The organism is Pseudomonas sp. 22085 (assembly GCF_052045815.1).
Taxonomy (GTDB): domain Bacteria; phylum Pseudomonadota; class Gammaproteobacteria; order Pseudomonadales; family Pseudomonadaceae; genus Aquipseudomonas; species Aquipseudomonas glycinae.
In genome coordinates, this window is record NZ_JBQEQA010000009.1 from 1 (window position 1) to 54,142 (window position 54,142).

The window sequence follows — 54,142 nt, forward strand, 5'->3', positions numbered from 1 at the left end:
TGGCCGGAAGCAGCCGGATATGACCGACCGCTGCTGGCCGAACTGCGACCACCGCTCGTTCTGACTGATCCATCCTTGTCCTCCATCAACATGGAGGACACGCCATGAATACCGCTACTAGATCCCGCCATCAGCCTTGGAACAAGGGAAAGCTTGTCGGGCAGAAAGCCCTGCTCCGAGTCAGAGATATCTGGGCCATCCGGATCAGACTCCAACTCGCAGAGAAGACACGTGATTTGGCGCTTTTCAACTTGGCCATCGATAGCAAACTGCGTGCCTGTGACTTAACCAAGCTGCGAGTCCGAGACATCGCCCATGGGGAGTATGTGTCCTCACGGGCCATCGTGATGCAGCAGAAAACTCAGCATCCAGTGCAATTTGAAATCACTGAGCAAACTCGAACGGTATTGGAAGCTTGGATGCATCGGGCGCGTCTTCGAAGCGAGGACTTTTTGTTTCAGAGCCGATTGCACGACTCAGACCATCTTTCCACCAGGCAGTACGCCCGAATAGTCAAAGCGTGGGTGACCGCTATTGGCCTTGACCCAACCATGTACGGTACTCACACGCTACGGCGGACAAAGGCATCGTTGATCTATCGCAGGACGAAGAATCTGAGAGCTGTCCAACTCCTGCTTGGTCATACGAAACTCGAAAGCACTGTCAGGTACTTGGGCATCGAGGTCGATGATGCTTTGGAAATGGCAGAGCAGACAGAGGTTTAACCAACACTGCGACGGTCTGGGCCAGACCGTCGCTATCCGGCCAACAGCGGTCTCTTGTCGATGTCCGCATCGATCCGATAGTAGCTGCTCGCGTATGGACGCTTTCGGCCGAAAGCGTCTTTCCACAAGGCCGAGCATTCAGCCGGGGTTATAGCCACCTTGCCTAACGAGTGGTGGTCACTGGATCACTCACTCGCAATTTCTGCGAAAAAAAGAGCGTTACTGCATCCAATCCGAACGCCGCCGCGTATACCAAGCACGGACAGAATCTCCTGGCCGATCTTCCTCACAAAGGATCATCACGATGAAACGCATTTCGATCAAAACGCAATTGATTGCGGGCCTTCTGACCTTGGTGGCAGGTAGCGGATTAGTGTTCAACGCTGCGCATGCTGCATCGATGAGTCACGACAGCGTCATGGTCGGCGGTCAAAGCATGTTGCCGAACAAGGACATCGTCGACAACGCAGTGAACTCGGCCGATCACACCACCCTGGTCGCCGCTGTGAAAGCTGCCGGTCTTGTCGACACCCTCAAGGGAAAAGGACCCTTTACTGTGTTTGCACCAGTCAATTCGGCCTTTACTGCTCTGCCCGCAGGAACCGTCGATACGTTGCTAAAACCGGAAAACAAGGCAACCCTCACCAAGATCCTTACTTACCACGTCGTGAGCGGCAAACTGGACATGGCCACTCTTGCCGAAAAGATCAAGGCCGGAGGTGGCAAGACCGAACTGACCACCGTCTCGGGCGGAAAACTGTGGGCAATGATGAATGGTCCGCACAACATCACCATCAAAGATGAGAAGGGCGACGTCGCCGACATCAGTACTTATGACGTATACCAGTCGAACGGTGTGATACAGGTCATCGACAAAGTCCTGATGCCGAAAAGTTGACCGGCGTCGCCGGTCGATTTCAGCATGACCGGCGAGTCCTCCGAGGAGCCCACCCGTGAATGGAACAACCGCGCGCTGTGGGCTAACCTCTGGCTGCAATCGACTTGTAGAACCTCACGATCCATTCGTTTGGAGAAAGGCTATTCCCATCGCCGACACTGACCAACTCAAACACCTTCTAGCCCAGTGTTCCTTGGGTGACCGACGCGCTTTTGAAGCGCTGTATCGTAGCGTGAGTCCGCGTCTGCATGGCGTGGCGCTGCGGTTCATGGGGCGCCCAGATCTGGCTGAGGAGGTGCTACAGGAAAGTTTTGTGCGTATCTGGAACAATGCTTCACGCTACCAATCGCAACTGTCGGCGCCGATGACCTGGATGATCAATATCACGCGAAATCAGGCCATCGACCAATTGCGAAAGCGTCGCGAACGTCCCCTGAGTGACCTCGACGCGCAGATGCTGGTAGACGACAGCCCCTCGGTACATGAACAGTTGAACAGCTCCCGTGAGACCACTTCATTGAATCGGTGCCTAGATGAGCTCGAAGGGATGCAACGTCAGTCAATCACCATTGCTTATTTTGAAGGGCTTTCCTGTTCAGAACTGGCGGAGCACCTGTCGGCACCGCTCGGGTCGGTAAAGTCTTGGATCCGCCGAGGGATGGAGCGTTTGCGCAGGTGCCTTGAGTCATGAACTACCAAACTCCAAGTCTTCGTCGCGCACTTGCCGCAGATTATGCCATTGGGTTGATGCCACCAGCCGCACGCCGGCGCTTTGAGCAGCTTTTACTGGAGGACTCGGAACTTCGCGCAGAACTTTCGCAATGGCGGGAAAGCCTTGCGAGCCTTACCCAGTCTCTGCCTGAATCACCTGTACCGGATCGTGTATGGCGCGGAATTACGGCGCGTATAGATCCGCAAACAATGCAGTTGCCTGTAAAGCGACCATTCTGGAGCTGGCTCTGGGTGACGATTGCAACATGTTCACTGGTAGCAGCGGTAACGCTGAGCGTTATCTATAACCGTGACGAAGTTCGCTACAGTGCAACGTTGCGTAGTGCCGACGCACAGTCGTGGATGAGCATTGAAGCGCACGAGAATTATCTAAAAATCAAAACGCTGGCTTTGGTGAAGATAGAAAAGAATCGTAGCTTGGAAATGTGGGTTATTCCTTCAGATGGAAAGCCTGTTTCGCTTGGGGTGATTCCCCCAGGCGGAGACGGGGAGATCAAGTTGGGCGGTGCGCAGAAAGCGTTTATTGGTGAGTCAATCACGTTGGCCATCAGTCTTGAACCCGAGGGTGGATCGCCAACAGGACAGCCGACTGGTCCTGTGCTGTATCAGGGCGTGCTTTCGGCTCTATGACTCAGGGCAGCAAACCGTTAATTTTCGTGAGTAAACGGCTCACTGATCGGTCGCCCAGAATTCTGCTTCAACGCAACGCGCTCATGAACATAAACGGCAGCTTTTGGCCGGTAGCGGTCGCTTGTGAACGTCCGCTTCTGGCCGAAAGCTGCCATTCATCGTGGCAGCTTTCGGCCAACGCTGATTCCCTCTACCGTTGCGGTTTATCCGCCTGTAGAGGACAAACGTTTAGCTCTTCACCTCAACATGATCCAACGCCTGATTCACCGCCAACTCACTCAACATCACCAACTGCGCAATCCCGATCGCGGTCTTGCGATGGGCGGGCTCCAGCGTGGCCGCGAAGTTGTTGAGCATTTCGTTCGCCGATCCCAGTGATTCGCTGGCGTTGGCCAGCAGGGATTCAGTGTCATACGCCGGGTTGGCCAAGTACATGGGGTCGTGCTTGTGGTGGCTGCCCATGACCCGTTGTTGCGGGGTGAGGTAGTGATCGAGGGCGCGTTCGGCGGCTTCATTGAGGGTTCGGGAGTCGGGGAATTTGTAGGGGGAGACTGGATCGGTTTCCGGGGGATTCGGTGTTGGTTTGATCATGGTGATACTCCTAATTATTGAAAAGGAGCCTTCACCCTCGCTACCAAACGAAGGGTGGCGGCCAATACGCGGGTTGGTAGACCGGTAACTAGGAACCCGGCGCACTCGAAAGTGCCCTGCGCATGGCCACCATCGAGTACAGACCTGAAGAGGCCTGCGAATGGCGCGCTATGCGACTAGTTAACTCGGGCTACCAAACCCGATCACTGTTTTCAGTGACCCGGAAACGATAGAACCCGCGTCCCAGACGCACAAGCCGGCGGATTCTGGCGTAGTCGTAGGCAATGACGCAAGGCGTTGTAGCCTTGAGGAAGTAACGCTGAGTGTCTTTAAACAGCAGGGCCGAAACCCTTAAACAACCTTCGATGGCTCCTTCGATAACCGTCGTATTGGATCTTTCCCTGGCGCTCTGCTGCCCCGGACTGGCTCCACCCCCAAGCCACTTGGAAAGGAGACCACCATCCTGCACGATTTCAACTGGCAACCACTGAGCAGGCTCACTTCCGCTATTTGCAAGAACCTCAACCCACACTCATGCAGAGTGCATGCCTATATTTGGCCATCACCCTGCACAACTCATTGATTTTTCTAAGACCTTTTGAAGGAGGGCGCTGGCACACAATATGCGAGGTCTGTCTGGAATACCGTGAGAGTTGCCGACCACGTTCGGCAAAAAAAATAATCCGTGATAGAGGCCTCAAATGAACGCCATCGACCTTTTGAAAACTGACCACGAAAAAGTAAAAGGCATCCTGAACCAACTCAGCGAATCGACCGATCGGGCATTAAAAAAACGCGCGGATTTGTTGGACAAGCTGGAGCTGGAAATCACCATTCATACTCAGCTTGAAGAGCAGATTCTGTATCCCGCTTTCAAGGAAGCAGGCGGTAAAGAGCAGGATGAGATGTACTACGAGGCAAAAGAAGAACACCGCACGGTCGATTCTTTGGTATTGCCTGATCTGAAATCTACCGATCCTTCCAAGCCGGAGTTCGCAGGCCGCGTAAAAGTCGTCAAGGAGCTTTTGGAACACCATATCGAAGAAGAGGAAACCGAGATGTTTCCTCAGGCCAGAAAGCTGCTGGGCAAGGCAAAGCTCGAGGAGTTGGGCAAGGAAATGGAAGTGATGAAGGCTTCACTCAAGAAAAGCCTCGGCGGGGCGAATATGGCAGCCTGAACAAATAGATGATTCTGCTGCGTAATCATAAGCCCGGCTCAATGCCGGGCTTCTCGATTCCAGCCCCTGCGCGAGGGGAGGCCGTTGTGATCAGGCCACTTGGATGAACACGCCCCAAAAGCCGAGCAGCACCCAGAATGACGCGAAAATCCACGGCGTGCGCACTGAAAACAGCAGTGCCTTGCGATAGCCTTTGTGCGTTGACTCGCGCTCACAGAACAGAGGGGATTCGTCATAAGCCATACCCATCACGGGCTCGCTGCGTAACAGTTCACTCTGTTTGTAGTACCAGTGGTCGATGATGTCGTAAGCGGCGCGGATGCCCGGCCACGCGTTGAGTGAACTCAACACGCCCAATAGCGCGAGGAAGGGAGGCACGACGAGAGTGAACATTTTGCCCCACTCGGGATTGAGATTGCCCATGCTGGAGGCGAAAGCAATGACCAGGAATGACTGGGCGGCGAGATAGGCGTCCGTACGGTTGGCCAGGATGCTGGTCTCGTACTGGATTTCCCGACGATAGAAATCCAGTCGTTCTTTCGGCGAGCCAAACATCTTGGCGTTATGTTCTGTAAGTTCGCTGTCGCTGGTATGACTCGTCAGTATTCTTGGCACGAAGAAACGTCCTGGTATTCGAATCCGGAGAACATTCGGAGACGTCGGTCAGCGAAAGGTTCACCTTGTGCGATGAACAGTAAGCGAGCGCAAGGGAGAGGACTGGACGGGTACATCGGTGAGGCATTATGAGGTGCGCTCATCAGTCCTGCAGAACCGTTGAGCGCGAAGTGATTTCAGTTGCCTGCGAGGTTTTCTCGAACCCACTGTTCGGCGCTGGTGACCTGAATGGATTGCTGTTCGTTGAACGTGCCAGCTTTCGGCCAGGCCACGCCTCTGCCTTGTGCAAACACGGCGCGATACTTTTTGATGTGGTGGGTGGGATCTTTTTCGAGTTCCTGGATCAGGTGCTCGACAGTCCAGACGTTGCGTTTGAACGGACGTTCCAGCACCCGTTCAAGGATGCTCGCCACTTGTCCGTAGGTCACGGTGTCGCCGGAAAGGTAGACGATCTGATTGCGAAAACGAGGTTCAAAGAAGACGATTTCGGCGGTCAGCCTGCCGATGTCTTGCGGTGTCGTGAGCGTCACGCTGTTGTCGAGACTGCCCAATGCGTTCACGGCGTCGTTGTCGAAGTCCACGACCTCAAACACCGGCTCGAACAGGAAACTGGTGAACATGCCCGTCGAGATGATGACCCACTCGGTTTTATCCTGGGCGCGAAGCAACTCGCGCACATCGAGCTGAGCATCAAACAGATCCTGCGGACTGCCTCGCCCGATCACCTCGAAATCCACACCAAACTGCCATGGAAAGTAGCGCTTCACACCGGCCTTGAGCGCTGCGGTGGCAAGCTTCATCGGCGTTTCCCGACCCGCGACCATGCCTGCACAGCCGATTACGGTATCGAATCGTGCGAAAACTTCAGCCAGTTGATCGATCGAATCGCTTACCAGATCGGCGGCGACCATTTGAATACCCAGACTCCGCAGCTCATCGATTTCTGCCTTTTTCTCGGGCACCTGAGTACCGATGGTTGAGGCTCTGAGAAGGACACTGATTGTGGAACCGGGTGCGCGTTTTGCGACCTGTGCGAGATTGCGCAAAACCGGCAGGCCGAGTTCGCCGGCACCGAGTACGAGAATCGATTGGGGGGAAAGCTGTATGACTTCGGTCATGATGTCTCCTGAAACCTGCTGTCTGTAAGATGGGCAAATACTTGCACCATTCGACAGCGCCAGTAAGAAGGCACACGTGTGATACCGGGAGGAGAAATGACCGACCAAGAGACTCTTGGCCAGGCAGAGAGGATCTGCCAGACGCTCAGAGACGATGATGACGGCGTCCGGCGAGAAGTCCTCACGCATGCCGGCAGTCGCTGGTCGTTGGGCATCCTGCACGCCCTGGGTGTGTACGGCACGATGCGCCATGCCGAGATCAAGCGACAGATGAGGGGCGTGACTCAGCGCATGTTGACCAAGACGCTGCGCTCACTGGAGCGTGATGGTCTTCTGATTCGACGGGAGTTCGGTGAAGTTCCGCCACGTGTCGAATACGAACTGACGCCACTGGGCATGGGACTTTTGGTCCGTATGTCGCCTGTGTGGACGTGGGTGGTCGAAAACGTCGATGACATTCGCAAGGCACGCCGTGCTTTCGACAGTCAGGTTGAGCAAAAACCTTCGTGGCAAGTCCCTACGCCCATGGCGGTCGATTCAGAGGTGCCTTAGGACGCTATTGTCCTGCCTGACGACGACTCACCGCGAGCATAACCTCACAACTCGATCGCCCAGGTCTGACTCACCAGCTCTTTGCCGAAGCTGTGAATCGGCTCTTCCTCGACCAACTCAAACCCCGCCCGTTGATACAACCGGCGGGCATCCACCAGATTGCTGGTGGTCCACAGAATCATCTTTTTGTAGCCGACATCCCGGGCAAAACGCAGGCATTCCTCGACCAGTCGATTGCCGATCCCCAGGCCCCGCGCGCTGGCGTCCACGTAGAGCATGCGCAGTTTCGCGGTGGTTTCGTCGTGGCGAATGACGAACACCGAACCCACCACCTTGCCGTCCTTCTCCGCAATCCAGCAGCGCTCGCCCGTGGAGTCGAATTCGCGCAGGTATTTGGCGACGACCTCTGCCACCAGCGCTTCGAACTCTGAATTCCAGCCGTATTCGCGGCTGTAGATTGCGGTCTGTTGATGCACCACCAGGCCCATGTCGCCGGGTTGCGGATCGCGCAGCAGATAGGTCGTCGGCTGGCCGCCCTCGAGCAGCGTCTGTATTTGCTTCATCGAGGCGATCAGTTGCAGTTGCTGCGGTTCGGACAGGCGTTCGAGCAGGGTGATGACTTCTTGTCGCGAGGCCTGTTCCAGCGGGGCGAGGATCTCGCGGCCCAGGTCGGTAATGTGCAACTGACTGGCGCGTGCGTCGGTGGCGGAGGGGACTTTCTGGATCAGGCCCTTTTTGTCGAAACCGCTGATGAGGCGACTCATGTAGCCCGCGTCGAGGCCCAGCATCTGGCGCAAATCGGTGCTGGTCAGATCGCCCTGGGACGCGAGTTCGTAGAGGATGCGCAGCTCGGTCAGCGAGTAATCGCTTTGCAGCAGATGCTCCTGCAACACGCCGATCTGGTGAGTGTAGAAGCGGTTGAATTGCCGAACGATGTCGGCGCGGTCGGTGATCGTGGACATGGCGTGATGCTCATATATTTGCCTAAGGCAACTATATAGTTGCCTTAGGCAAGCAAGTCAAATGAATGATTTCACGATCCCGAACGCAAAGTCCCCCGGATCGAACCGCTCAGTCGTGTCCATTTGTATGTTTCTGAGGTTCACCGTTTCCAGGTGTGTTGCATAGAGCGAGTCGGAAAAAAAGGTGATCAACAGGGAGCGACGGCGTGCACCGCTGGAGTTCAGGCTGCCGGCGTGGATCAGGTCGGCATCGAAGATCAGGATGTCGCCCGCGCTGCCCGTCAGTTGCACGGATCGGGACTCGTCAGTGAAATCGAGCGCAAGTTCGCCCGGTGCAGGACGGTGGCTGCCGGGGACGATGCGGGTTGCACCGTTTTCCGGGCCGTAGTCGTCGAGATACACCAGCGCGTTGACGGTGTCGCCGGGGCGTTGCGCCGACAAGTCGCGGTGCAGTTGTTGGTGGCCGCCATTGATGAGCGGTTCGCGCCCCTCGACCTGAGAGAGGAAGAAGCGCTCGCCGATCAACTCGCCCACCACCGCCAGCAGTGGTGGCAATCGGCAGAGGGCCTGAACAACCGGGTCAGTGTCCAGCTGCGAATGGCGCCAATCGATGCCGCGGGGCACGGGCCATTCTGCGGAAGGTTTCACGCCTGCATCGAACACCGTGCGAAGCGTGTTCAGCCATGCTGGCGCAATTGCCTGGCGCAGCAGCACGTAGCCGTTGCGGTGGAGTTGCTCGCGGTCTGCCACAGATGCCCTCGACTTTGTTGGCTACCGCAGAGCTTAGACAAAAGCGAGAGAGGAATCCGGACGGATGAACGGTGTGCGATCAGTAGCGTCGTCCATCCCGCGTGACCGCAACGACAGGGCCATCTCTCCATGCCTGTAAAAAAAACTGACTAGAATCCAAACACACCCATTCATTCAAGGAACGACCCATGTCCGGTTTACGCACGTTGATTGCGACCACGACCTGTATTGCGCTGTTGAGCACTTCGGTGTCAGCGCTGGCCGATCCTGGCAACGGAAAGGGGCAGGGCAAAGGCAACCCGCATAACAGCCAGGATCATGGCAATCAGGGGAAAAAAGGTGGGGGCGGTTATCAGGGGCACGGCCCGAGTATTGATCGCGGCGGGGTGATCGGGATTGTGGACGGCTATCGTGACTACTGGACCCCGGGCCCGGCCTTGCCTCCCGGCATTCAGAAGAACCTGGCGCGGGGTAAACCGCTGCCGCCCGGTATTGCGAAGAAGCTCGATGGTCGACTGGTTGGCAGACTGCCACACTACGACGGCTACGAATGGCAGCAGGTCGGCACCGATCTGATCCTGGTCGCGCTGGCTACAGGGCTGATTTATGAAGTGCTCAATGGCGTCTTCGATTGAAAAATAAATCTGTCCCCATATGAAAAAGCCCGGCGGATAAGGCCGGGCTTTCGTCGGGTACTGCGGTAAAACCCAGCATTCAGGCGTTACGGCTTTCGATCAGACGGTCAGAACCACCTTCGGCTACCGCATCACTGAACAGCGGATCGGTTTCGGTCGCGGCAACGGCGTCACTGAACAGTGGATCAGTTTCGGTCGCAGCTACGGCGTCACTGAACAGTGGATCAGTTTCGGTCGCAGCTACGGCATCGCTGAACAAAGGATCAGTTTGAGTCGCAGCGGCGACAGCATCGCTGAACAGTGGGTCGGTTTCAGTCGCCGCAAAAGCGTTCAAGGCGAAGAGCGAGAAGGCGATGCCGAGGATTGTTTGGCGTTTCATGGTTCTGTACTCCGTGTGCAGTGGGTTGGTATGGAGCAGATCCTACGCCTTCGATTTGATATGAGAACTTCATTGAATTAATGGTTGTTATTGATGCGGTCAATGATTGGCGTCGACCCTATTCATATGAAATCCAGCAACAGTGTTTGTCTATCCCGCCGATATTTCCCCGCCACCGCAACCCTTAGCATCGTCTCCAATCCGTGAACAAACACGGTCCTCAACGAGACGGTGAACATCATGACTCTCAAAAAAATCGCGCTGGTTTTAATGCTTGGCAGTTTCGGTGCGCACGCTTACGCCGATAACGCGGACGCGGCGAGCATCCCGGTCGAGACCTACAGTTCTTCGACCAATCTGGACATCGAACACGTCATATCCATCACCGAACCGGCCAACGAATGTGCACCGGTGCCGGTGCAGATGACCTACGAAGATTCCCATGGCGAGCGCCACGTTCTGCAATATCAAGTGATGGGCACTGGCTGTTCCAGTTGAGTCGGGCGCAGGGGATGGAGGGTCGACACTCCATGCCAGCCACGCTCAACACGCTTTCGCTCCAACGACGTCTTCATCCGATGCCAGCAATTGCGGGATCGACTGCTTCAGAAACTCAACCCAGGTCTTGATCTTCGCATCGACGAACTTGCGCGACGGATAGATCGCGAACAGGTTCAACTCCTCCAGCCGGTACTCCGGCAACACCCGCACCAGGGTTCCCGCCCTCAGGCCATCCACGGCCGAAGCAATCGGCTGAATGCCGATGCCCATGCCTTTTCTGATCGCGATGGTCATGCCGTCGGCGGTATTGATGTGGAAGGGCGACACGGGAATGCTGATGGTTTCCATGCCTTCGGGCCCTTCGAATGTCCAGTTTTCTACCGGCATCACCGTGTTGACGATGCGCAGACACTCGTGTTCGCAAAGCTCGCCTGGTGTTTGCGGCAGACCGCGTTTGGCCACATAGGCGGGCGAGGCGCAAAGAATGCTGTAGGTGATGCCCAAGCGTTGCGCCACGAAGCCGGAATCCGGCAGGTCGCGGGCCAGCACGATGGACATGTCGAAGCCTTCTTCGAGCAGGTCGGGGACGCGGTTGGTCAGGGTCAGATCGAACATCACCGTGGGGTGAATGTCGCGATAGCGGGCGATGGCGTCGATCACGTAGTGGTTGCCGATGGCCGACATGGTGTGAATCTTCAAGCGGCCGACGGGCAGGGTCTGGGCGGTGCCGGCTTCTTCGTCGGCTTCGCGCACGTCATCGAGGATTTTTTCGCAACGCTCCAGATAGCGCACGCCGGCTTCGGTCAGGGCCAGACGGCGGGTGGTGCGATTGATCAGCCGCGTATGCAGGCGCGCTTCGAGAGCAGATATCGCTTTGGAGACGTTGGTGGTATTGGTGTCCAGCAGCTCGGCAGCGGCGGTGAAGCTGCCACTTTGGGCGACGGCGATGAAGAAGCGCATGCTTTGGAAGACGTCCATCGGTGTCGTCTCAACAGTCAGGTGGAAAGAGTATAGGGGCGACCTCACAGGAGGCCGCCCCTTTGCCATGTGTCACTTTTTACGGGGGATGAAACCGGGTACGCCGGTCTCGACCACCGAGTTGAAGCGGATTCGCGTCGTGATCTCTTCCTTGATCTCGCGCATCGCCCGGTGCGGCAACGTCGCGATATCGAAGTTTTCCTGAATCCGGCTCGGGTTGGCCGAGGTCGTCAGGAACGCCGTACCCCGCTGTACCGCCCAGGCCAGGGCCACTTGCGCCGCAGTTTTCTGGATGTGCCGGGCGATCCCGGTGAGCACGGAATCCTCGAGCACATTCGGCTCCATGCCATGACCCAATGGGGCGAAGGCGAGCAGGATGATGCCGTGTTCCTTGCAGAATTCCAGCATCTCCCACTCCGGCAGGTACGGATGGGATTCGATCTGCACCACCGCCGGTTTGATCCGCGCGGCGGCGACGATGTCCTTCAGCGCACCGAGGGTGATGTCGGAAAGACCGATGGACCTGCAGCGTCCTTCATCTACCAGCGCCTCAAGCGCACGCCAGGTGTCGATCAAACGGGTTTCGCCATCGTAGATAACGTGCCCGTACACATCCCGAGGGTCCTGATCGTCGCCGGGCTGGAAGGCGAATGGCGTGTGGATCAGGTAGCTGTCGAGATAGTCGACTTGCAGCCGCTGACAACTGGCTTCGAACGCCGGTTTTACTCGCTCGGGGCGATGGTTGGTGTTCCACAGTTTGCTGGTGACGAACACGTCTTCGCGGCGGATGTTGCCCGCCGAAAATACCTGCGCAAAAGCCTCGCCAATCTGTGTTTCGTTGCGATAGCGCTCGGCGCAGTCGAAGTGGCGAAACCCCACTTCCAGCGCGCACTTGACCGCATCGGTGGTGGTGCTCAAGTCGCGAAACAACGTGCCGAATCCCACGGCCGGCATCGAGCCTGCGCCGTTGTTCAGCGGTAGGCGGGTGTTGCGAAGTTCATCGTGAAAGGCTTCGTAGGTCATGTCGTGTCTCCGGTATCTGCCGTTAAAGAAGGGATGAGGTTTTGCGGGTGGCGAGCTTCTGGTCGAGCACACCCACCGAGTTGCCGCCGAGCGCCACGAACAGGCGCACCGAGTCGAGATAACGCGCGGTCTTTACCTGAATCTGCCCGAGCAGCGCCTGCTGGTAGGCGCGTTCGGTTTCCAGCACCTGCAACAGGCTGGTTTCGCCCTGGGCGTAGGCCTGGCGATTGAGACGCAGGCTGGTGTCGGCTGCTTGCAAGGCGTCGTCCTGCGCCAGGTTTTGCTCGGCGCCGTGGTTGAGCGCCTGCAAGGTGTCCGCGACCTGGCCGAAGGACTGAATCACCGTCTGTTGATAGCGGGCGAGCGATGCGTTGTAGCCTTCGACGGCGCCTTCGCGTTCAGCCCTCAAGGTGCCGCCATTGAAGATCGGCGCCGTCAGGCCGGCGGCAAATCCCCAGAGTGCGGCGCCGCCATTGCCCGACGCGGCTTGCATCAGCGAGGCCGACAGCTCGACATGCGGGTAAAGATTGGCGGTCGCGACACCCACCGCCGCGCTGGCGATGTGCAGTTCGGATTCAGCCTGGAGAATGTCCGGGCGGGTACGGGCCAATTCCGAAGGCAGGCTGACCGGGATGTTTGACGGCAGGGCGAATTCGTCGAGGCTGAAGTCCGGCGCAATCCAGTCCGCCGGGCCCTTGCCGGCCAGAATCGACAATGCGTGACGCGCTGCATCGCGCTGCTGGGCGAGGGGCGGCAGCAGCGTGCGATCCTGGGCGAGCCGGGTTTCGGCCAGCGAGATTTCGATTTGTGTGGTGCTGCCGCTCGCCTGGGCCCAGCGCACCAGATCAAGGTTCTTCGCATCGTTGGCCAGCAGGGTTTCCACGGCTTGGATCTGCGCGTTGGCCGAGGCCAGCAGCAAAGCCTGGCTGGCGACGTCGCCGGTCAAGGTCAGCCAGGCTGCTTCGTAGCGATGCTTTTGCAGATTGGTCAGCGCTTGTTGTTGCTCGACCGCGCGTTTGTTGCCACCAAAGACGTCCAGATCGAACGCGACCCGTGGCCCGATCCCGTAGAAATTGGAGACCACCGGCTCTGGCCCATTGTGGGTGCGCTGGCGCCCGGCAGAAGCAGCGAAATCAACCTGCGGATACAACACGCCTTCCGCCGCCGCGACTGAAGCGGCGGCCTGACGAAGGGTGGCGTCAGCGGCGGCCAGTTCGAGGTTGCCGTCGATGGCGCGGCGCACAACCTGATCGAGTTTTGGTGAACGGAATGCCGACCACCAATCGCCGTTGAGCCGCCGGCCCATCGCAAAATGCTGTTCGGCCGCTTGATCGTAATGCTGCGACGGGCTCTCGGCAGGCCGCTTAAAATCAGGGCCAACGGTGCAGGCGGACAACATCACCAGCATCGCCAGCGGGGTGAAGCGCATAGAAGCTTTCATGGTTCAGACTCCACGTCATCAGTTGGCCGCAACAGGTTTGCGCAGGAACATCACCAGCGGACTCACCACGAGCATCGCCAGCATCAGAATCTTGAATTGGCCCATCACCGCGACGAACGCCGCTTGGTGGGTGACCAAATGGTTGAGGCCTTCGAGCGCCGGCAAGGAGGTCGGCAGGGCCACGCGATAAGGCGTCAGCTGACTGACCAGCGCCGAGTGCATCGCCTGGGTGTTGTTGAAGAAAAAGATCTGCACCACGGCCACGCCGAGGGTGCTGCCGTAAACCCGCATCAGGTTGAAGAAACCGGTGGCTTCCGGGCGCAATTTCGGGTCGATGGTGCTGAATGCGGTCTTGCTCAGCGCCGGCATCAGGATGCCCAGACCTACGCCCTGGATGAACCCGGTGACGGCCACGGGCGTCCAGTCCATCAGCGGCGAATAACCCAGCATCAGCCAGTTGGCGTATACCACCAGCGCGATGCCGGCGGCGACGAACAGCCGCGCGTCGATCCACATCGGCGCGCGCATCATCAACAGAAACGCACCCACCAGACCGATGCCGCGCGGAACAGTCAGCAACCCGGTGGTGTCCGGCGGATAGCCGAGGATTTCATCGAGCATCGGCGAGGTCAGGGCCATGGTCGACAGCAGCACAAACCCCAGGGCGAAGAACATCACCGTCGACAGCATGAAGTTGCGGTCGCCGAACAAGCCCTTGCTGAGAAAGTGCGCCTTGCGGGTCAGCGCATGGACGACGAACAGGTACAGGCCGAGGGCGCTGGCCAGCGCTTCGATCCAGATTTCCGGCGAGTCGAACCAGTCCAGCCGTTCGCCGCGATCGAGCAACATCTGCAGGCCGATCATGCCGACGGTGAAGCTGGTGAAACCGAAAAAATCGAACGTCGGACGCGGGTCTGCTTTCTTCTCGGCGAGCAGCAACGTCACCACCATCAGGATGTACGCGGTCAGCGGCAGGCTGAGGTAGAACATCGGGCGCCAGTCGAAGTACTCGCAGATCAAGCCGCCGATGCTCGGGCCGCTGACGATGCCGAACAGCACCAGCGCCGTCCATTTCGGGCCGAAGGCTGGGCGCTTTGCTGCTGGCAATGTCTCCAGGGCGATGGCCATCGACCACGGCGCAATCACGCCGCTGGCCAGACCTTGCAGGATGCGTGCGCCGATGAACTCCAGCGGTGTGCCGGCCAACGTGCCGAGCCACAGACCGAGGGCGAACAGCACCAGTGCCGTCTGGTAAACCCGCTTCAACCCAAAGCGTCCGGCGAGCCATTGCGCGACCGGCATCGTGATCGCGCTCGCGGCCAGATAAGACGTGAAAATCCACCCGGCCTGATCGTCGGTCATCGACAGACTGCCCTGAATCAAGCGCAGCGCGGCGTTCGGCAACGGCAGGTTGGCTGACTGCATATAGGTGGCGAGCAGGGCGACAAACCGCAGTGCCCGCGCATCGGCTGCTGAGCTGTTCATCACGAATTACCCGCAGACAACAACGACTTGAGCGGCTGCCACCAGGGCGAGCGATGCCCGGTGTCGACTTCGACCGTGGCGCTGGTGCCGGAAAACAGCGGCAGGGCTGGGTCGCTATCGTCCAGTTCCAGACGCACCGGCACCCGCTGCACCACCTTCACCCAGTTGCCGGTGGCGTTTTCCGGCGGCAGCAGGGCGAAGTCGGCACCGGCGCCGGGGCTCATGCTGATCACGTGCGCCTTGAGCGGGCGATCCGGGTAGGTATCGAGGGTGACGGTCGCGGTCTGACCGGGGCGCATGTGCGTCAACTGGGTCTCGCGAAAGTTGGCCTCGACCCAGATTTCCCGGTCGGAAATCAGCGCAAACGCCGGTGCGCCGTTGTTGACGTAGTTGCCCACCTGCAAATCATCGACCTTGGCGACGATGCCGTCGTCCGGCGCCGTCACCGTGGCGTAGGACAGATACAACTGCGCTTCATCGAGCTGAGCCTTGGCTTCGCGCACGGTCGGGTGATTGTCTAGGGCGATGTCCGGGTTACCGTTCAACGCGACGACGGTGTTGGCAATCTGTTGCTCGATGGACGCGATGCGTTGGCGCGAGACTTTCAGGTCGGTTTCGGCGCGCTCGTACAGGGCCTTCGACACGAACTCGGTGGCGATCAAGGCTTTCTTGCGGGCGAACTCCTTCTGGTCGTATTCCGCCGAGGCTTTCGCCGATTGCAGCTCGGCTTGCTGCTGGCGATAACTGGCCTTGAGCCCGTCGATGCGCAGGCGTGCGTTGGCCAAATGCGCTTCCGCCCGGTCGACGGCGATCTGCAACGGCTTGGGATCGATGCGAAACAGCACCTGGCCTTTGTGCACGGGCTGGTTGTCGTCGACAGCGATCTCGACCACTTGCCCGGAAATCCGCGCGTTGATCGAGGCCTTGGCCACACGGGCATAGGCGTTATCAGTGGAGACGAAGGGCTCGTTGGCCACGTACTGGCCGTAGCCAATCGCGGCGAGAAGCGCGGGGACGCCCCACATCAAGACCGGGCGCAGTCTCTGCTTGAGCGGTATTTTCGGCGGCGCGTCGACGGGGTGCGCGCGGGCTTGTTCTGCGGTGAGATCTAATGGCTGATTCATGAACGGCTCTCTCCAAAGTGCTGGGCGGCGTTGAATGCGGTGCGTCATCAAGTCAGTGCGCGGTGCAGGAGGGGTGCTCTGTTGCCGCTGTTTCGTCGTCGCCAGCCTCGGTTCGAGCGCTGTTACAACAAACCTGTCGATCAAGGAATTTCTGATTCCTTAATTTTGTGCGATGGTGTAAGAATATGAGCGACTTCATTTCCCCGCAAGGAATTTGTACGACATGGCACAAAATAAACCGACAGAAGGAAAAGGCCGTGGCCGTCCACGGGCCTATGACCCGCAAACCGCGCTGCAACAGGCGCTGGGCGTGTTCTGGAACACCGGCTATTCCGGCGCTTCACTGGACAGCATCGCCAGCGCCGCCGGCATGAACCGCCCCAGTCTGTACGCCGCGTTCGGCGACAAACACGCGCTCTACATCAAGGCCCTCGACCAATATTGGGCTACCGCCCACGCCGCCATGCAGGCCGCGCTGAACGACAGCAGCCTGACCCTGGAACAGGCCCTGACCGGTTTCTACGAAGGGCAACTGGCGATCTATTTTTCCGGCGACGGCCAGCCACGCGGCTGCTTTGCCATCGGCACTGCGACCACCGAAGCGGTCGAGGACCCGGAAATCCGCAACGTGCTGTCCCAGCGCTTGAGCCAGCTCGATGCCGATCTCGAAGCTCGTCTACAACGGGCGATCGAGTCCGGCGAACTGAACGGTGATGTGGACGCAGCCGCGCGGGCCATGCTCGCGTCATCGCTGCTGCACAGCATCTCGATCCGCGCCCGTGCCGGTAAATCCCGCGAAGAACTGGCCGGGCAGGCGCGCGACGCGGTGAAGGTGATCTGCGGTTGAACGGGCTTGAGGACATCCTCACGCAAGGCCTGTCCGTGGTGTTCTGCGGAATCAATCCGGGAATGGTGGCGGCAGAGCAGGGCCATCACTTCGCCGGGCGCAGCAACCGCTTCTGGCGCACGTTGCATCTGGCCGGCTTCACGCCCCACGAAGTGCGCCCGGAAGACGACCGCTCGATCCTGCAATTCCACTGCGGCCTGACCGCCGTGGTCGAGCGGCCGACGGCGAGGGCGGATCAACTGTCGGCAGAGGAATTCACCGCAGCCGCCATCAGCTTCGAACGCAAGATCGCCCGCTACGCGCCGCGCTTCGTGGCGTTTCTCGGCAAGGCTGCGTATGCCGGGTTATCCGGCAAGAAGTCGATTGAATGGGGGCTGCAAGCGGACACGTTCGGCGGCGCTAAAGTCTGGATTCTGCCAAACCCCAGCGGGCGCAATCTGGCGTTCAATCAGGCGCAACTGGTGACGGCGTATCACCAGCTTCAGCGGGTGTCGAGCGCCAGCACATAAGCGCCCGGTGCCTTTGATATCGGCTCCATGGCACACGGTGCATTGCTGTGAATAGAGGGCTTTTCCATTGGCCGCATCGGCGAGGGATAGCGCTGTTTGGGTGAGGGCAAAGAAGCCTGACATGGCCCCCCGTGTCGGCATCCAGTTGCCACCAGTCCATCAAAAATGACCCGCAGCAGGATCGCTTGCCGCTCCACAAAAGGCCGGGTGTAGCTGATTCGCCGTTAATGCCAACACCGGCTGTGCGCCTTCGCCAACAGTTACCGCCAGTGAACAGCTCAAAATCCATCAGAGATCAACTCGCACAGAACCAAATCAAAACCTTGGTTGCGTCGCGCAGTGCTCCCGTTTTTCCGCGTCAAGGAATCGCGGTTTGACACTATTAGGCCATCTCCTATCGTTCTCCGCAGACCGCATCCATGGACCGGATGAGCCGGACAGCCTTCGCGGGCGCGGTCGCTTATGCGATTCCAAAAACAAGGAGCCTCAAAATGTCCAGTGCTACCCAAACCATTGACGTGCTAGTCAATGTCGATGCCGATTACCTGCTTGCCCATCCCAACGACGTAGGCGGCGCGATCTCCATGCTGGTGACGCGCGACGCCGTCGACCCCAATGCCAGTGGCAACACCGGCGAAGGCGGCGACGAGTTGTGGATCGACGTCAAACCCGGCGACAACATTCGCTGGCGCGCCACCACGCTGTCGCGCAACTTCGACCGCATCGCCCTGATCAAAAACGTCCAGAGCGGCGACCCCCACCAGGGCGGCGATTACAAAGGCACCATGTCGACACCGCTCACCTACAACATTCCCGGCGTAGTGCCTTACCTGAACAAGGCTGCCAACGGCGGAATCTCCAAAACCGATGTGATCTATTCCATGTGGCAAGCCACGGCCGAGAATCCGGGCAAACTCTGGTACCAGATCACCTTCGTCCTGCTCGACCGCGACCTGAACCAACTCGGCCCGCAACACACCTGGGACCCTTACATCACCGTCAATAACCAGTAACTGAAACGCAAACAGCCCGGCCCGGCATCCTTCGTCAGTGACGAGGGTGTCGGGCCGGGCTGTTTACATTCCACATCTTCTGAGCCAGATATTTCCAGCGGCAAAAACGGACGCAACAACTCCCGCTGGAGACAAGCTTTCGACGACTGCTTACGCGACTTCGACGTGATCCAGCGCCTGATTCACCGCCAGCTCGGCAATCATCACGATTTGCGTAATACCGATCGCCGTCTTGCGATGCGAGGGATCGAGCGTGGCCGCGAAATTGCTCAGCATCTCACTGGCCGCACCGAGGTTTTCGCTGGCGTTGGCCAGCAGGCATTCGGTATTGAATTTCGGATTGGCCAGGTACATCCGCTCGGGCTCGTTCAAGGACGACATGATCCCGGCGGCGGGGAAGAGGTAGTGATCCAGCGCACGCTCGGCGGCGTCGTGGAGTTTTTTGGAGTTTGGGGATTCGTAGGGGGAGGTGGGGTCGGTTTCGGGTGGGTTGGGTGTTGGTTTGATCATGGTGAAACTCCTTGTGTCGTCATCAGGAGCCATCACCCACACGCTACCAAACGTTGGGTGGTGGCCATACGCAGGTTGGTAGACCGGGACACAAGGAGACCGGCGCGCCCGAAGACGCCCTGTGCATGGCCACCATAAAACCGGAGCGATTGACCGCCGCGATGGTGTGCTCTGCATCTTGTGTTTGTCTCGGGCTACCAAACCCGATCACTGTTTTTCAGTGACCCGGAAACGATAAAACCCGCGGTGTAGACACACAAGCCGGCGGATTCTGGCGTAGTCGTAGGCAATGACGCAAGGCGTTGTAGCCTTGGGGAAGTTACGGTGGGTTGCTTTAAACGGGCTTGTTTAAGCGCTCAAAAGTGAGGGCTTATTTCCTGAAAACAGTCCCGTCCCTCATCGGCTGAAAGGAAAGGGCGAAGCTATTTAGAGGTCGGAGAAGGCGGGGGGCGTGCGAGTAGTTCGCAGCAGAGAGAAGCGCTTGGCACGGAACCAAGCGCTCAGGGTAGGGCGGGGCACTTGCGGCCCCGCCCCAATGTTTCAGTTTTTGCTGGCGTTCAGCTTGCGCAGTTCTTCGTACGTCGCCGACTGGACGAACCAGAAGCCGGAAATGATGCACCAGCACAGGGTGCCGGCCACGAAGATACCCAGCGCCGGCAAGAACCCGCTGGTGAAAATCGCGACGATAGCGACCAGCCAGATGAATGCCAGGGAGAGATAGAGGACGGTGTTGTTGACGCTGATGACGAAGTCTTTCACGGGGCGTATTCCTTGCAGTATGAAAAAAAATCCCCACTCCGGGGCGTGCACATGCTATCACATTGCCTTCACGGATCAAGAAAGGGGGGTGAAGTACTCATTGAATGAAAAAATCCCCTTTTTCTCTATTCGCTTAGACCAACTTAGGATTTCAAGATGCAAACAACACGTACAAGAGTAGTTGCATGGTCGCGTGAGGATCTTATATGCGCAGCAATGACCATGATGAAGATCGCCGGTTGGTCATTGGCTCTCGTATGGGCCGTATATCTGGCTCGTTTTACGTCAGTTCTTGGCCCAATACATACTTTTATATTTGGTACAGAAACTCCCGAGCAGATCTTAAACGCCAAGGCAGCATGGGGGCAATTTGGTGATTTTGTCGGAGGTACACTAAATCCGATGGTAAGCTTGCTTGCTTTGGTGGGCTTAGTGTTCACTATCTTGCTTCAGCAAGAGGCGATGATGCTTTCAAAAAAAGATTCGGTAATTAGCAAAAAAGCGCTTTTCAATCAGACGCGGCTGTCCCTCGAAACCGCCAGATTACAATCCTTGGTTGCCGCTCTTGAAGTGGTTTCGGAAATGCATCGGCAAGCATTGGAGATCAAGAGTGTTTCGTCGATAGAACTTCTAAGGCGAAAGGAAGCAATCGCCAGCCAGATTCTTGAAATTAATGAAAGCCTCACAAGGGAAGTTCAGGCTGAAAAATACACTGAATAAATTAATGCTTCAGATGAAGGGCCGGCTGTGTATTTTTTTAGTTACTATTTTAATGATCTAATGGTTAGTCTGGTCAAAACCTAAAAATGTTGAAGAGGATGGGGCTGTATTATTTTTTAAAGTAAATTTGTCTACTTTTTCTAAGTCCCATTTTCTCGCTTTTGCTAAGTCAGCCTTGCGACTAAAAGTACACCCGTTTGAAGGGCGGAAAATTCAGGTGCTATAGCTTACGCCGGTTGCTTCAGAGAACCATATTCGATGAGGGTTTTATTTCTTCATTAAAAATAATGAAGATTTGTTCGTTTGCATGTAAATTTATGCCGAGTCGTAGAGTCGCTTAACCCCTGCCAGTAATTGATTAACCCTCAAAGCATTGCAGTCCGGGTATTTCAACTGGCGCACTAAATACCCATATGCTACTGCTGCGCGCTCGCGCTTGCCCGCAGCCACACTTTCAGACCACTCCCTGCAAGCGGCAAAAAACTCTTCCGCAGGGCAGTTGGTTGTAGAAAACTCCGACTGTCCCCATAGCAGCGACTCTTCTTCGTTCGGCCAATCGCTATTTTTAAACGGGCCAGCTGGATGAAAGAATGTGCTTAGTTCGAATGTCACAGGATCTCTACAGAGAGCACCTTCTTCTATGTCGCCGTAATCGATTAAAACGGGGATTCCGTTATCGGAAAGCAAAATATTCATCCCATGCAAATCACCATGCACGCAGCCCCATTTAACGAGAACAGGGTTCTGCTCAAATCTTTCCACCCAATCGTGAGTTATTAAGCTTCGAATTTCTGCGTAATGCTCGTCACTTATGAAGCTGCGTCTTATGCTTTGAATTGAAACGCGTTTTTGTGTTGCTGCATCCGCCCAGCGATGAAGGCAACCAATTATTGCTTTTATTACTTTTTCAGCGCCATTTTCAACAATCGAAAATCCAGTAAGCTCAGAGGCTGATGCAAGGCTGTAAAATACTCCGGATGTATCTTTTGCACCATGCTTCAAGACAGCAACTTTTCTAGGTGTCGCACTCGGCTCCAGTCTTGAAATATATTTGTCGTGCCGCTCTACTTCATCTTGGATATGATCAATCGAGCCGATTTTTGCAATCGAGTCGTGAATTTTTACTCCGCTACCATCTCTAACAAGAAGCTTTAATACTAATGCTCCGGACAAACCCCCATTAAGATTTCGCACATCACAAAAAACGCCGCCAACTGATGCCGTGAATATTCGTACCAAACGTGCCGCACGCAAATCTAAGTCGCTCGATGAATTAATCTCAACATCGCATACCGCGTCACACGCCGTAATATAGGGGGTGATCAGTGCATCAAGATTATTTACTCGGTGCTTTGGCTGAAATCCAATTAGGGATAGCGTTTTGCCTTGGCCCCATATATCAACTTGATGGTTTAGCGCCATCATCTCCGGTAAGAACTGCTCTGCTGATGACCCAGTCAACATGAAGACGGGAGTGCCAGGAGCAACTGTTCTGGCCAAATCTAACAAGTCTTTACCATGCTGAGGATCACTATCTAACGATTCGTTCGCGGTTGGCAGTTTTAAATCCAAGAAAACTAAGTCAAAGAAACAATTTTTCAAAAGCTCAGCTGCTGCCTCGGCGTGAGCTGCAACGGTAAAAACTGGCTCTCGACATAGCGAGGAAACCCTTCTCTTGATTTCAGCAACAAAATCTGGTTCGTCTTCAATTATAAGTATATTCAATTCATTAAGCTCCATCTTAGCTCATATGCAGCTCCATCTGCTCCCGAGTTTCGGAGCTCGACGGTGCCATGCAGAGTTTCAATTGCTTGACGTGCTATACCCAACCCGAAGCCAAGATGTCCAGACTTTGTAGATTCACCAAGTACAAACGATCTTGATGAATTACTTGGTAGACCTGGGCCGTTGTCTATAATAGTGATCCAGTTGTCGATGTCTGTTTGGCCCCAACTGACAATAATCATTGGTTCTCGGTTTTCGGAACTGACAGAAATAGCAGCCTCAATAGCATTCTTAATGCCGTTGCAAAGAGCCAACGCCAGAAGCCCCCTATCACAGAATATCAACAGCGGTTTTGAGCCGACATAGGAAGCTTCAATACCGCGCCCATCTCGCTCTAACTCAACTAGGTCTCGAATAAAAGCGGCGAGATCCATTTCTACCGGCTTAGGCGTCGAAGTAGCTTTTTTCAACTCTTCAATACCATCAAATGTATCTTGGAGCTGCTCCACTCTGCGCTTAGAGTTAGAGTTCTCATAATTTGGTATGTCATGAGATACTTCACTTGCAAGAAGCCCGAGCTTTGAACCGATTTCGTGCAAAAGTAGTCCTGCAACCCATTCGATGGCGTCAGCCCTTATGCGCTCCCTAACGTCGGCACTTACGATATTGTCATCAACTACCGGTGTAGCTGGCAGCTGGATATGAAGGCCGGATACAATCCTGTCAATACGTTTTTTGACATATAAGTCCGTCTCGGTAGTTTGGAGCTTAAGTAAAAAAGCTATATCCGACGGTAGAGCGAATTGCTCTAGGGCTCGCAAAGCGCGAAACCGAGCATGCGAGTTACCGATAGTCAACGCCTGGATAGCTTCTTCACGGTTCATGTTAAGAGTTGCCGCTATAGAACGTTGCACGTTTTGAGAAGGCTTCTGCTCCACCTTCCATAACTGTACTTATAGCCGAAACGATATCTCGCTCATGTAAAGAACCCGATGAGATTCTAAATCCGCGGCGGCCATCGGAGCCTAGATGTAGCACCATATCGGCATTCCCGAGTACTGGGATGTTGGGGTTGTGGGTAGAAAAAATTATCTGGCCTTGCCCGCCCCGAGAAACTATTACTTTAATCAACGTCTTGGCGATGAATGCGTTATCTATATGATCCTCAGGTTGGTCGACGATCAACATTCGATTCATATGGGACAGTATTAGAGGCAGGACTACGGTGCATCGCTGTCCGGTTGAAAGGTCGGATATATCCTTGTAATCTGTGCCATCGAGAAGTTGAAGGGATACTTCATCTTCGATATTAATTGTACAGATATCTCCTAAGTCACACCCTTTGAGATGAGATAGGAGGCGCGCCGCTCTTTCAACAGTAATATTCGCTGCGTCTGATATCGTATGCGCATCAAAATCATCCACGGCTTCCAAAAGTGCTCTTGGGCTTAAATTGTTTGCAAGCGATTCTGCGACTTCGGCATACCTGAGGCCGCTCCCTCTTAAGGATTCAGAGATTGAGGCCGCAAATTTTTTTACTTGTCCATTTCTGAAAACGGACACGCGTATGCTTGGGCCAACAAGTTTATTTAACGACTCAGTCGCTTCATATCTTGCCTTGTATCTTGAGGATCGTATTTCATCCAGCTCATCTAGAGCAGCGGCTCTTTTGTCAATTAGTTCCTGCATGAATACTTTTCGCTGCCCTAAATATGTCGTTATCGAATCTAGTTTCGCAATCTGCTCTCTTAATTCTTGCCCCTTTCTTAGCACAGCTCCTGACCCAGCTTGAATTCCTTCTATTTCGACCCTGAGCTGCCTTGCGAAATCTTCTTGAACAACTTTGTCACCAGTGTATTTTTTTACAATCTCATCTAGTTCGTGATATATCGCGATAACTTGAGACAGCTCCCCAGTTAGGCGTTCTTTTATGCCTTGTATCCGCTGATTTATAGAAATAAGGCTTGGTGTGATTTTCGTTGCAAAATTAGGATCAATCTCCGCGGGCAAGCCAAAGTCGATTCCTTTTTTTACTTCGTGGCTCCATCCTGCAACGCTATCTTTAAGTCGGCTTACATGCTGCAGTATTACACTAATTCCTGATATTTCATTGGATCGTTGAGCAAGAAGCTGGGTTTTAGCTTTCAAGTCCAGAGAGGTTTTTGAGACATCTTGCTCTGCCTGCGCTGTTTTAGTTAATTCCTCATGCAGTATTGGTAGAGCCTTACGAGCTTGTTCTAGGTCATCTATTTCTTTACGGCAAGCTTCTATCTGTCGTGTCAGGCGGCTGCACTCTATGATTACATCTTTTTCAACTATTTCTGAATCTTGTTTGGTTTTTACGAAACCATCAATAAGCCGCAATCGCCCAGCTGCTTCTAAACCTACAGTTTCTATTTCAGTTTGAGAAAATATTACCGGTTTTCGATATGTAGAGGTGGCTCTAGGAGCTTCGTCAGTAGCTGTGCGGCTAACTAAAATCGTTTTATCACTATCGATTAAGGTAACTGTGACTTGGCCAGATCCAAGTATAGACAGGGCATGGTCTTTGCTGCGTCGGGTTGTTTCAGTTGTTGTGCTGGTGACATCTAGGCAAAAGCGAATTAACTCGATAAGTGATGTTTTTCCAGTCCCTCTTGAGCCAATTATCGCATTCAATCCCGAAGTGAAAGTGACATCCAATCCATCGAGAAAACCCTCGTCGACTTGTACGCGCTGTATATACATTTAAAGTCCAATCCTTAGTTTTTTCAGTTTGCCACGCAGTCCTTCAGCGATACCGCAGGCATGCTATTTAGAGAATTAATCGGGGGGCACACACCCTAAAAACGAGGTGCGATTCGAAAATAAAAAGAAATTTTCTTCAAAAGCGGAAAGGCATATACGTGTCATCGTGTTATTTAGAAAAGACATAGGGTATGAACCTACTTCGCTGTCAATTTACCTAAGGAATACAAAGCGATTGAAGATTCCCATGGCCGATTACTAACCTGTGGACGGGCAATCCAATCTAAACCTTGACCCACCTCTGCCGCCCCCAACCACTCAACCAATCCACCCCCCACACCAAAATCAGCATAGCCAATATCACCGTCCCCGCCTGCGCCTCCTGAAACAAACTCAAGCTCACATACAACATCTGCCCCAGCCCCCCAGCCCCGACAAACCCCAGCACGCTGGCCATCCGGATATTGTTCTCCCACCGATACAAACAATACGCCAGCAACTGCGGCGCCAGGTTCGGCAGCGTGCCGTAGCAGAACGCCGTCACCGGATCCCCCCCCTGCAACCGGATCGCATCCGCCGGCTCCGGCGGTGTGTTCTCCAGCGCTTCAGCAAACAACCGCCCCAACACGCCCGTGGTGTGCAGGGCCAGGGCGAGTGTCCCGGCATTCGGCCCAAGCCCAGCCGCCAGCACCATCAACGCAGCCCACACCAATTCGGGAATCGCGCGCAGGGCGTTGAGCAGCAGGCGCGCAGCACTCTGAAAAAACCAGCCAAATCGGCCAGCAGCGGGGAGCGCCAATAACAGGCCCAGCACAGCGGCGAGCAGGGTGCCGAGGGCCGACATGGCGAGGGTTTCCATCGACCCACGCAGAATTGCGTTCAGGTAGTCAGCGCTAAGGTCCGGGCTGAGAAAGCGCGCCACATACAAACCCATCTGTTTCAGGCTGGTAGCGCTGCCGAGTTCTTCAAGATCAAGGCCCAGGTAGGCAAATGAGGCAATGACGGCCGCGACAATGGCGAGAATCAGCACCAAATTGATCAGGCGTTTCATGCCAGCCTCCAGCGCAGCAGGCGGCTGAGTTGGTCGGCGCCGAGGACGAGGAGGAGGAAGGTCAGGAGCATGCTGGCGACTTCGCCGCCGGCGAACATGCGGATCGACAGGTCGATCTGTTGGCCGAGGCCGCCGGCGCCGACGAAGCCCATGACCACCGAGGCGCGGATGGCGCATTCCCAGCGGTAGACGGTGTAGGAGAGCAGTTCCGCCGCGACGTTGGGCAGTACGCCGTAGGCGAAGCTGGCGAGGCGGCCGCTGCCGGCCTGGAGCAGGGCGTGGGCCGGGCGTTGGTCGGTGGATTCGTAGATTTCGGCGTAGACCTTGCCGAGCATGCCGCTGTAGGTGATGGCGATGGCCAGCACGCCCGCCGCCGGGCCGAGGCCGACGGCGCGCACGAACAGCAGGGCCCAGACGATTTCCGGCACGCTGCGCAGGAAGATCAGCAGCCCGCGCACCGGCCAGCGCAGCAGGCGGCCCAACAGGCTCGGGCGGCCGCTGCGGGAGGCGGCGGTCAGCGACAGGGCGCGGCTGGCGAGCAGGCTGGCCGGTACGGCCAACAGCAGCGCCAGGGCCATGCCGGCGGTGGCGATGGCCAGGGTTTGCAGGGTGGCTTTGAGCAGTAATTGCAGAAACTCGCGATCATGGGCCGGTGGCCAGAACATCGACACGAAGCGGCCCATTTCGCTCCGGCTGTCGGCATGAAACAGCACGCCCAGATCCAGTTCACTGAGCTGAATGCCGGGCCACAGCAAGGCAATCGCCAGTACGGTCAGCAGCAACCGGGGCAGCGCGGCGGGGTCGCGGGTGTCGGCGCTCAGCATCGCGGAATCTGCACAACCAGCGGCGTGACGGCGGGCGCCGGGGATTGCAGTTGTTCGTTGGCGTAGAGGGTGTCGAGCATGTCACGGCTGACCTGCGCGGACGGGCAGTCGAACAGGATTTGCCCCTCGCGCAGGCCGACGATGCGCGGGAAGTGCGACAGCGCCAGTTCCACCGCGTGCAGGCTCGCCACCAGCGTGACGTTGTGCTCCCGGGCATGGCGCGACAGGATCGACAGCGTGTGCCCGGCCAGCACCGGGTCCATCGCCGAGACCGGCTCATCCGCCAGCAACACCTCCGGCGCCTGATACAGCACGCGGGCAATGCCGACCCGCTGCAATTGCCCGCCGGACAGTTGCTGGCATTGGCTGAAGAGTTTGTCGGCCAGATCCAGTTTTGCCAGGGCGGCGCGGGCGCCGGGCACGTCGAGCGGATGCAGCAGGTTGATCAGGCTTTTGCCCAGGCTCCATTGGCCGAGTTTGCCGGCCAGCACCGCCGTCACCACTCGTTGCCGGGGCGGTAGCGGTGGCGCCTGATGCACCAGACCGATGCGCGCACGCAGGCGTTGCCGTTGGCGGGCGGACAAGTGCCAGGCGCGCTCGCCCAGCACTTCGATGTCGCCGCTGCTGGGCCGAATGGCGGTCGCCAGCATATTCAGCAGGCTGGATTTGCCGGCACCGGACGGGCCGATGATCGCCACCTGCTCGCCGGCCTCGATCTGTAAATCCACGCCGCGCAAGGCCTCCACGCCATTGGTGTGGTGCAGAAAAGCCTGTTTGAGGCGCAGCGTCATTTCAGCAAGTCGGCGGCGCGGGCGGCTTCCTCGATGCCTTTGTAATTGTCCGGGCTGGTTTCGATGAAGCGACTGGCGGCTTGCAGGTCGAGGATTTTCTTGTGCTCGGGGTTGGCCGGGTCGAGGTCAAGGAAGGCTTTTTTGATCTTCGCCGCCAGAGCCGGGTCGAGGGTGCCGCGCACGGTCCAGTTGTAATCGAAGTAGGCCGGGGTGGTGGCGAAAACCTTGACCTTGTTGGTGTCGACCTTGCCGGCGTCCACCAGTTTTTGCCAGACGCTGGCGTTCAGCACACCGGCGTCGACCTTGCCGGCCTGCACCCAGGCGACGGTGGCGTCGTGGGCGCCGGAGTAACCGACGCGGCTGAAATAGCTTTCCGGTTTGATGCCGTCCTTGAGCATGAAATAGCGCGGCATCAGGCTGCCGGAGGTGGACGACACGGAGCCGAAGGCGAAGGTCTTGCCCTTGAGGTCGGCAAGGCTTTTGACGTTCGGGTCGGCGGTGATGAATTTGCTGGTGAACTGCGCGTCTTGTTCGCGCTGCACCAGCGGAATGACCTTTGGATCACTTTTCAACTGCGCCTGGACGAAAGTGAAGCCACCGAGCCAGGCCAGATCGAGACGGTTGGTGGCCAATGCTTCGACCACTGCCGGGTAGTCGGCCACCGGCACAAACTCGACTTTCATGTTCAGTTGCTTCTCCAGATAAGACCCCAGCGGCTCGAACTTGCGCAGCAGTTCGGTCGGGGCTTCATCGGGAATCGCGCTGACCTTCAACACCTCAGCGGCTTGCGCCAGCACGGCGGACAGGGACAGGGCCAGACCAGCGGTCAGTGCCAGGGTTCGCTTGAGCATGGAATTCTCCGATTCGTGGGCATCAAGATCAGTGCGCCGACGATGGGCAGTTATCGTCGGGTGCAACGTCAGGTTAGACGAAACGGCGCGTCTTGCCGGTAGGAATGAAGGTGTCTGGACCGACGCTATCGCGGGCAAGCCCGCTCCCACAAGGACGGCGCAAACCCTGTGGGAGCGGGCTTGGTCCGGGCGGCGATCCGACGATGGCGTCAGCATGAACAAACCCGTTCCCGGGCGGATCCGAGGCTTAATCAACCTGCGCAAACCGCTCCACCAGCCAATCAATGAACACCCGCACCCGATTGCTCAAGTGCCGGTTCGGCGGATACAGCACATGAAACGGATACGCTGGCGGACGCCACTCTTCGAGGATCGGCACCAGTTCGCCGCGCTCGATGGCGGTCCTGACCGTGTAGCTGAAGGTGTGGATGATCCCCAGCCCGGCGAGGCCGGCCGCCAGGTGTGCGTTGCTCTCGTTGACGCTGATCAGGCCTTTGCCTTCGATCTGATGGCGTTCGCCGTTGCGCTGGAAGTTCGACGGCAGGATGCGCCCGGTGGAGGCCGAGCGGTAGGCGATCAGCTGATGGCTGGCCAGGTCGAGCGGGTGGCTCGGAGTGCCGTGGCGTTGCAGATAGCTGGGCGTGGCGCAGGTGGTCCAGGACACTTCGCCGAGGCGGCGCACGGCCAGGGTTTGTTCGGTCAGCTGGCCGCCGCGAATCACGCAGTCCACCCGTTCACTGATCAGGTCCACCGGGCGGTCGCTGACGCCCAGATCAACCTGGATGTCCGGGTAGCGTTCGAAGAACTTCGGCAGTTCGGGAATCACCAGCATCGTTGCGGTCGAGCCGCCGATGTCCACGCGAATCCTGCCGCGCGGAAGGCCCTGAGCCTGGCTGAAACCCTGATCGATATCGTCCAGTTGATGCAGCAGTTGTTGGGTCAACTGGTAATAGGAAGCGCCGTCGGCGGTGACGGTGAGGCGGCGGGTGGTGCGTTGCAGCAGGCGTACGCCGAGGTGGTTTTCCAGTTGGCCGATCAGTTTGCTGACCGTGGTTTTCGGCAGGTTCAGCGAGTCGGCGGCTTTGGTGAAAGAACCGCTTTCCACGACGCGGGCGAAGGTGCGGATCGCCATTAACTGATTCATCGATTCGGGCTCAGTGGATTGGACACGGCTGAGTATTGTGCATGTCTGTGCACAAACAAAACCGATTTGGCGGATTTTTCAATTCAATCGATCGGCCTAAAGTCGCTTCCAACGGCTCACCTACGACCCGTCACCAACCTCGAAAAGGTTACTGGAGATTCATCATGAGCAACAGACTTGAAGGCAAAATCGCACTGATCACTGGCGGCACCACCGGCATCGGCCTGGCCTCGGCGCAGGAATTCGTCGCCCAGGGCGCCACCGTATTCATCACCGGCCGTCGTCAGGCCGAGCTGGACAAAGCGGTCGCCGCCATCGGCCCACGGGCCATCGGCATCCAGGGCGATGTGGCGAAGCTGGAGGATCTGGATCGCATCTACAGCGAGATTTCCGCCAAGGCCGGGCACCTCGACATCCTGTTCGCCAACGCCGGTGGCGGGGACATGCTGCCGCTGGGCGCGATCACCGAAGAGCACTTCGACCGGATTTTCGACGCCAACGTGAAGGGCACGCTGTTTACCGTGCAGAAGGCCTTGCCGCTGCTGCGCGATGGCGCCTCGATTCTGCTGACCTCGTCGACCACCTCGGTGCAGGGCACGGAGAACTTCAGCGTCTACAGCGCGAGTAAAGCGGCGGTGCGCAACTTCGCCCGGTCGTGGTTGCTGGACTTGAAACCACGGCGCATCCGCGTCAACGCCATCAGCCCCGGCCCGGTGCGCACGCCAGGTCTGGCAGGGCTGGTGCCGGCGGAACACACCCAGGGGCTGTTCGATCAACTGGCGTCTATCGTGCCGATCGGGCGTCTGGGCGAGCCGAGCGAGATTGCCAAGGCTGCGCTGTTTCTGGCCTCGGATGACAGCAGCTTCGTCAACGGCATCGAGTTGTTCGTTGACGGCGGTACTGCGCAGATCTGATTTAAGTCGCTTGATGCCCCGGCACTTGTTCAGTCGAGTGCCGGGGTTTTTCCGTTTCTTCGTCCGGCGCGTTGTCCCAGATCAGGCGCGGGTCGAAACTCATGGCGGAGAGCATGGTGAACACGACCACCAGGCCGAAAAACAGAATCCCTACGCGCGGCTCGATATCCCCCAGCGCCTGGAATTTCACCAGCGCCGCCACCAGCGCAACCACCAGCACATCGAGCATCGACCAATAGCCGATCAGCTCGACGAAGCGGTACAGCTTCGAACGCTCCTTGCGCGCCCAATGGCTGTCCCGTTGCACGGTGACCAGCAGCAAGGTCAGCGCGACGAATTTCACCCCCGGCACAGCGATGCTGGCGATGAAGATGATCAGGGCGATGTCCCACGCACCGTGTTCCCAGAACTCCAGCACGCCGCTCATGATGGTGCTGTCGGCGCCGCTGCCGAGCAGGGTGGTGTTCATCACCGGCAGCAGATTGGCCGGCACGTAAAACGCCAGCGCGGCGAACATGTAGGCCCAGGTGCGGGTCAGCGAGTTGGTTTTGCGCCGGTGCAGCGGTGCGTCGCAGCGCGGGCATTGGTGTGGCTCGTCGGTCATGTCGCAGGCCAGCCCGCAGCTGTGGCACAGGCAGAGGTTGAGTTCGCTGGCAGTCGGTGGTCGTTTCATAGGATGTCCCACAGTTCGCGCACATCGCGCCCGGCGATGCGGATCAGCAACAGGCTGAGCACGGCCAAGGCAAACAGGCCGATGCCGGGAATCACGTCGAGCATGCCCGCCAGTTTGAACACCGCCACCATCGCGCCAAGCAAACACACTTCGAGCATGCTCCACGGCCGCAGCGTTTCCAGCCAGCGCATGCACAGCTTGAACCCCGGCGAACGGCGCGAGGCGAGGGCGAAGCTCAAGACCCAGATCAACAGAACCAACTGAAAGGCCGGGGCGATGATGATCGAGATCGCCGCGACCATTGCCATGAAGGTAATCGGCCCCTGACTCAGGGCCAGCACTGAATCCCACAGGGTCGCGCTGTTCTTCAGGCCCTTCATGCTGATGCTCATCACCGGGTAGAAATTGGCGAACAGCCACAGCATTGCCGCGGTGAAACTCAGGGCCAGCCGCTGCTCCACGCTCAGGTTGTTGTAGCGCTGGAGCACGCCACCGCAGCGCACGCAGAGGGTCTTCTGGTGTCTGGCCAGCGCGACTTTTTCGTACACGCAGTCGCAATGCTCGCAGATGATCAGTTGATCGGTGCTGGCCATGGGGCGCTCGACGGGAGGAGGGCATGAACCCCTTCACTATAGAAGCGCTGGGGCATTCGGCAACCGGAGCGCCATTCGTCCAATGCCGGGCACTAACCCGCACGCGCTTGTTTCACACGTTCAGGTACCCCTATCCCGCAGCAGAACGGAGAACCCCATGGACATTGATGAAAATGCACCCGGCAACCTGTCACAACAGGCCGTGACGCGTACCACCGACAACGAAACCGGCCATGATCCGCGCAAAGACGAGTCGCCAGTCCCCTTGCCGCCGGACGACGAAGCGCCACTGGAAGAAGACATGAGCGATGTGGCGGCCAACAATTCGGTGGGTTCTGAGCATCCGCAGGACGGCAACGGCTCGGGAAGCGCCGACGCCGATCCGCAGAGCAGCGCCAAGGATGATGAAGACAAAGAAGCGCGTGGCCTGCCGGCGAGCGATCCGGAGTCGGGCGCCTGACTGCAAGCCCGTTTGTATGAACGTGTATCCATTCCAGCGCCGTATACAGTCGGGTAACAAACCCCGTCATCAGGACACATCCCGCATACAGGCCTCGCCCAAAGTAGGTGCCAACACACCACGACTTCCAAGAGGACAACACCATGCGCCGCACACTTCTGATGACCGCTGCCGCCGTACTCGTTTCGATGACCGGCCTCGCCCACGCGGCTGACACCCCATCCGCCGCCCCGGCGAAGAACTGGCAACAAGGCCTGAGCCGTACCGATCTGGTTCGTCAGGACCTGGGTGCTGCGGATCGCGAGGTGATCCAGGCTCGCGTCGATTTCGAACCGGGCGTCACGTCGCCCAACCACGCGCATCCGGGTGTGGAAGTGGCTTACGTGATCAGCGGCACGTTCGAATACCGACTGGAAGGCCAGGCACCGGTGACGCTCAAGGCGGGTGATTCGCTGTTCATCCCGGCGGGGGTGGCGCATATCGCCAAGAACGTCGGCAACGAGAAGGGCTCGGAACTGGCGACTTACATTGTGAAGAAGGGCGAGCCGCTGCTGATTCTCAAGCAGTAACGGTCGCTGAAACGAACAGGCCTGCCGGTATGGCAGGCCTTTTTTGTGTCCGCTGTTCAGCGTATCAGTGGGCGTAAACCGGGTAGTCGGTGTAGCCACGTTGATCGCCGCCAAAGAACGTGCTCGGGTCCGGTGCGTTGAGCGTCAGGCCTTCGCGGATTCGCCGGGGCAAATCAGGGTTGGCCAGGAACGGTCGGCCAAACGCGATAATGTCGGCGCGACCGTCGGCCAGCGCCCGATCCGCCGACTCGGGGTCGTAGCCGCCGGCGATCATCAGCACGCCACCCCACGCATCACGCAACTGAGCGATGATGGCGTCCCAGCGCGGGTCGAAATTTTCGTCCTTGACGGTGCCGACCACGGCCGGCTCGACCAGGTGCAGGTAGGCCAGCTTCCAGCGGTTCAACGAGCGCACGATGTAGCCGAATGTGGCCTCCGGCGATTCATCGCCCATGCCCATGAAACGGCCCATCGGGGTCAGGCGCACGCCGACACGGTCGGCACCGACTTCGTCGACCACGGCCGCCACCACTTCGAGTAACAGGCGCGCACGATTTTCCAGGGTGCCGCCATAACCGTCAGTGCGCTGGTTGCTGTTGCTGTTGATGAACTGGTCCAGCAGATAGCCGTTGCCGGCGTGAATTTCCACGCCGTCCATCCCGGCCTTCAGCGCATTGCGTGCGGCGCGGCGGTAGTCGTTGATGATGTCGGCGATCTCCGACGTTTGCAGTGCGCGCGGCACCGGCACGTCGCCCCAGACACCGTTGCCCTCGTCGTCGACGATGAAGGTCTTGCCCGGCACAGGCAATGCGCTAGGCGCCACCGGCAGTGCGTTGTCCGGTTGAAAGCTTGGGTGCGATACGCGGCCCACATGCCAGAGCTGCATGAAGATCAAGCCGCCGGCCTCATGTACCTGGCGGCTGACTTCGCGCCAGGCTTGCACTTGTTCATCGTTGTAGATGCCAGGCGTCCACGCATAACCCTGACCCTGACGGGAAATCTGCGTGGCCTCGGTGATGATCAGCGCGGCGCTCGCCCGCTGGCGGTAGTACTCGGCGTTCATGGACGTCGGGATGTCGCCTGGTTGGCCGGCACGGGAGCGGGTTAACGGCGCCATCGCCACCCGGTGGGGAAGTGTGTAGGGGCCGAGGGCAATGGGGCGGAACAGTTGTTGTGTCATGGGGGTTCTCCAGTCTTCGAAAAAGGTCGGTGGACGGTGTCGGGCGTTGGGGCCGGCACCGGATGGCCCTACGTTAAGCGGCTGTCCGGTGCTTGATAATCCACACGCGACGCCACGCTGCATTGCGTGAAATGCAACGTGGCGTGGTTCAGGAAGGCTGTTGCGAGCGGGTCAGCGGAAGGTTCAGCCAGCGTCGTCCGGTGGCGTTCGCCACGGCATTGCCGATGGCGGCTGCCATGGGGCCCTGGACGATTTCGGCGGCCCCCAGAAACGGTTGCCCCGGCTGGTCGAGCAGGTGAACGTCGACCTTTTTGGGTACTTGCGAGAAGCGCAGGATCGGGTAGCCGCTCCAGTCGTAGCTGCGGATCCCGCCGGCGTCATAGGCGACCTTTTCATACAGCGTCCAGCTGGTGGACTGCACGATCCCGCCCTCGACCTGATTGCGCAGGCCATCGGGACTGACGATCTGGCCCACGTCCACCGCCGTGGCAACGTGATCGACCTGCACTTCGCCGGTCTGCGGATGCACTCGAAGACGCACGGCAATGGCGCAGTAGCCCATGATGTTTTTGTAGCGTGCGAAGGCGAAACCAAGGCCTGCGCCGGGGTCGCTGCTTTTGTGCGGCCAGTCGATTGCATCGCGCACCCGGTCCACCACCGCCCGTGCCCGAGGATCGGTCAGGTGTGCCAGGCGCAGGGCAACCGGATCAACTCCGGCCTTGGCGGCCAGCTCGTCGATGCAGGCTTCGATGGCGAAGACGTTGATGTGGGCGCCCAGCGAGCGCATGGCCGAGGTGCGGAACGGCATTTCGGTGACGAAGTTCATGTCGATCCGCGAAGAGGCCACGGTGTACAGCGGCACCGCGTTGCGATCGCCATCGCCTTCGGGCTGAGCGATCGGCACCGAAGGTGCGGAGGCGAACGGCCGGGCCAGTAGGCGTGCGGGCAGCAAGCGCCCGGCGTTGACGATGCGTTCGTTGTGCGGCGTGGTCCATAGCTCATAGTTCCAGTCCTGCAGCCGACCCTGTGCGTCAAGGTTGGCTTGCACCTCGGTGACCATCGCCGAGCTGTACGGCTCCCAGAGGTTTTCCTGCTCGCGCATCCATTGCACCCGCACCGGCGTGCCCGGCACGCGCATGGCAATCAACGCCGCGTCGGCTGCTGCATCGTCTGCGCCGTTGTGGCCGTAACAGCCGGAACCTTCGGTGTGGATACAGCGCACGCGCTCGGGCGGCAACCGCAGCATTTCGGCGATCCCGGCACGCAGCGGATACACGCCCTGGGTGTGGGTCCAGACGGTGAGGGCGCCATCCTTGAACCAGGCCACGGCGCAGGACGGACCGATCGAACCATGCATCAGGTATTGCTTGGTCACCCGGGCGCGATATTGGTTGTCGGTGGCGCCTTGGGGCGTGCCTTCATGGCTGATCGGATAACGCCGTGAAGGCAGACGTTCGAGCAAGGTGTGGATGTCGCGCGATTCGGGAATCGCCTGTCCGCCGCTCCAGCGCGCCGAAGCGTATCCATGACGCATGGCTTTGATCGCCTGCCATTCGTCCCGCGCTACAACGGCCAGATAATTGCCGTCGCGAATCACCTGCACCACCCCGGACAGCGTCTTGATCGATTCCGTATCGATGGCTTCCAGTGTGCAGCCGGGACGCGGCGGGCGGATGACCCGGGCGTGGAGCATGCCCGGCAGGCGAATGTCCTGCACGAACGCGGCGCCGCCGCTGACTTTGCCCGGAATGTCCAGGCGTGGCAGCGAATGGCCGATGAGCTTGAATGACGCCGGCGGCATCGAGGGCGATGCGGATTTTGCGTAGCGGTGCAGATCGACCTGCTGCACGGCGTCGGCGTAGGACATGCGTTGCCCGGTCGGGCCGAGAATGATGCCGTCCCGTGTCGTCAGCAGCGCCGGCGCAACGTTCCAGCTGCGCCCGGCCGCTTCCAGCAGCATCTCGCGCACTTGCGCCGCCGCGTTGAACAGCGCGGTGCCGCTGTCGAAAATCGTGTGGCTGCCGGCGGTGTAGCCTTCGTTCGGCGTGAGTGCGGTGTCGGCGGTGAGCAGGTTGATCGCGGTCGGGGCGACCTCCAGCCGTTCAGCGGCAATTTGCAGTAACGCGGTTTTGACCCCGGTGCCCAGTTCGACCTTGCCGGTGTAGACGGTGATGCCGTCGTGGCCGACGCGGATCCAGGCATCGAGCCAGGGGTTGGTGCGCAGGCTGCCGGGCAGGTCCGGCGCTAGCACGACCGTGCCGAGGGTATCGACTTCGGTGTCAGCCAGGGCGCGGCGTGAGACCGGCACCAAAGCAAACGCTACCAGCAGAGCGCCCCCGCGCAGGAACGCACGGCGACTGTGATCGACCTCATTGATCGTCGTCATAGCGCGCTCCCGTTTTGCCGGGCGACAAGGCTGATCGCGTCGATGATGCGCAAGTGCGTGCCGCAGCGGCAGAGGTTGACGGACATGTGTTCGCGAATGGTCTGCTCGTCGGGCTGCGGATTGCTTTCCAGCAATGCCTGCGCACGCATCAACATGCCGGCGATGCAGTAACCGCATTGAGCGGCCTGTTTGTCGATGAACGCTTGCTGCAGAGAGCCGGGGTGTTCGGCGGTTCCCAGACTCTCGACCGTCCGAACCTTTTTGCCTTCGAGACCGGCGCAGGGTGTCAGGCAGGAAAACACCGGTTGGTCATCGACGATGACGGTGCAGGCACCGCATTGGCCCAGACCACAGCCGTACTTGGCGCCGTTCAGGCCCAGGTGATTGCGCAGCGCATAGAGCAGCGGCATGTCGGGCTCCAGTTCGAGAGCCTGGGTGGATCCGTTGACGTTGAGGGTGATCTGAGTCATTTCGTCTCCTGACGTAGCGCTTGGAGGGTGGCAGGAAGGTCGGTCCACGGTTGGTCGGGGCTGGCCTGATGGCGCAGGTAGACGGCCAGGGCGTCGAGTTGAGCGTTGTCGAGACTGGCGGCGAACGAGGGCATCACCGGCCCCGGCTGGCCGGGTTCTGCCGGGATGCCTTCGAGTACGGTTTTCACAAAGTTGCGCGGGCTGGCAGCCTGCAGCGCCGAGGTGCGATCCAGTGCCGGGCGGCCGTCGATGTCACGCATCGGCGCGCCTTGGGCATGGCAGCCGGCGCAGGCACTGGCGAACAGCAGCGCGCCAGAGGATCGATCCGCAGGTTCAGCGCTGGCGCTCGGAATTTCGTTGATCGCGGTTTTCGCCGGCAGACTCAGCAGGTATTCGGCAATCGCCTGGGCATCTTCCACGGGCAAGCGCGCCAGACCGAGACTGACCGGGCGCATCGGGCCCGCCGCCGTGCCGTGTCCGTCGACCACTTCGGCTCGCAGGTAACTCACCAGTTGCTCGCTGCTCCACGGATTTGCCCGGTGCGCCGTGCCCAGCAATGACGGCGCGTCCCAGCCATCCACGCTGCCACCGGCCAGACTTTCGCCGGACTTCTCGGCCCCGATCAGGTTCAACGGCGAATGACAGCCGGCGCAGTGACCGGGGCCTTCGACCAGGTAGCGTCCGCGATTCCACGCCTGCGATTGCTCCGCCAGCGGTGTCAGCGGCTTTCCGTGCAGAAACAGCAGGTTCCAGAACGACACCAGTGGCCGGATGTTCATCGGGAAGTTCATGCGGTTTTGTTGTGGCGGCGAGTCCACGGCCGGGCCGCTCATCAGGTACGCATAGGCGTCGGCGATGTCGTCTTGGCTCATGCGCCGGTAATGAACGTAAGGGAAGGCCGGGTACAGGAAGTGGCCGTCGCGGGAGATCCCTTCACGCATCGCCCGCTCGAAGGCCGGCAGCGACCATTGGCCGATGCCGGTCTGTGGATCCGGGGTGATGTTGGTGCTGTAGAGCGTGCCGAACGGCGTCACCAGCGGCAGTCCGCCAGCCAGGTATTGGCCGCCGGGCCGCGTATGACACACCGCACAGTCGCCAGCCTCGACCACTCGTGCGCCGCGTTGCCGTTGCGCGGAGTCGAAGGTTTGCGGGCGTTCGACCGGCGCAATTGCCGGCCGCCACATCAGCGCCAGGGCCGCGATTGCCCCGATCGACGCGAGGGCTGCTGCGCTGATCCACAGCGTTCTGGATCTCATGAAATGGCCGTTCATGAGCGGTTGCCCAAGAAGCACGCGGTGGGCGTGAGGGACAGATTTGGCATCTTCGACAACTCCTTGAACGACCGGGGAAGGGCGCCGATGTAAAGCCCTGCGCCAGGTGCCCAAGGGTAGAGAAGGTGCATGCGTCCGGGTATTGCCGGACCGCGCAATAGCACGTTGCGCCAAGTGCAACGCCGGGGGGCGTTGCATTTGGCGCATCACTCAATTGCCCGAGGAGTGGATACTCGAAGGCCGAAGCAGCCCTTAGCCTTGGCGTCACTTTTCCAAACTCATCGAGGTGTCATCATGCTTACGGGCAATCCGGCAGCGGCGGCCAAGGCCGAACCATCCGCTTCTCTTTCCGGCCTGATGGTCGCGTTCCTGGCATTCTGCTGCGGCGCGGTCGTGGCCAACCTTTATTACGCTCAGCCGATCGTCGAACTGATCGCGCCGCAGATCGGCCTGTCCAGTGCCAATGCCAGTCTGATCGTTTCCCTCACGCAGTTCGGTTATGCATTGGGCCTGCTGTTGCTGGTGCCGCTGGCCGACCTGATGGAAAACCGCCGGCTGGTGGTGGGCTTTACCCTGGCGGCGAGCGTGACGCTGTTGTGCGCCGGCCTGACGCACTCGCCGTCGATGTTCCTTGTCCTGTCGTTGCTGATCGGCCTGACTTCGGTGGCGGTGCAGATTCTGGTGCCGTTGGCCGCGCATTTGGCGCCCGAGGCAACCCGTGGCCGGGTGGTGGGCAACATCATGAGTGGCCTGTTGCTGGGCATTCTGCTGTCGCGGCCACTGTCGAGTCTGCTGGTGGAAGTGTTCGGCTGGCGCGGTGTGTTTTTCAGCGCAGCGGCGCTGATGGCTGTCATCGCCCTGATCATGGCGATTGCCTTGCCGCGCCGCGTCCCGAGCCATCAGGCGACGTACGCTGCGCTGATCGGCTCGGTGTTTGCGCTGGCCCGTCGGCACGCGGTTCTGCGTCAGCGTTCGTTGTATCAAGGCTTGCTGTTCGCCAGTTTCAGCCTGTTCTGGACCCTCGCACCCATCGAGCTGATGCGGCACCACGGTTTCAGTCAGGCACAGGTGGCGATTTTTGCCCTGGTCGGCGCTGTCGGCGCGGTCGCAGCGCCGATTGCCGGGCGCCTGGCCGATGCCGGGCACGGTCGGCGCGGGACGCTCGTTGCACTGTTGCTGGCGCCAGCCTCGTTGCTGATCGCTGCGCTGCCGGGCAGCGGCTATGTCTGGCTGGTGGTTTGCGCGGTGCTGCTGGACTTCGCCGTGCAGCTGAACATGGTGCTGGGCCAGCGCGAGGTGTACGCCATCGATCCGCACAGCCGGGCCCGCCTGAATGCCGTGTACATGACCAGCATTTTTGTCGGCGGCGCCCTGGGATCGCTGGTCGCCAGTCCGCTCTACGAGCATTTCGGCTGGAACCTGTCCGCCGTGACCGTGGCGTTGCTGCCGGCACTGGCCCTGGCGCTGTTCCTGAGCCGCAAGGCCGATGCCTGAACCGCAGGCACCGCTGAGTCCGATGAAGCACGGTCCTACAAGACGATTGGCGAACGGTGATGCACAATCATCACCGTTTCCTTTCGATCGGGCTCCACTTATGGATAAGTTGCTGGCACTGAAGATGTTCGTTGAAACCGTCCGTTGCGGTGGTTATTCCTCGGCGGCGCGCAAACTCGGCATCTCCACCTCTTCAGTGACGCGCCAGGTGGCGGGGCTGGAACACGAGTTGGGCGCGAGCCTGCTCAACCGCACCACACGCAACACCAGCGTGACGGTCGCCGGCCAAACCTATTTCGAGAAAGCGGTGGCCATTCTCGATGCCATCGATGAGGCCGACGCGGTGGTCGCCGACCGTGGCAGCGAGGCGCAGGGACGCCTGCGCATCAGCGTGCCGGTGGAGTTCGGCCGGCAGATCATTGCGCCGCAACTGGGGGTATTGCTGGACCGCCATCCGGGGCTTGAAATCAGTGTGTCGTTGAGCGATCAGGTCAGCGATCTGCTGAGTGAGCAGATCGATGTCTCGGTGCGCCTGGGATCATCGGTGGTCAGTGACGATATCGTCAGCAAACGCGTGGGCGGCTTCCAGCGCTGGGTGGTGGCGAGTCCCGATTACCTGAGCGGTCACGCTGTGCCGGCGCATCCACGAGATTTGCTCGAGCATCAATGCCTGCGCTTCGACTACGGCGCTGCGCACCAGCACTGGACGTTCCAGGGCGACGAGGAAACCATCCAGCTCAATGTGCATGGCCGCCTGCAAAGCAACAACGCCGACATCCTGCGCGAAGCGGCGGTGGCGGGGCGCGGTGTGGCCCTGCTGGCCGATTGGCTGGTGCGTGCCGACGTCGAGGCGGGGCGGTTGACGCGACTGCTGGAGGGTTATGAAGTCAATCCCGGTAATGCGAGCTGCTGCATCAATGCGTTGTATCTGCCCAATCACCGGGGCTCGAGTCGTATCAATGTGTTCATTGATTTTCTGGAAGACATTCTGGCAGCGGAGCCATCGACTCAACGCTAGAGTGCCGTTTATTGCCGCCCGACGCTTTGTGAGTTCTGCATAAAAAAGCGCCCGCCAAAAAAACCGTGGCGGGCGCCTGGGAATGCGCAGCGATAGGGAAGTGTGAACCGTCGGGTGATCAGGCCACCGGAATCAATGGGTCGGCCGCGGCCAGTGCGGTTGCACGATCGGCGGCCGGCGGGTAGATCCACACGGTGTTGATCTGGGTCTTGAGGTCCTTGGCCTCTTGCCCGACCAGTTTCAATTGACGGTCCCAGCCCTCGGTGAACACCGCGCCCCAGGCGCCGAGGTCAAGGCAGGTCACGTACTTGGGCTGGCGGTAGGTGATCGGCGCGACACCGATCAGGTCAGCGGCCACATTGTTGCCGGCATAACGGCCCAGGCTGATCGCATGCTGGCAGGACATCGCGGCGTAGTTTCCGAGGTCATCCGTAGCGGCATAAGCGACGTCGCCGGCAGCGAAGACATCCACGTGTCCCAGCACTTTCAAGTGGCCGTCGACGTGCAGGCGACCTTGCGGATCACGGCTGCCCGGAATCTGTTCAGTGAGCGGGCTGGCGCGGAAGCCAACGGTCCAGATGACGGTGTTGGACTCGATCCGTTTGCCGTCAGCCAAAGTCACGCCGCCGGCATCCACCGAGGCGACCGAGGCGTCGACTACCCATTCAATGCCCAGTTCTCGGGACGCTTCGACAATGGACGGGCGAATGCCGTCACCCAGAGTCGCGGCGATTTGCGGCGCGCGATCCACCACGATGACCCTGATCGGCGCATCGTCACCCAGTGCGGCACGCAGGCGGGCCGGCATTTCAGTGGCGGTTTCGATCCCGGTAAAACCACCACCGGCGACCACCACGGTATTACGCGCAGCGCTCGACGGCTGGTCCTTCAACGACTTGATATGGGCTTCGAGGCGTGCTGCTTCTTCGATCTGATCGACATCGAAGGCGTGTTCGATCATGCCTTTGAGCGGTGGGCGAATCACGCGACTGCCGGCGGCCAACACCAGTCGGTCATAGCTCAGCGTGCTTTGTGTGCCGAAGGCATCGCTGTAGATCACTTGCTTGCCGGCGGTGTCGATGCTGTCGGCGATGCCTTTGACGAACTTCACGCCCACGGCATCGAACAGTTCACCCAGCGGCGCCTTCATGTTGTGGACATCCGGCTCGTAGAAGCGCGGACGGATGCGCAGTTCTGCCTGGGGCGCGAGGACGGTGATCTGCACGTCGTTACGATCATGCTGGTCCAGCAGACGTGCGGCGCTCAGGGCGCTCCAGACTCCACCAAACCCTGCGCCTATCACTAAAATGTGCTGTTTCATCGGATGACTCCTGTGGAAATTCTGGTCGTTGAACGGCTTGTCCGTTCATGCGTGACCGTCTGCCGCCCTGCACGAAGCAGGTGGTTGTGAACAACCGCAGAGCCGGTTCGATTCGCTGGGGAAGATGCTATCGGGGAAGGTGCGGCGAGACACTTCTACATAGGGTCAGTGCCGACATGCTTAGGTATGGGGTGGGGTATACACAGGTATAGAAAGAGGGCCGTCAAACGGCGCGATTGAATGCGCTTTCGATGCAGGTGATGAGTTCGCCGCACGGGAAGGGTTTAGGGAAATAGGCGAGGGGCTCGGGGAATGCGGCGTTGACCCTTGGCGGACGCCCCTGGTAACCCGTGATGAAAATGATCGGGATGCGCACGCCTCGGGCGCACAGCTCATCGTACATCTCGATGCCGGACAGACCGGGCATCTGGATGTCCGAGATGATGCAGCCGGGGCGGGGCGGCGCCTTCATCGCCAGAAAAGCCTCCGCGTTCGGGTACAACTGCACGGTGTAGCCGTGAGAGCGCAACAGGCTGTCCAGCGCCATGCGCACGGACTCATCATCATCGACAACCGATACAACAGCGGTGTGGGACATTGCTTTACCAGGGCTGATCTCGGGTAGCCCGTCGAGGACGCCCGCCATTGCCGCACGATACGCCGCTCGGTTCGGCGGCGTACTTATACGTGTGTATAGCGACAGTATTGGAACGTCTGCGAGCCCGGCGCCATTGCGCTGTGTGACGTCAGCGCGAGAACCGGCTGCGGTATTCCCGGGGCGAGACCGAGAGGTGACGGTAGAAGGTGTCGCGCATGCGTTCTTCGTCGCCAAACCCGCACAACTGCGCGATCTGGTCGATGTTGCGCTGAGAGTCTTCGAGCATTCGTCGCGCCGCTTCCAGGCGAAACAGCTCGAGTGCCTTGGCCGGCGTGCGGCCGATCTTGCGTTTGTAGACCCGCGCGAAATTGCGCGGGCTCATCTGCGCCTGCCGGGCCAGCGATTCGACGCTCAATTGCGGGTCGCCGAGGTTTTCGCTGATCCACAGGTGCAATTCTTCGAAGCAGCCTCTGTCGTCGATCTGCGCTTGCAGCAACTGGCTGAACTGCGCCTGACCGCCAGGGCGTTTGAGAAAAACCACCAGCTCACGCGCCACCTTCAACGCCACGGCGCGGCCGCAATCGGCCTCGACCAGCGCCAGCGCCATGTCGATTCCGGTGGTGACCCCGGCGGAAGTCCAGACGTTGCCTTGCTGGATGTAGATCGCATCAAGGTCGACATCGACACTCGGAAAACCACCCTTGAGCATGTCGCACATGCCCCAGTGGGTGGTTGCGCGCAAGCCTTCCAGCAGCCCGGCCTGGGCCAGCAGAAAGGTGCCGCTGCACACCGAGGCGGTGCGTCTGGCCTTGGCCGATGCCGCGCGCAGCCAGTCGACCAACGCAACATTGTCGAGCATGGCCTGACGGATGTTCGGCGCACCGGGCACGATCAGCGTATCGATGGTTGTCTCGTCAAAGGTGCGCAGGGCCAAGGTGTTGACCGACAGCCCTTCGGCGGTGGCGATCAATCCGCCGTCCAGGCTTGCGGTGTGCAACGCGTAGCCAGGCAAGCCGCGTTCGGCCATGGCCTTGGACGCGGCCCAGAACACGGTTTGTGCGCCGGTCAGGTCCAGCAAGCCCATCTGCGGATACGCCAGGAACACCAGCGTGCGCGGTTGCGCGAGCAAGCAGGTGAGAGGGTCGGGTTGGTGAAAAATAGAGTTCATGACTGCTCAGGGACCTGATGATCGCCCGCTTTTCGGCGATCCGGTGCGCCGTAGTTTCGGTGTTTGCGGGCAGGAGCGCGAATATACATTGGTATGGGCCACTGCCACCTCAACAGCGGCGTTACTCGGTCGATGTGGTTCAAGCCCTATACCCGCGTATGGTGTTGGACGTCGTGGTCGCGATGCACACTCGATTTCAAGGCGCGCCATTCAGCGCTTGCACCAGCAAGGGCATTCGTCCGGGAAATTTTGACTCAGCCAAGAGGAAAGCGACCATGTCAACGTATCTGAATCACTCCAATCAAACCAACGCAACCGATGACCGGCAGGCGTCCGTCACCCGCCAGCCATTCGCTCCGGCGCAGGAGCTGGTGCCATCGCGCTACGCACTGCAGGTCGGCGACATCGACGTGGTGGTGATCAGCGACGGCGTGCTGCCGCTGCCGACCTCGACCATGTCCACAAATGCCGACCCGCAGGCTCGCGCCGCCTGGTTCAAGGACATGTTCCTGGGGCCTGATGCTTTTGACTGGGCACTCAACGTGCTGGTGGTGCGCAGCGGCGAGCAGATCATTCTGGTCGACGCCGGGCTGGGCGGGCAGTTTCCCGGCTTCCCTCGGGCCGGTCAGTTACCGAAGCGACTGGAAGCGGCCGGCATCGATCTGGCCAGCGTGACCGATATCGTGATCACGCACATGCACATGGATCATGTCGGCGGTCTGCTGGTGGATGAAGTGAAGAGCCGGCTGCGTCCTGACTTGCGTATCCACGTCTCGGCGAAAGAGGTCGAGTTCTGGGAGACACCGGACTTCACCCAGACCGTCATGCCGGCGCCAGTGCCTGACGTTCTGCGCGCGACGGCCAATCAGTTCATCAACGATTACCGCCGCCAGGTGCGCACCTTCGAGGATGAATACGAAGTGGCGCCGGGGGTGGTGGTCAAGCTGACGGGTGGACATACGCCGGGGCACAGCATTGTCTACGTCAACTCGGGCGGCGAACGCCTGACCTTCGCCGGCGACGCTTTGTTTCCGGTGGCCTTCGAGCACCCGGAATGGCACAACGGTTTCGAGCATGATCCTGAAGAGTCGGTGCGTGTTCGCGTGCGCCTGATGCGCGAGGCGGCGGCGAGTGGTGAGTGGTTTGTTGCCACCCATCTGCCGTTCCCGTCGGTAGGTCGAGTGGCGGTCGATGGCGATGCGTTCCGCTGGATTGCAGCGTTCTGGGATTACTGATCGGCTGTCGGCGGCCCGGCTGCATTCTGCCGGGCTCGATAAAAATCAGGCCCCGCAAGTGATGAACTTGCAGGGCCTTTTTTTGCTTTGAGGTTTGTCGGTCGGGCAGCGGCGGCTCTGCATCCAGTTATTCGTCAGGGCCGCTCAACGGCGGCGCATCAGCGCCTGTTCGATGCAGGCCAGCAATGCCCCGGTATGGAACGGTTTGGAGAAATAACCTTCCGGCGTCTTCACCCGCGCACTGAACTCGGGGGGCAGGCCCGGTTTGCCAGTGATGAAAATCGTCGGAATATGGATCTTCCTGGCCGCCAGCGCCTCGTACATTTCGACCCCGCACATGCCGGGCATCTGAATGTCCGAGATCAGGCACCCGGTCTGCTCTGGCGCGCTCGATTCAAGAAATGCAAAAGCGCTGTTGAATGTCTTGACCGTATAACCGCAAGACCGCAACAAACTGTCCATTGAAACCAGAACAAGTTCGTCATCATCGACAACTGAAACAATAGCTGAGTTGAACATGGGAAACCTTGCGTTCTTTGCGGGTGTCTGTCGCGCCCGCCATACTTGCAAGATACGCTTTCAAAAATTGTGGAATAGTATACGTGGGTATGTTTAGTTGGTTTTTTTTGTTAGTTGCGAAAGTTAATCAATGTTCAGCAAATAAATGGTTGTTGATTAACGAAAGAAAGTAATTGTTATGTCGAGTGCAGGCTTCAAAGAGTTGTCGGCTGGCGTAGTCGTTGTTGGCAATTGCGCTGGCGCGACAGTCGCGGAACAAGGCATCGGCGGCCCGTAGTCGGCGCAGGGCGCGGTCAATGCCTTTAAGGCAGTCGGCAAAGCATAAAGGTTCGGCAGCCTCATTGAGGTGGTAGAGCGCGTCGCGCTGGGCATGGCCGCCCAGGTCGGTGATGCCGGTGACGAGAAAGTCGGCGTAACGGGTATTGGCATTCAACAGCCTGCGAAACAGCGTCTGCACCGGTAGAAAGCTCACAGCGTGCAGTGTCTGCTGGCTGTGCTTGAGCCGCGCCAGAATGCTCAGCGTCGCGCTCAGGGTCTGCGTCAATGCGTCGATAATCTCCACGCGCTCAGCGGTGGACAACGATGTGTGCGTGCCATAGCGGGTGATGCAGGGCGGGTGACTGACCAAATACAGTTTGTGCGGTGCGTTCATGACCACCGTCTCCGGCTAGCGCTCGTGCGCGATTGAATGTTGTGATTGCAGCAGCGGACTCCACTGTTTCTGGTTGTCCGGGCGTCGGTAGTACACCACCATGCGCCGGGCGACCTGCATGGCCAGCTCGCGACCGTGATCGGCCTCGACCAGTGCCAGCGCCAGATCGATCCCGGCGCTGACGCCGGCGCAGGTCCACACCGATGCCTGGTGGACGAAGATGGCCTCGCGATCCAGCTCGACCCTAGGGAACAGCCGCTCGAACATGTCAGCCATCAACCAGTGTGTCGCCACGCGCAGGCCGTCGAGCAGTCCGGCCTGAGCCAGGAAAAAAGCACCGCTGCATACCGACGTCGTACGGTTGGCAGTGGCTGACGTGGCGCGCAACCAATCGACCAGCGGCGCGTTGTCTCGCAATGCCTGGCTGATGAACGCCGAGCCTGGAACGATCAACGTATTGATCGGCTCGTCGCTGAGCTCATCCAGCCGCCGGGTTTGAACCACCAGGCCTTCGCCGGTCTGCACCGGCCCGCCTTGCAGGCTCGCGGTGTGCAAGGCATAACCGGGCAAACCGAGTTGCGCCAGTCCGCACGTCGCCGCCCAGAAAACGGTCTGCGCGCCGGTCAGATCCAGCAGGCCCATTTGCGGGTATGCCACGAAAACGACGGTTCGTTCGTGTACCGGAGTTTCGGGTTCTGCGCCGGGGTTTGTACGTTGGATAGACAATGCGGGTCTCCATATCGCCACCGCGCGACATCAGGGGTGGATGGTTGTCATTTATCGTGTTCGAGCGCAGCCAATGGAATCGCAAACACAAACTGCGTGCCGACGCCCTCGGTGCTGTTGACCCAGATGCGGCCGCCGTGGAATTCAATGATCGAACGGCAAATCGAGAGGCCCATTCCCAGGCCGGTGGGCTTGGTGGTGAAAAATGGGTCGAACAGCGAAGGCAGGATGTCCTCGGCAATGCCGACGCCGGAGTCGGCGATTTCAAGCACGGCCTCGTTGTGCAGGATCGAGGTGGTGATCCGCAGCGTCCGGGCGCGGTCAAGCACATTGGCCATGGCCTGGCAGGCGTTGATGATCAGATTGATGATGACTTGCTGCAGTTGTACCCGGTCACCTTTGATCCGCGCACCATGAGTGCCCAGTCGGGCATGCGGGCGAACCTCATGGAAGCTGATGTCATGTTGCATGAGTGTCAGCGAGTCACTGACGATGTCGTCGAACACTTCGACATTGCGCTGCACCTCGCTGTGTCGCGATAACGCTCGAATACAGGCGATGACATCGGAGACCCTGACCGAGTTTTGAATGATCCGGTCCAGCGAACGGCGGGCTTCTTCCAGGTTGGGTTCGGGCCGGTTGATCCAGCGTTTGCAGGATTCCCCGCTGGTGATGACCGCTGCCAGCGGCTGATTGATTTCGTGGGCAATCGACGCGGCCAGTTCGCCCATGGAAGTCAGGCGCGTGACGTGGGCGAGGGTGGCTTGCGAGTGAAACAACGCCTCTTCCGACTGTTTGCTGGCGGTGACGTCCATCAGCGCCCCGGCGTATTGCGTGCGCCCGCGATGTCTGGGCAACGGGCTGGCGATCATCTGCACGTGCTTGATCCGACCATCCGGCATGAGCAGCCGATGCTCGACTTCGACCAACTCTTGCCGGCGCGCAAACTGTTCCAGCACCTGATCGATAACCGGCAGGTCGTCTGGATGAGTGCGTGACTTGACCAGCGCCAGTGTCGGGGTGATGTCCGGCGAGTACTCGAAAATACGCGACGACTCTTGCGACCATGAAACGCTGACTTTTTTATCGATGATGAAACCGATACTGCCGGTGTGGGTAAGTTTCTGTGCGCCCAGAAAGAACGCTTCCTTGCGCCGCAGCGTTTCAGTGGCGCGTTTGCTGCGCAACGCGAGCAGGGAAATGGTCGTCAGCGCGATCAGGCACCTGACGAATCCGGCGATGCTGCGGTGATCGCGATAACCTTCATCGACCAGGAAGTCGGCCGTCAGCAGCGTGAGGCAACCCAACGCGACGGCAAGAAATACCGGTACCGGGAAGATGTTCGCTGACATGAATACCAGCGTGATGTAGAACAACGTCGGCGCAACGTCCAGATCGAGGTACGCGTTGGTGATATAGATCATGCTGCCGACCGCTATGCCGCAAAGCCAGGCGAAGGCGTCTGAACAAAGAAGTTGTGCGCGACGTTTGATGATAGACATTTATTCTTCCAGATTTTTGCTATCGGACGGCAGGTCGTGTTCTTTCGATGAAGCAGGCAAACGCTATGAAAGGCGTATTAATGAAGAGGTTAAAAAGTCTGAAGTTGTTTTTCAGGCATGACGGTTGTTGGCGACTGTCTGTCATTCACCAATCGTTGTATTGAGTAATGGTTATTTGAATAAAGATCTTATTCGAAGACTTCTACGCTGGCACTGCTGCATTGGGTCATTTGCAGTATGACTGCGTATGAACCGGATATACGCAAGTGTTAGTTGTTCGGAACTTGAGTGTTGATTGTGCCGGCCAGCCACGGCGGCTTGAGCCATACCGTATCGTTTCATTCGGTCACCGATGTGCAGGCAGCGCCGCGATGACTTCGGCCATGCGCACCAGGTCGGCAAATGAGCGCGCGCCCATCTTGCGCATGGCCTGGCCCCGGTGGATCTTCACAGTGATTTCACTGAGGCCGATTTCCCCGGCGATCTGCTTGTTCATCAAGCCTGAGGCCGCCAGAGCCATGACCGTCTGCTCCCGGGGTGTCAACGTCCCATGACGGGCGCGCAGCTCATCGGCATGCCGCCCTGACTCGCGACGCTGCTTGTCCCGCGAGTGTGCGGCGCAGACGGCATCGATCAGGTCCTGCTCGCGAAACGGTTTGGTCAGGAAGTCCACCGCGCCGGCTTTCATCGCGCGCACGGTCATGGCGATATCGCCGTGTCCGGTGATGAACACGATTGGCACATTGATTCCGGCGGTGGCCAGTTCAGTCTGGAAATCCAGCCCGCTGCTGCCTTGCAGGCGCACGTCGAGTACCAGGCAACTCAGCGTGTCCGGACGTTGATACGTCATGAACTCGGCGACCGACCCGAACAGCTCCACCCGCAGACCAATGGAGCGCAACAGGCTGCCGAGGGATTCGCGCAACGCGGCATCGTCGTCGACGATGAATACCACCGGTTCGCTGGGGTTGTTGCTGATGGGATTGTTGTTCATTGCTCTTTTCCCAAAAGGTTGTGACGTTGTGGCGAATCCCTTGGCCGGGCGGCCGGTGTTTGCTCGTGCGGGTTGATGCCCGACCAGAGACACGGTCCCGCTGGCGATAGCGCCGTGCGACACGTTGCGCAGGTGTGGGCGTGAGTAGATAGACGGTTAAGCATCGTAGTGGCGCAGCACGCCGTCAGCTAGGACAAAAAACCCGAAAAAACGGCCATTGCACCGGTCTTTGCGCGGCCCCATGCAGCTATCGGTTTCAAACGGTTCATACACAAGTATCAAAACACTCACCTAACGCATGATCCCGCTGTCCCCAAGTACCACAGACGTCCGGCAGGCGCGCCCTTAACCTTTATCAGCTCTCCGTCGATTTCAATGGCCGCGTGCCGGGTGGTGAACTTCATGAACAGAAATGAACTCCGTCGTGTCGACATCAATCTGCTGGTGGTCTTCGAGACGCTGATGCATGAGCGCAACGTCAGCCGGGTCGGCGAGAAGCTGTTTCTCGGTCAACCGACCATCAGTGCAGCGCTGGGGCGTTTGCGTGTGCTTTTCGACGATCCGTTGTTCGTTCGTGCGGGGAGGGTGATGGAGCCGACAAGGCGGGCCGAGGAAATTTTCGCCAACCTGACGCCGGCGCTGGATGGCGTTGTCGCGGCGTTGAGCCGTTGCCAGCCCTTCGACCCAGCTACCAGCGAGGTGACCTTTCAGGTCGGCCTGTCCGACGATGTCGAATACGCGTTGCTCCCGCGACTGCTGCGCAAGCTTCGTAGCGAGGCGCCGAATATTGCCTTGGTGGTGCTGCGCGTCGATCAGCAGCAGATGTCGCAGCGGCTGTTCAATGGCGAGATTTCTCTGGGCATCAGCCCTACGCTCGATCTGCCGGCCAACGCTCGACGCAAGAGTCTACGGTCGATCCGGCCAATGCTCCTGCGCTCGGATACCCGCCCGGGCCTGCTGGCGCTCGATGAGTTCTGCGAGCGCCCGCATGCCATCGTGTCGTCCATGGGCAAGGCCAGGGATGACACCGACCACGCGCTGGACCTGCTCGGACGTCGGCGCAAAGTGGTGCTGGCGGTGCCGCAGTTCAGCGCCTTGCCAAGGTTGTTGGCGCAGAGCGACATGCTGGTCATCGTCCCGGATTACGTGGCCAGGGCCATGGCCTCGGTGAATGGCATCAGGGCCGAGCCGGCCCCTCTGTTGCTGCCATCGCGGGAGCTTTCCATGGTCTGGCGTGCCGCTGCGCACAACGATTGCGCTCAGCGTTGGCTGCGTTCGCGTTGCCAGGCATTTCTTGGCACGCCGATTGAGTTGCAGGTAGTGCCAAAATTACGCCCGGCGTTGCCCGTCGATCAGACGTTGATGATGGCCCGGTAGATAACTGCAACGGCTGTGTGATTCGCCCAATAGAAAAGCTCCGACTCGATCGGAGCTTTTCTTTTCAGGGGGCTGTACTTGGCTTGTCGTGAGGGCGCGGCCCTGGAACCTCATGCATTGATAAACGCCAGCAGGTCCGCGTTGATGGTGTCGCCGTGGGTGGTGCACATGCCATGGGGCTGGCCGGGGTAGGTTTTCAGCGTACCGTGCTTGAGCAATTTGATTGAGAGGTGAGCCGAATTGGTGATCGGCACGATCTGGTCATCTTCACCGTGCAGCACCAGGGTCGGCACATCGATGTTTTTCAGGTCATCGGTAAAGTCGGTTTCGGAGAACGCGCTGATGCAGTCGTACTGCGCCTTGATCCCGCCGTTCATGCCCTGGCGCCACCAGTTTTCGACGATCGCTTCAGACACTTTCGCACCTGGGCGATTGAAGCCGTAGAACGGTCCGCTCGGGAAGTCACGATAAAACTGGCTGCGATTCTGCGCGAGTGCCTTGCGCAACCCGTCAAACACCTCCATCGGCAGGCCTCCGGGATTTTTTGCGGTGCGCAGCATGATGGGCGCTACAGCGCCGATCAGCACGGCCTTGGCCACCCGGCCGCGACCATGCCGCGCCACGTAGCGCGCCACTTCACCGCCGCCGGTGGAGTGGCCGATGTGCACGGCGTTGCGGATGTTCAGGTGCGCCATCAACTCGGCAACGTCGGCGGCGTAGGTGTCCATTGCGTTGCCCATGGCCGTTTGCGAGGAGCGACCATGGCCACGTCGATCATGGGCGATGACGCGAAAGCCCTTGTTGAGGAAGAACAGCATTTGCGTGTCCCAGTCATCACTCGAAAGGGGCCAGCCGTGGTGGAAAACGATCGGCTGGCCGTGGCCCCAGTCCTTGTAGAAAATCTGCGTGCCATCCTTGACGGTGAACATTCCCGAATCGCTGCCGTTACCGGCGCTTTTGCTGCCCCCTGACGCGGATGCCGGTGTCTGCTGCGTAGCCAGCGCCGGCAATGCCACCGCCAGGGTAGCGGCCATGGCACCCGTCGTGATCAAGCCACGACGGGTGGTTCCGTTTTTCTCGTCAGTCATTTTGAACACCCATTGAGTTAAAGAAGTTGCACAGGCGGCGCAAGGCTGCAGCCCTGGCCGAAGGCAATCTTTGGGCAAAGGGGTACGACTGACCACCAGACATGGGTTTTTGAAATTAACGCTTTGGTATGCAGGGCATGAAGGGGGGGCACGTTGGCGGGGTGGCGCGTCCCTGCGCCTGGACAAGTCAGAAGGTGTACTTGGCCGTCAGCATCATGTTGCGCGGCGTGCCATAGCTGTCGCCGCCGTAGCTGACGGAGTTGGCGATGGTGGAGTAGTACTTGCGGTCGACGATGTTGTTGGCATTGAGTTGCAGGTCGAGGTTGTCATTGAGCCGGTAGCCGGCCATCAGGTCGGTCACGGCGTACGCGCCTTGCTTGAGGCGGTAGTTGCTGCCATCGAGCAGTTCGATGTCGTTGTACATGCGGCTCTGCCAGGAGATGTTGCCGCCCACACGCAGTTTTTCCAGTGGGCCCTGGAAGTTGTAGCGGGTGGTGAGCTTGAACAGGTGTTCCGGTGTGTCGGTGTCGAACTGCTTGTTCACGTTCTGCGGATTCGCCTCATCCTTGATGGTGTGCGTACGGGCGTAGGTGTAGCCGCCGCCGATCTGCCAGTTGTCGGTGAGCGCGCCTTGCAGTTCGAAGTCGATACCCTCGCTGCGGATCTCGCCGGAGGCTTCATAGCAGGAAGCCTGCGGGCAGTTTGGTACGAACACCTGCACCGCGCGGTTTTCCTGATCGACGCGGAACTCGTTCGCGTAAATCGTTCAATGACCGTTCGCACCTCTGGTTGTTTGAACCGGAGGAACGGCATCGCTCAACCCTGTAAAAAAAACCGCCCGAAGCCGTGCATCGGGCGGTTTGCAGGATCAAACAGGGCTGATTCAGATCAGCCGCAGGGTGACGTCGATGTTGCCGCGAGTGGCCTTTGAGTAAGGACAGGTCTGATGCGCCGCGTCCACCAGCGCCTGGGCAACCGAAGGCTCCAGCCCCGGCAGGCTGACACTCAAGCGTGCCTGAAGGAAGAACGCATCACCGGTCTTGCCCAGATCGATTTCGGTTTCGACCGCCACATCCGCTGGAAGCCTGATCTTCTGTGCCGCAGCTGCCTTGCCCATGGCGCCGATGAAGCAGGCCGACCAGCCGGCTGCCAACAGCTGTTCCGGATTGGTGCCGCTGCCATTTGAGCCGGGTGGCGAGAGCTTGATGTCCAGGTTGCCGTCCGAACTGCGCGATGCGCCATCGCGCCCGCCAGTGGTGCGAGTCTTGCCGGTGTACAGCACGGTGTCGATTTGATTGATCATGGAAATACCTGCCTGAGTGATGGGTTAAGTCGGACAGCGAAGGTTCCGATGGCCCACACTTTTGCATTGGCATGTACCCGGGATGTGTCGTGCGGCGGCGTTTTTGTATCGCTCTGTAGCCTGAGCCAGGCCACTGGTTCCTGTCGCGTATCACGTCAGGCGATACGCATTGACCGCTTACAGCCATCGCTGTGCATTGCGCACAAGGGCAGGCTTGGGTCTGCCTGCCTTTTTCTCGATCCCGGCGGAAACCGTTCCCGGCGTCTGCGTCAACGTGCGGGGTTTACCCCGTGCGACGCGTGCGGCTGGCATCTTTGGAAGGTGGGCAGCCAAACTGGCGACTGTATTCCCGGCTGAATTGCGACGGGCTTTCGTAGCCCACTCGATAACAGGCGCTCGCCACATCCAGCCCTTCGCCGAGCAACAGCCGGCGGGCTTCCTGCAGGCGCAGTTGTTTCTGATATTGCAGCGGACTCATGGCGGTCACTGCCTTGAAGCGATGATGCAATGTGGAGTTGCCCAAATTGGCGACCCGGGCGAGTTCTTCGATGCGCAAGGGTTGGGTGTAGTGGTTGTTCAACCAATCGATTGCCCGCGTAACCCGACGTGTTTGCGAGTCGCCGAGGGCAAGCTCATACAGACGACGGCCGTGCATGCCGCGTAGAAGGCGGTAATACAGCTCCCGCAAAGCCAGAGGTGCCAGCATGCCGATGTCTTTCGGGGTGTCCAGCAGTCGGACCAGTCGAAGCATGGTTTCCAGCAGGGGCACATCGACCCTTTCAAGGAAAAGGCCCAGTTCCGGCTCGTCCGGTACGCCCGCCGGCGGCGCGTCGGCGATGACCT

At 59.0% G+C, this 54,142-nt stretch carries 56 protein-coding genes and 3 pseudogenes (1 of these 59 cut by a window edge); 19 read left to right on the forward strand and 40 right to left on the reverse strand.

The features are described 5' to 3' along the window. Positions 1-104: 104 nt before the first annotated feature. The 4 genes from ACTJK7_RS12755 to ACTJK7_RS12770 all read left to right on the forward strand — a co-directional run bounded on the left by ACTJK7_RS12755 (position 105) and on the right by ACTJK7_RS12770 (position 2,985). A complete protein-coding gene (locus ACTJK7_RS12755) occupies positions 105-725 on the forward strand; it encodes a tyrosine-type recombinase/integrase (RefSeq protein ID WP_085655397.1) in 621 nt (206 codons plus the stop codon). Positions 726-1,029: 304 nt separating this feature from the next. Then, positions 1,030-1,623, forward strand: a complete 594-nt coding sequence (locus tag ACTJK7_RS12760) for a fasciclin domain-containing protein (RefSeq protein WP_064381908.1) — start codon at positions 1,030-1,032, stop codon at positions 1,621-1,623. Positions 1,624-1,678: 55 nt separating this feature from the next. Continuing rightward, positions 1,679-2,314, forward strand: coding sequence for a sigma-70 family RNA polymerase sigma factor (locus tag ACTJK7_RS12765; RefSeq protein WP_085655396.1), 636 nt, complete (start codon positions 1,679-1,681; stop codon positions 2,312-2,314). Next, complete coding sequence (locus ACTJK7_RS12770) at positions 2,311-2,985, forward strand: anti-sigma factor (protein WP_064381906.1); 675 nt, start codon at positions 2,311-2,313, stop codon at positions 2,983-2,985. The genes ACTJK7_RS12765 and ACTJK7_RS12770 overlap by 4 nt, the downstream gene beginning before the upstream one ends. A 228-nt stretch (positions 2,986-3,213) precedes the next feature. Here the strand turns inward: ACTJK7_RS12770 and ACTJK7_RS12775 are convergent, their stop codons facing one another. Continuing rightward, positions 3,214-3,576 carry a DUF6124 family protein gene (locus ACTJK7_RS12775; RefSeq protein ID WP_064381905.1) on the reverse strand — a complete coding sequence of 121 codons (363 nt, stop codon included), beginning with the start codon at positions 3,574-3,576 and terminating at the stop codon, positions 3,214-3,216. A 701-nt stretch (positions 3,577-4,277) separates the two neighbouring features. Between ACTJK7_RS12775 and ACTJK7_RS12780 the strand changes: the two genes are divergently transcribed. Further along, complete coding sequence (locus ACTJK7_RS12780; protein WP_064381904.1) at positions 4,278-4,754, forward strand: hemerythrin domain-containing protein; 477 nt, start codon at positions 4,278-4,280, stop codon at positions 4,752-4,754. Positions 4,755-4,844: 90 nt separating this feature from the next. Here the strand turns inward: ACTJK7_RS12780 and ACTJK7_RS12785 are convergent, their stop codons facing one another. Beyond that, positions 4,845-5,369 (reverse strand): hypothetical protein, encoded by a 525-nt coding sequence (locus ACTJK7_RS12785; RefSeq protein WP_064381903.1) that lies wholly within the window; start codon positions 5,367-5,369, stop codon positions 4,845-4,847. A 176-nt stretch (positions 5,370-5,545) separates the two neighbouring features. Next, the gene (locus ACTJK7_RS12790; protein WP_064381902.1) at positions 5,546-6,487 is read right to left on the reverse strand and encodes an aromatic alcohol reductase; all 942 of its coding nucleotides are present in this window, start codon (positions 6,485-6,487) and stop codon (positions 5,546-5,548) included. 96 nt (positions 6,488-6,583) lie between these two features. On the opposite strand from ACTJK7_RS12790, the gene ACTJK7_RS12795 reads away from it, so the two are divergent. Beyond that, positions 6,584-7,039, forward strand: a complete 456-nt coding sequence (locus ACTJK7_RS12795; protein WP_064381901.1) for a winged helix-turn-helix transcriptional regulator — start codon at positions 6,584-6,586, stop codon at positions 7,037-7,039. A gap of 44 nt (positions 7,040-7,083) precedes the next feature. On the opposite strand, the gene ACTJK7_RS12800 is transcribed toward ACTJK7_RS12795, so the two are convergent. Together ACTJK7_RS12800 and ACTJK7_RS12805 are read right to left on the reverse strand one after the other, a co-directional pair. Beyond that, complete coding sequence (locus ACTJK7_RS12800; protein WP_108561585.1) at positions 7,084-8,001, reverse strand: bifunctional helix-turn-helix transcriptional regulator/GNAT family N-acetyltransferase; 918 nt, start codon at positions 7,999-8,001, stop codon at positions 7,084-7,086. Between the two features lie 57 nt (positions 8,002-8,058). Next, positions 8,059-8,751: a phytanoyl-CoA dioxygenase family protein gene (locus ACTJK7_RS12805; protein ID WP_108561587.1), complete on the reverse strand. Its 693-nt coding sequence runs from the start codon at positions 8,749-8,751 to the stop codon at positions 8,059-8,061. A gap of 188 nt (positions 8,752-8,939) precedes the next feature. Here ACTJK7_RS12805 and ACTJK7_RS12810 point away from each other — a divergent pair, with 188 nt between their 5' ends. Beyond that, entirely contained in the window at positions 8,940-9,386 is a 447-nt protein-coding gene (locus tag ACTJK7_RS12810; protein ID WP_108561589.1) for an anti-virulence regulator CigR family protein, read from the forward strand. 79 nt (positions 9,387-9,465) lie between these two features. Here ACTJK7_RS12810 and ACTJK7_RS12815 read toward each other — a convergent pair whose 3' ends face one another. Beyond that, positions 9,466-9,765 carry a hypothetical protein gene (locus ACTJK7_RS12815; protein WP_103387280.1) on the reverse strand — a complete coding sequence of 100 codons (300 nt, stop codon included), beginning with the start codon at positions 9,763-9,765 and terminating at the stop codon, positions 9,466-9,468. A 240-nt stretch (positions 9,766-10,005) separates the two neighbouring features. Between ACTJK7_RS12815 and ACTJK7_RS12820 the strand changes: the two genes are divergently transcribed. Continuing rightward, positions 10,006-10,263: a DUF2790 domain-containing protein gene (locus ACTJK7_RS12820; RefSeq protein WP_108561591.1), complete on the forward strand. Its 258-nt coding sequence runs from the start codon at positions 10,006-10,008 to the stop codon at positions 10,261-10,263. 45 nt (positions 10,264-10,308) lie between these two features. On the opposite strand, the gene ACTJK7_RS12825 is transcribed toward ACTJK7_RS12820, so the two are convergent. From ACTJK7_RS12825 to ACTJK7_RS12845, 5 genes are all read right to left on the reverse strand, one after another. Further along, positions 10,309-11,244, reverse strand: coding sequence for a LysR family transcriptional regulator (locus tag ACTJK7_RS12825; RefSeq protein ID WP_440780825.1), 936 nt, complete (start codon positions 11,242-11,244; stop codon positions 10,309-10,311). 72 nt (positions 11,245-11,316) lie between these two features. Beyond that, on the reverse strand, positions 11,317-12,267 hold the full coding sequence (locus ACTJK7_RS12830; protein WP_440780823.1) for an aldo/keto reductase: 951 nt from the start codon (positions 12,265-12,267) through the stop codon (positions 11,317-11,319). 22 nt (positions 12,268-12,289) lie between these two features. Beyond that, positions 12,290-13,708: an efflux transporter outer membrane subunit gene (locus ACTJK7_RS12835; RefSeq protein WP_323151771.1), complete on the reverse strand. Its 1,419-nt coding sequence runs from the start codon at positions 13,706-13,708 to the stop codon at positions 12,290-12,292. Between the two features lie 18 nt (positions 13,709-13,726). After that, positions 13,727-15,193: an MFS transporter gene (locus ACTJK7_RS12840; RefSeq protein ID WP_440780821.1), complete on the reverse strand. Its 1,467-nt coding sequence runs from the start codon at positions 15,191-15,193 to the stop codon at positions 13,727-13,729. Next, positions 15,193-16,317, reverse strand: a complete 1,125-nt coding sequence (locus tag ACTJK7_RS12845) for an HlyD family secretion protein (protein ID WP_108561601.1) — start codon at positions 16,315-16,317, stop codon at positions 15,193-15,195. Before ACTJK7_RS12845 ends, ACTJK7_RS12840 begins: the two co-directional genes overlap by 1 nt. Before the next feature lie 223 nt (positions 16,318-16,540). On the opposite strand from ACTJK7_RS12845, the gene ACTJK7_RS12850 reads away from it, so the two are divergent. Then, a complete protein-coding gene (locus ACTJK7_RS12850) occupies positions 16,541-17,164 on the forward strand; it encodes a TetR/AcrR family transcriptional regulator (protein WP_085747415.1) in 624 nt (207 codons plus the stop codon). Further along, on the forward strand, positions 17,161-17,673 hold the full coding sequence (gene mug, locus ACTJK7_RS12855) for a G/U mismatch-specific DNA glycosylase (RefSeq protein WP_108561603.1): 513 nt from the start codon (positions 17,161-17,163) through the stop codon (positions 17,671-17,673). The genes ACTJK7_RS12850 and mug overlap by 4 nt, the downstream gene beginning before the upstream one ends. 9 nt (positions 17,674-17,682) lie before the next feature. On the opposite strand, the pseudogene ACTJK7_RS12860 reads toward mug, so the two are convergent. Beyond that, a pseudogene (locus ACTJK7_RS12860) lies at positions 17,683-17,814 on the reverse strand (c-type cytochrome); the annotation flags it as partial. A 350-nt stretch (positions 17,815-18,164) separates the two neighbouring features. Here ACTJK7_RS12860 and ACTJK7_RS12865 point away from each other — a divergent pair. Next, positions 18,165-18,686 carry an AidA/PixA family protein gene (locus ACTJK7_RS12865; protein ID WP_011333846.1) on the forward strand — a complete coding sequence of 174 codons (522 nt, stop codon included), beginning with the start codon at positions 18,165-18,167 and terminating at the stop codon, positions 18,684-18,686. Between the two features lie 150 nt (positions 18,687-18,836). Here the strand turns inward: ACTJK7_RS12865 and ACTJK7_RS12870 are convergent, their stop codons facing one another. After that, positions 18,837-19,196, reverse strand: coding sequence for a DUF6124 family protein (locus ACTJK7_RS12870; protein ID WP_039773181.1), 360 nt, complete (start codon positions 19,194-19,196; stop codon positions 18,837-18,839). 540 nt (positions 19,197-19,736) lie between these two features. Then, the gene (locus ACTJK7_RS12875; RefSeq protein ID WP_011333849.1) at positions 19,737-19,955 is read right to left on the reverse strand and encodes a hypothetical protein; all 219 of its coding nucleotides are present in this window, start codon (positions 19,953-19,955) and stop codon (positions 19,737-19,739) included. A 156-nt stretch (positions 19,956-20,111) separates the two neighbouring features. On the opposite strand from ACTJK7_RS12875, the gene ACTJK7_RS12880 reads away from it, so the two are divergent. Further along, complete coding sequence (locus tag ACTJK7_RS12880) at positions 20,112-20,675, forward strand: hypothetical protein (RefSeq protein WP_440780818.1); 564 nt, start codon at positions 20,112-20,114, stop codon at positions 20,673-20,675. A gap of 315 nt (positions 20,676-20,990) precedes the next feature. Here the strand turns inward: ACTJK7_RS12880 and ACTJK7_RS12885 are convergent, their stop codons facing one another. From ACTJK7_RS12885 to ACTJK7_RS12920, 8 genes are all read right to left on the reverse strand, one after another. Continuing rightward, on the reverse strand, positions 20,991-22,415 hold the full coding sequence (locus ACTJK7_RS12885; RefSeq protein ID WP_440780816.1) for a response regulator: 1,425 nt from the start codon (positions 22,413-22,415) through the stop codon (positions 20,991-20,993). Next, positions 22,397-23,284: an ATP-binding protein gene (locus ACTJK7_RS12890; protein ID WP_440780814.1), complete on the reverse strand. Its 888-nt coding sequence runs from the start codon at positions 23,282-23,284 to the stop codon at positions 22,397-22,399. The genes ACTJK7_RS12885 and ACTJK7_RS12890 overlap by 19 nt, the downstream gene beginning before the upstream one ends. 1 nt (position 23,285) lies before the next feature. After that, positions 23,286-25,127, reverse strand: a complete 1,842-nt coding sequence (locus tag ACTJK7_RS12895; RefSeq protein ID WP_440780812.1) for an AAA family ATPase — start codon at positions 25,125-25,127, stop codon at positions 23,286-23,288. Between the two features lie 283 nt (positions 25,128-25,410). After that, a complete protein-coding gene (gene phnE / locus ACTJK7_RS12900) occupies positions 25,411-26,178 on the reverse strand; it encodes a phosphonate ABC transporter, permease protein PhnE (protein WP_440780810.1) in 768 nt (255 codons plus the stop codon). Beyond that, a complete protein-coding gene (locus ACTJK7_RS12905) occupies positions 26,175-27,002 on the reverse strand; it encodes a PhnE/PtxC family ABC transporter permease (RefSeq protein ID WP_440780808.1) in 828 nt (275 codons plus the stop codon). Before ACTJK7_RS12905 ends, phnE begins: the two co-directional genes overlap by 4 nt. After that, positions 26,996-27,793 (reverse strand): phosphonate ABC transporter ATP-binding protein, encoded by a 798-nt coding sequence (locus ACTJK7_RS12910; RefSeq protein ID WP_440780806.1) that lies wholly within the window; start codon positions 27,791-27,793, stop codon positions 26,996-26,998. The genes ACTJK7_RS12905 and ACTJK7_RS12910 overlap by 7 nt, the downstream gene beginning before the upstream one ends. After that, positions 27,790-28,644: a putative selenate ABC transporter substrate-binding protein gene (locus tag ACTJK7_RS12915; protein ID WP_102718319.1), complete on the reverse strand. Its 855-nt coding sequence runs from the start codon at positions 28,642-28,644 to the stop codon at positions 27,790-27,792. Before ACTJK7_RS12915 ends, ACTJK7_RS12910 begins: the two co-directional genes overlap by 4 nt. Positions 28,645-28,891: 247 nt before the next feature. Then, positions 28,892-29,788 carry a LysR substrate-binding domain-containing protein gene (locus ACTJK7_RS12920; RefSeq protein ID WP_440780804.1) on the reverse strand — a complete coding sequence of 299 codons (897 nt, stop codon included), beginning with the start codon at positions 29,786-29,788 and terminating at the stop codon, positions 28,892-28,894. 164 nt (positions 29,789-29,952) lie between these two features. Here ACTJK7_RS12920 and ACTJK7_RS12925 point away from each other — a divergent pair, with 164 nt between their 5' ends. Beyond that, positions 29,953-30,702: an SDR family NAD(P)-dependent oxidoreductase gene (locus ACTJK7_RS12925; RefSeq protein WP_085611803.1), complete on the forward strand. Its 750-nt coding sequence runs from the start codon at positions 29,953-29,955 to the stop codon at positions 30,700-30,702. A gap of 1 nt (position 30,703) precedes the next feature. Here ACTJK7_RS12925 and ACTJK7_RS12930 read toward each other — a convergent pair whose 3' ends face one another. Together ACTJK7_RS12930 and ACTJK7_RS12935 are read right to left on the reverse strand one after the other, a co-directional pair. After that, complete coding sequence (locus ACTJK7_RS12930; protein WP_108561626.1) at positions 30,704-31,375, reverse strand: paraquat-inducible protein A; 672 nt, start codon at positions 31,373-31,375, stop codon at positions 30,704-30,706. Beyond that, a complete protein-coding gene (locus tag ACTJK7_RS12935; protein ID WP_064381883.1) occupies positions 31,372-31,968 on the reverse strand; it encodes a paraquat-inducible protein A in 597 nt (198 codons plus the stop codon). The genes ACTJK7_RS12930 and ACTJK7_RS12935 overlap by 4 nt, the downstream gene beginning before the upstream one ends. A gap of 157 nt (positions 31,969-32,125) precedes the next feature. Here ACTJK7_RS12935 and ACTJK7_RS12940 point away from each other — a divergent pair. After that, positions 32,126-32,317 (forward strand): annotated as a pseudogene (locus ACTJK7_RS12940) (hypothetical protein); the annotation flags it as partial. Between the two features lie 254 nt (positions 32,318-32,571). Beyond that, the gene (locus tag ACTJK7_RS12945) at positions 32,572-32,997 is read left to right on the forward strand and encodes a cupin domain-containing protein (RefSeq protein WP_108561628.1); all 426 of its coding nucleotides are present in this window, start codon (positions 32,572-32,574) and stop codon (positions 32,995-32,997) included. A 64-nt stretch (positions 32,998-33,061) separates the two neighbouring features. Here the strand turns inward: ACTJK7_RS12945 and ACTJK7_RS12950 are convergent, their stop codons facing one another. The 4 genes from ACTJK7_RS12950 to ACTJK7_RS12965 all read right to left on the reverse strand — a co-directional run bounded on the left by ACTJK7_RS12950 (position 33,062) and on the right by ACTJK7_RS12965 (position 38,289). Further along, positions 33,062-34,177, reverse strand: a complete 1,116-nt coding sequence (locus ACTJK7_RS12950) for an alkene reductase (protein WP_108561630.1) — start codon at positions 34,175-34,177, stop codon at positions 33,062-33,064. Between the two features lie 148 nt (positions 34,178-34,325). After that, positions 34,326-36,563, reverse strand: a complete 2,238-nt coding sequence (locus ACTJK7_RS12955; RefSeq protein WP_440780800.1) for a molybdopterin cofactor-binding domain-containing protein — start codon at positions 36,561-36,563, stop codon at positions 34,326-34,328. Then, entirely contained in the window at positions 36,560-37,033 is a 474-nt protein-coding gene (locus tag ACTJK7_RS12960) for a (2Fe-2S)-binding protein (protein ID WP_440780798.1), read from the reverse strand. The genes ACTJK7_RS12955 and ACTJK7_RS12960 overlap by 4 nt, the downstream gene beginning before the upstream one ends. Further along, positions 37,030-38,289: a c-type cytochrome gene (locus ACTJK7_RS12965; RefSeq protein WP_201818245.1), complete on the reverse strand. Its 1,260-nt coding sequence runs from the start codon at positions 38,287-38,289 to the stop codon at positions 37,030-37,032. The genes ACTJK7_RS12960 and ACTJK7_RS12965 overlap by 4 nt, the downstream gene beginning before the upstream one ends. 309 nt (positions 38,290-38,598) lie before the next feature. On the opposite strand from ACTJK7_RS12965, the gene ACTJK7_RS12970 reads away from it, so the two are divergent. Continuing rightward, a complete protein-coding gene (locus ACTJK7_RS12970) occupies positions 38,599-39,798 on the forward strand; it encodes an MFS transporter (protein ID WP_108561638.1) in 1,200 nt (399 codons plus the stop codon). A 100-nt stretch (positions 39,799-39,898) separates the two neighbouring features. After that, the gene (locus ACTJK7_RS12975) at positions 39,899-40,816 is read left to right on the forward strand and encodes a LysR family transcriptional regulator (RefSeq protein ID WP_440780796.1); all 918 of its coding nucleotides are present in this window, start codon (positions 39,899-39,901) and stop codon (positions 40,814-40,816) included. A gap of 118 nt (positions 40,817-40,934) precedes the next feature. Here the strand turns inward: ACTJK7_RS12975 and ACTJK7_RS12980 are convergent, their stop codons facing one another. The 3 genes from ACTJK7_RS12980 to ACTJK7_RS12990 all read right to left on the reverse strand — a co-directional run bounded on the left by ACTJK7_RS12980 (position 40,935) and on the right by ACTJK7_RS12990 (position 43,903). Beyond that, complete coding sequence (locus tag ACTJK7_RS12980; protein WP_085654050.1) at positions 40,935-42,137, reverse strand: NAD(P)/FAD-dependent oxidoreductase; 1,203 nt, start codon at positions 42,135-42,137, stop codon at positions 40,935-40,937. Positions 42,138-42,360: 223 nt separating this feature from the next. Continuing rightward, on the reverse strand, positions 42,361-42,735 hold the full coding sequence (locus ACTJK7_RS12985) for a response regulator transcription factor (RefSeq protein ID WP_041475244.1): 375 nt from the start codon (positions 42,733-42,735) through the stop codon (positions 42,361-42,363). Positions 42,736-42,883: 148 nt separating this feature from the next. Then, positions 42,884-43,903, reverse strand: coding sequence for a GlxA family transcriptional regulator (locus tag ACTJK7_RS12990; RefSeq protein ID WP_011333875.1), 1,020 nt, complete (start codon positions 43,901-43,903; stop codon positions 42,884-42,886). A 275-nt stretch (positions 43,904-44,178) separates the two neighbouring features. On the opposite strand from ACTJK7_RS12990, the gene ACTJK7_RS12995 reads away from it, so the two are divergent. Then, the gene (locus tag ACTJK7_RS12995; protein WP_108561642.1) at positions 44,179-45,138 is read left to right on the forward strand and encodes an MBL fold metallo-hydrolase; all 960 of its coding nucleotides are present in this window, start codon (positions 44,179-44,181) and stop codon (positions 45,136-45,138) included. A 144-nt stretch (positions 45,139-45,282) separates the two neighbouring features. On the opposite strand, the gene ACTJK7_RS13000 is transcribed toward ACTJK7_RS12995, so the two are convergent. The 5 genes from ACTJK7_RS13000 to ACTJK7_RS13020 all read right to left on the reverse strand — a co-directional run bounded on the left by ACTJK7_RS13000 (position 45,283) and on the right by ACTJK7_RS13020 (position 49,531). After that, a complete protein-coding gene (locus tag ACTJK7_RS13000) occupies positions 45,283-45,657 on the reverse strand; it encodes a response regulator transcription factor (RefSeq protein WP_064381874.1) in 375 nt (124 codons plus the stop codon). Between the two features lie 127 nt (positions 45,658-45,784). Further along, positions 45,785-46,309: a hypothetical protein gene (locus ACTJK7_RS13005; RefSeq protein ID WP_440780794.1), complete on the reverse strand. Its 525-nt coding sequence runs from the start codon at positions 46,307-46,309 to the stop codon at positions 45,785-45,787. A 15-nt stretch (positions 46,310-46,324) separates the two neighbouring features. Continuing rightward, positions 46,325-46,966, reverse strand: a complete 642-nt coding sequence (locus ACTJK7_RS13010) for an AraC family transcriptional regulator (protein WP_440780792.1) — start codon at positions 46,964-46,966, stop codon at positions 46,325-46,327. Between the two features lie 116 nt (positions 46,967-47,082). Continuing rightward, the gene (locus tag ACTJK7_RS13015) at positions 47,083-48,537 is read right to left on the reverse strand and encodes a sensor histidine kinase (protein ID WP_064381871.1); all 1,455 of its coding nucleotides are present in this window, start codon (positions 48,535-48,537) and stop codon (positions 47,083-47,085) included. Between the two features lie 346 nt (positions 48,538-48,883). Continuing rightward, a complete protein-coding gene (locus tag ACTJK7_RS13020; protein WP_064381870.1) occupies positions 48,884-49,531 on the reverse strand; it encodes a response regulator transcription factor in 648 nt (215 codons plus the stop codon). Positions 49,532-49,933: 402 nt separating this feature from the next. On the opposite strand from ACTJK7_RS13020, the gene ACTJK7_RS13025 reads away from it, so the two are divergent. Continuing rightward, the gene (locus ACTJK7_RS13025) at positions 49,934-50,908 is read left to right on the forward strand and encodes a LysR family transcriptional regulator (protein ID WP_064384106.1); all 975 of its coding nucleotides are present in this window, start codon (positions 49,934-49,936) and stop codon (positions 50,906-50,908) included. A gap of 110 nt (positions 50,909-51,018) precedes the next feature. On the opposite strand, the gene ACTJK7_RS13030 is transcribed toward ACTJK7_RS13025, so the two are convergent. The 4 genes and pseudogenes from ACTJK7_RS13030 to ACTJK7_RS13045 form a co-directional block, all read right to left on the reverse strand. After that, a complete protein-coding gene (locus ACTJK7_RS13030) occupies positions 51,019-51,837 on the reverse strand; it encodes an alpha/beta fold hydrolase (protein WP_199913023.1) in 819 nt (272 codons plus the stop codon). A gap of 346 nt (positions 51,838-52,183) precedes the next feature. Then, positions 52,184-52,744, reverse strand: a pseudogene (locus tag ACTJK7_RS13035) (TonB-dependent siderophore receptor); the annotation flags it as partial. Between the two features lie 135 nt (positions 52,745-52,879). Next, the gene (locus tag ACTJK7_RS13040; protein WP_064381867.1) at positions 52,880-53,299 is read right to left on the reverse strand and encodes an organic hydroperoxide resistance protein; all 420 of its coding nucleotides are present in this window, start codon (positions 53,297-53,299) and stop codon (positions 52,880-52,882) included. A 283-nt stretch (positions 53,300-53,582) separates the two neighbouring features. Then, positions 53,583-54,142: the 3' portion of an AraC family transcriptional regulator gene (locus ACTJK7_RS13045; RefSeq protein WP_064381866.1), read on the reverse strand. 358 nt of this gene lie beyond the right edge of the window; only the last 560 of its 918 coding nucleotides appear in the window; its start codon lies off the right edge, out of view; it ends in the stop codon at positions 53,583-53,585.

Excerpts from the sequence above, each read along its gene's own strand:
- ACTJK7_RS12755 (WP_085655397.1), top strand. The coding sequence starts at position 105 with ATGAATACCGCTACTAGATCCCGCCATCAGCCTTGGAACAAGGGAAAG.
- ACTJK7_RS12760 (WP_064381908.1), top strand. The coding sequence starts at position 1,030 with ATGAAACGCATTTCGATCAAAACGCAATTGATTGCGGGCCTTCTGACC.
- ACTJK7_RS12770 (WP_064381906.1), top strand. The coding sequence starts at position 2,311 with ATGAACTACCAAACTCCAAGTCTTCGTCGCGCACTTGCCGCAGATTAT.
- ACTJK7_RS12775 (WP_064381905.1), bottom strand. The coding sequence starts at position 3,576 with ATGATCAAACCAACACCGAATCCCCCGGAAACCGATCCAGTCTCCCCC.
- ACTJK7_RS12780 (WP_064381904.1), top strand. The coding sequence starts at position 4,278 with ATGAACGCCATCGACCTTTTGAAAACTGACCACGAAAAAGTAAAAGGC.
- ACTJK7_RS12790 (WP_064381902.1), bottom strand. The coding sequence starts at position 6,487 with ATGACCGAAGTCATACAGCTTTCCCCCCAATCGATTCTCGTACTCGGT.
- ACTJK7_RS12795 (WP_064381901.1), top strand. The coding sequence starts at position 6,584 with ATGACCGACCAAGAGACTCTTGGCCAGGCAGAGAGGATCTGCCAGACG.
- ACTJK7_RS12800 (WP_108561585.1), bottom strand. The coding sequence starts at position 8,001 with ATGTCCACGATCACCGACCGCGCCGACATCGTTCGGCAATTCAACCGC.
- ACTJK7_RS12810 (WP_108561589.1), top strand. The coding sequence starts at position 8,940 with ATGTCCGGTTTACGCACGTTGATTGCGACCACGACCTGTATTGCGCTG.
- ACTJK7_RS12815 (WP_103387280.1), bottom strand. The coding sequence starts at position 9,765 with ATGAAACGCCAAACAATCCTCGGCATCGCCTTCTCGCTCTTCGCCTTG.
- ACTJK7_RS12820 (WP_108561591.1), top strand. The coding sequence starts at position 10,006 with ATGACTCTCAAAAAAATCGCGCTGGTTTTAATGCTTGGCAGTTTCGGT.
- ACTJK7_RS12825 (WP_440780825.1), bottom strand. The coding sequence starts at position 11,244 with ATGGACGTCTTCCAAAGCATGCGCTTCTTCATCGCCGTCGCCCAAAGT.
- ACTJK7_RS12830 (WP_440780823.1), bottom strand. The coding sequence starts at position 12,267 with ATGACCTACGAAGCCTTTCACGATGAACTTCGCAACACCCGCCTACCG.
- ACTJK7_RS12835 (WP_323151771.1), bottom strand. The coding sequence starts at position 13,708 with ATGAAAGCTTCTATGCGCTTCACCCCGCTGGCGATGCTGGTGATGTTG.
- ACTJK7_RS12840 (WP_440780821.1), bottom strand. The coding sequence starts at position 15,193 with ATGAACAGCTCAGCAGCCGATGCGCGGGCACTGCGGTTTGTCGCCCTG.
- ACTJK7_RS12845 (WP_108561601.1), bottom strand. The coding sequence starts at position 16,317 with ATGAATCAGCCATTAGATCTCACCGCAGAACAAGCCCGCGCGCACCCC.
- ACTJK7_RS12850 (WP_085747415.1), top strand. The coding sequence starts at position 16,541 with ATGGCACAAAATAAACCGACAGAAGGAAAAGGCCGTGGCCGTCCACGG.
- ACTJK7_RS12865 (WP_011333846.1), top strand. The coding sequence starts at position 18,165 with ATGTCCAGTGCTACCCAAACCATTGACGTGCTAGTCAATGTCGATGCC.
- ACTJK7_RS12870 (WP_039773181.1), bottom strand. The coding sequence starts at position 19,196 with ATGATCAAACCAACACCCAACCCACCCGAAACCGACCCCACCTCCCCC.
- ACTJK7_RS12880 (WP_440780818.1), top strand. The coding sequence starts at position 20,112 with ATGCAAACAACACGTACAAGAGTAGTTGCATGGTCGCGTGAGGATCTT.
- ACTJK7_RS12885 (WP_440780816.1), bottom strand. The coding sequence starts at position 22,415 with ATGGAGCTTAATGAATTGAATATACTTATAATTGAAGACGAACCAGAT.
- ACTJK7_RS12890 (WP_440780814.1), bottom strand. The coding sequence starts at position 23,284 with ATGAACCGTGAAGAAGCTATCCAGGCGTTGACTATCGGTAACTCGCAT.
- ACTJK7_RS12895 (WP_440780812.1), bottom strand. The coding sequence starts at position 25,127 with ATGTATATACAGCGCGTACAAGTCGACGAGGGTTTTCTCGATGGATTG.
- phnE (WP_440780810.1), bottom strand. The coding sequence starts at position 26,178 with ATGAAACGCCTGATCAATTTGGTGCTGATTCTCGCCATTGTCGCGGCC.
- ACTJK7_RS12905 (WP_440780808.1), bottom strand. The coding sequence starts at position 27,002 with ATGCTGAGCGCCGACACCCGCGACCCCGCCGCGCTGCCCCGGTTGCTG.
- ACTJK7_RS12910 (WP_440780806.1), bottom strand. The coding sequence starts at position 27,793 with ATGACGCTGCGCCTCAAACAGGCTTTTCTGCACCACACCAATGGCGTG.
- ACTJK7_RS12915 (WP_102718319.1), bottom strand. The coding sequence starts at position 28,644 with ATGCTCAAGCGAACCCTGGCACTGACCGCTGGTCTGGCCCTGTCCCTG.
- ACTJK7_RS12920 (WP_440780804.1), bottom strand. The coding sequence starts at position 29,788 with ATGAATCAGTTAATGGCGATCCGCACCTTCGCCCGCGTCGTGGAAAGC.
- ACTJK7_RS12925 (WP_085611803.1), top strand. The coding sequence starts at position 29,953 with ATGAGCAACAGACTTGAAGGCAAAATCGCACTGATCACTGGCGGCACC.
- ACTJK7_RS12930 (WP_108561626.1), bottom strand. The coding sequence starts at position 31,375 with ATGAAACGACCACCGACTGCCAGCGAACTCAACCTCTGCCTGTGCCAC.
- ACTJK7_RS12935 (WP_064381883.1), bottom strand. The coding sequence starts at position 31,968 with ATGGCCAGCACCGATCAACTGATCATCTGCGAGCATTGCGACTGCGTG.
- ACTJK7_RS12945 (WP_108561628.1), top strand. The coding sequence starts at position 32,572 with ATGCGCCGCACACTTCTGATGACCGCTGCCGCCGTACTCGTTTCGATG.
- ACTJK7_RS12950 (WP_108561630.1), bottom strand. The coding sequence starts at position 34,177 with ATGACACAACAACTGTTCCGCCCCATTGCCCTCGGCCCCTACACACTT.
- ACTJK7_RS12955 (WP_440780800.1), bottom strand. The coding sequence starts at position 36,563 with ATGACGACGATCAATGAGGTCGATCACAGTCGCCGTGCGTTCCTGCGC.
- ACTJK7_RS12960 (WP_440780798.1), bottom strand. The coding sequence starts at position 37,033 with ATGACTCAGATCACCCTCAACGTCAACGGATCCACCCAGGCTCTCGAA.
- ACTJK7_RS12965 (WP_201818245.1), bottom strand. The coding sequence starts at position 38,289 with ATGAGATCCAGAACGCTGTGGATCAGCGCAGCAGCCCTCGCGTCGATC.
- ACTJK7_RS12970 (WP_108561638.1), top strand. The coding sequence starts at position 38,599 with ATGCTTACGGGCAATCCGGCAGCGGCGGCCAAGGCCGAACCATCCGCT.
- ACTJK7_RS12975 (WP_440780796.1), top strand. The coding sequence starts at position 39,899 with ATGGATAAGTTGCTGGCACTGAAGATGTTCGTTGAAACCGTCCGTTGC.
- ACTJK7_RS12980 (WP_085654050.1), bottom strand. The coding sequence starts at position 42,137 with ATGAAACAGCACATTTTAGTGATAGGCGCAGGGTTTGGTGGAGTCTGG.
- ACTJK7_RS12985 (WP_041475244.1), bottom strand. The coding sequence starts at position 42,735 with ATGTCCCACACCGCTGTTGTATCGGTTGTCGATGATGATGAGTCCGTG.
- ACTJK7_RS12990 (WP_011333875.1), bottom strand. The coding sequence starts at position 43,903 with ATGAACTCTATTTTTCACCAACCCGACCCTCTCACCTGCTTGCTCGCG.
- ACTJK7_RS12995 (WP_108561642.1), top strand. The coding sequence starts at position 44,179 with ATGTCAACGTATCTGAATCACTCCAATCAAACCAACGCAACCGATGAC.
- ACTJK7_RS13000 (WP_064381874.1), bottom strand. The coding sequence starts at position 45,657 with ATGTTCAACTCAGCTATTGTTTCAGTTGTCGATGATGACGAACTTGTT.
- ACTJK7_RS13005 (WP_440780794.1), bottom strand. The coding sequence starts at position 46,309 with ATGAACGCACCGCACAAACTGTATTTGGTCAGTCACCCGCCCTGCATC.
- ACTJK7_RS13015 (WP_064381871.1), bottom strand. The coding sequence starts at position 48,537 with ATGTCTATCATCAAACGTCGCGCACAACTTCTTTGTTCAGACGCCTTC.
- ACTJK7_RS13020 (WP_064381870.1), bottom strand. The coding sequence starts at position 49,531 with ATGAACAACAATCCCATCAGCAACAACCCCAGCGAACCGGTGGTATTC.
- ACTJK7_RS13025 (WP_064384106.1), top strand. The coding sequence starts at position 49,934 with ATGAACAGAAATGAACTCCGTCGTGTCGACATCAATCTGCTGGTGGTC.
- ACTJK7_RS13030 (WP_199913023.1), bottom strand. The coding sequence starts at position 51,837 with ATGTTCACCGTCAAGGATGGCACGCAGATTTTCTACAAGGACTGGGGC.
- ACTJK7_RS13040 (WP_064381867.1), bottom strand. The coding sequence starts at position 53,299 with ATGATCAATCAAATCGACACCGTGCTGTACACCGGCAAGACTCGCACC.